Origin of the sequence: Pedobacter suwonensis (assembly GCF_007833675.1) — a bacterium.
In the GTDB taxonomy this organism is placed as follows: Bacteria; Bacteroidota; Bacteroidia; order Sphingobacteriales; family Sphingobacteriaceae; genus Pedobacter; species Pedobacter suwonensis.
Genome location: NZ_CP031708.1, coordinates 5,592,559 through 5,650,229 on the forward strand (window position 1 = coordinate 5,592,559; position 57,671 = coordinate 5,650,229).

Below are 57,671 nucleotides of genomic sequence, written 5' to 3' on the forward strand. Positions count from 1 at the left end.
AAAGGGCCACGAAGGATATCTGGGCAATTCGGTAATGGGCGAGTGGTGTAATATTGGTGCCGATACCAATAATTCGAATTTAAAAAATAATTATGCAGAGGTAAAACTTTATGATTACGAAACTCGGAAAATGCGCAACACCAGCCTCCAATTTTGTGGACTGATCATGGCCGACCACGCTAAAGCAGGTATTAATACCATGTTCAATACCGGTAGTGTGGTAGGGGTTGGAGCCAATGTTTTTGGAGGTGGTTTTCCGCCAAATCACATACCCGATTTTAGTTGGGGCGGTGCGGCTGGTTTCGACATTTATAAGCTGCATAAAATGTTCGAAACTACCGAAAAGGTATTTGCAAGAAAAAATATGGCTTTTGATGAAGTAGAAAAAGACATTATTACTAAAGTATTTAAATTAACAGAATCGTATAGAAGGGTTTAATAATGAGGCATTATAAAGCTAATATTAAAAAAAGAATCTATGCATCTATTTTAGATTATGGGCTTTTTGGGGCTTGCTTTATGGTATACCTGATTTTTTTCGGAGAATATGTTGAAGAAGGGGCTTATACAATATCAGGAGGTGGTATTTTACCCATTTTTCTTTTTTGGCTACTCTATTTTGTGATAACTGAAGGCGTGTATGGCGCTACATTAGGGCATCAATCTTTTAATTTAAAAGTTGTAACCTTGCATGGCGAAAAAATTGGAATTACCCAGGCACTTAAGCGACGCTTTTTTGATCCTATTGATTTTTTTTGCTTCGGCCTTGTCGCATTTCTCCTTGTTAGAAATTCAGAAAAAAATCAACGGGTAGGTGATGCATATGCAAAAACGCTTGTAATTGATACAACAGACCCTGGCCAGAATTTGGGACCAATAAGACCCTTTAATTAAAATATAAAACTAATACAAAATGAGAAAAAAGATTGTTGCCGGTAACTGGAAAATGAACCTGGATTATAACGAAGGCGTTTCGTTGTTCAGCGAAATCGTAAATATGGTTAAAGATGAGCGAAAAGGCGATCAGTTGGCTATTATTTGCTCACCATTTATCCATTTAAACAGCCTGGCAAAATTGGGTGGTAACGATGTTAAAATTGGCGCTCAAAACATCAGCGATAAGGAAAGTGGAGCCTATACGGGTGAAACTTCGGCCAAAATGGTGAAATCTGTAGGTGCAGAATATGTGATTTTGGGTCACTCAGAACGCAGACAATATTTTGCTGAAAGCGATGCCTTACTGGCGGAAAAAACTAAAATTGCTTTAGCCAACGGCTTAACGCCGATTTTCTGCATTGGCGAAACTTTGGATGAGCGTAACAACGGTAGTTATTATGAAGTATTGAAAAAGCAACTGGTAGAGGGGCTTTTTAGTTTAACTGAAGAAGATTTCAAAAAAATCGTGATTGCTTACGAACCTGTTTGGGCTATCGGAACGGGGTTGACTGCATCACCAGAACAGGCACAGGATATCCACGCTTTTATCCGTAGTGAGATTGAAGCGAATTATGGTTTTAATATAGCCGATGATACCACTATCTTATATGGTGGCAGTTGTAATCCGGGTAATGCCGCGAGCTTATTTGCACAAAAAGATATTGATGGTGGCCTAATCGGTGGAGCATCGTTAAAATCACGCGATTTTACAGATATTATTAAAGCATTAAATAGCTAGATGCAATACATAAAAGCAATATTTACTTTCAAAAGTATCGAAGATTATCAACAGGATCTGCTTATCAGTGATCTTGCTGACCTGGGCTTCGATACTTTTGAAGATAGTGAGGCTGGTTTTACGGCTTTCGTTATTAAAGATAATTTTAACGAGCAGGAATTAAAAGATCTATTGGGCAATTACAGTGAGGAATTTGCAGCAGAATACACTTTAGAAGATGTTGCCGACGAAAACTGGAATGCAGAATGGGAGAAGAATTTTAGCCCGCTGATTATTGATGATGTGTGTTACGTGAGAGCGACGTTTCATGAGCCACAACCTTCATACCCTTACGAAATCGTAATTGATCCTAAAATGGCTTTCGGCACCGGCCATCATCAAACTACCACCATGATGATGCAGTATATCCTGGCTGCCGATTTAAAGGATAAACACATTCTGGATATGGGGTGCGGAACCGGAATTTTAGCTATTCTGGCTGCAAAATTAGGGGCTAAAAGTTTAATGGCCATCGATTACGATGATATCTGTTATGAGAGTACGGTAGAAAATGCTGCGCTTAATGATGTAAATAATTTACAGGCACTTTGTGGTAGTAAAGAATTCATTCCAGATGATGAATACGATGTTATTTTTGCCAACATTAACAGGAATATATTATTAGATCAAATCCACCGTTATGCTGAGGTTTTAAGACCTGAAGGCAAAATTTTCTTCAGTGGCTTTTATCTGGATCCTGATTTGGCGATGATTACTGCCGAATGTGCTAAATATGGCATTAAATACGTTGATCATAAACAAAACGGTGATTGGGTAGCGGCACAGTTTGAGAAAAAGGTCGAAGGGTAGAAGGTTTAAGGTAGAAAGTGGAAGGTGGAAGACCGAGCGGTTAAGGTATTTAAGTGTTTGTTCTTCATTTTGTATCTTACATCTTTTGTCTCATATCTCATTTTCTTGTCTCACATCTCACATTTAGCATCTCAGATCTAAAACAAAATATATGCATATACATTTTATAGCGACTGGTGGGAGTGCCATGCACAACCTGGCTATTGCCCTACATAAAAAAGGTTATCAGATTTCAGGTTCAGACGATGTGATTTTCGAACCTGCAAAATCGCGTTTGGATAAATATGGTTTACTGCCAGCTGAAATGGGATGGAATGAAAATCGCATTTCCAACGAGCTGGATGCCGTAATATTGGGTATGCATGCCCGTATTGATAATCCGGAATTATTGAAGGCACAGGAATTGGGTGTTAAAATCTATTCTTATCCTGAATATATTTACGAGCAGAGCAAGAATAAACTGCGTGTAGTAATTGGTGGCAGTCATGGTAAAACAACCATCACCAGTATGATTTTACATGTACTAAATTACTATAAACGTGATTTTGATTATCTGGTCGGCGCGCAGCTTGCCGGTTTCGAAACCATGGTTAAAGTAACGGAAGAAGCTCCGGTAATGATTATTGAAGGCGATGAATACTTATCTTCTCCGATTGATAGACGACCGAAATTTCACCTGTATAAAGCAAATGTTGCCGTAATTAGTGGAATTGCCTGGGATCACATCAATGTTTTTCCAACCTATGCCGACTATACGTTGCAATTTGAAAAGTTTATTGATTCAATAGAAACAAAGGGTACGTTGATCTACTGTAAGGCAGATGCAGATTTGAATGAGATTGTGTCAAAATCAAAAGCTGATGTGACCAGGATCGGTTATGCTATCCCTGAACATGAAATCAGGAACGGAATCACTTACCTGCTTCCGGAAGAAACGGCATTGAAGATTTTTGGCGATCATAACCTCATGAACCTGAATGCCGCCAAATTGGTATGTAAACAATTAGCTATCAGTGAAAACGATTTTGATACAGCCATCGCATCATTTACCGGGGCTGCTAAACGTTTAGAGGTCATTTCGGCTGATGTATCAACCAATGTTTATAAAGACTTTGCACATTCACCGTCAAAACTGAAAGCGACTATTGATGCTGTTAAAGCCCAATTTAACAGTCGTAAATTAGTAGCATGTATAGAATTGCATACTTTTAGCAGTTTAAACAAAGATTTCCTGAAAGAATATAAAGGTGCGATGGATAAAGCCGATGAGGCCATTGTATTTATTGACATTAAATCTTTCGAACAAAAGCGAATGGAGCCTTTTTCTGAAGACGATGTGCAAAAGGCCTTCGCCAATCCAAAATTGAAGTATTTTAATGACGCGTCAAAGCTTAAAGATTATTTGTTGAGCTTAAATTACAAAGATGCCAATTTATTAATGATGAGCTCTGGCAATTATGCAGGTTTCGATTTGCCGGAACTTGCGGCCGGTATAAAGAAGTGAGATTTCAGACATGAGATTTGAGAGTATATTTTCTCAAATCTCACTTCTCAAATCCCATATCTAATTAAATTATGAAAAGTATTGGAGATCATATCAAACAAAGTAGATTGTTACTAGGGCTAAGCCAGGCCGATGCGGCTAAAAAATTGAACATTTCCACTCCTGCTTTTTGTAAAATCGAAACGGGCCAGACCGATCTCAATATCTCGCGTTTACTCCAGATTTCGAAAATATTCAAAGTTCCGGTAATACAATTGATTACCGGGCAATCAGCAGTATCAGAATCTGACTCCTCAAAAGAACTCATTGCACTTAAAAAAGAACTGATCGAAAAAGAAGAGGAAATTAATAAACTCCGCAAAAAGGTGATTGATTTATACGATAAGCTTGGGATTTAAATATTGCTTAATTGCCATGATGATGTTCGGCACAATAGAATATAGTCCTCTTTTGCAATGAGGATTAGAGAATATGCATTTATAATTCGAATAAAATGGCTTAATGCTAACGGCGATACAATCGCCATTCTCTACCATCCAGCGTTACAAACGCGGACGATGGAATGAATATCAATTATAAAAAAGGCTCGTGGAGACACGAACCTTGTCAGGTATCGAATCTGTTAAGGTTAAAATATCTTCCGCATTGTTAAGTGCTTTTTGCCAAATGTTGCGCCTGTAGCTTTATGGATGGCAATCATCTGTTCGTTAAAATCGCCTACCCAACTCAATTCAAGCTCTTTGTACTGGTTTTTAGGTAATACATATTCGCCTAAACGGATAAAAAGTACCGATTCTAAACCGTGTTTCTGGAATTTAGGTTTAGTGCCCATTACAATTGCCCTCATGCGCGTAACGCCCACCCAACGGCGGTAAGCAAACTTTAGTTTTTCAATTAAACCCAGCTTCCCGTTAAAACCTTTGATCATTTGATTTGCATCAGGAATCAACACGACAAATGATGCCGGTTCGCCGTTGAAGTAAGCAAACTGAATCAGGTGTTCATCCATAATGGGTTCCATACTTTTAAAACTCTCCTCAAGGGTTTCTCTTTTGATGGGAACAAAGTTTTCAAAATTCTGCCAGCCATCATTGTAAATTTCCATTAAATCATTGATGTATTTGCCTGAATTGGATTTGCTGAAATATTCGAAGGTGTAACCTGGTTTATTTCTTACCCAGTTGGCAATTTTTGTAAAACGTTCCGGAAAGGGTATGGTCAGATTAATATGATTGGTCAATTGCTCATATTCGGTAACAAAACCATATTTCTCGAAAAATTTATGATAATAGGGGAAATTATAGTTCATGCCGAAAGATGGAGGGGTAAAGCCTTCGACCAATAGTCCCCAGAAACTATCGTTTTCACCAAAATTAATCGGACCATCCATCGCTTTCATTCCATTTTCGGTTAACCAGTTTTTGGCGGTATCGAATAAAAGAAAGGCAGCTTTTTCATCATCAATACATTCGAAAAAACCCATTCCACCTGTTGGCTGGTCATAATGGTATGCTTTTTTCTCATTTATAAAAGCTGCTACACGTCCAATCAGTTTTCCTGCATCATCCTTTAATACCCAGCGCGTACATTTTCCATGTGCAAAAAAGGTGTTTTTTTCAGGGTTAAAAACATTTTCAACTTCGCTATCCAGGGGACAGATCCAGTTTTTATCGTTTTTATATAAGATTTTAGGTGTGTTTAGAAAGTCTTTTTTTAATGATGAATTGCTTACGGATATAACTTGCATGGGCAGATTTTAAAATTAAAAAGCATCCTACCAAGCGGGCGGATGCTTTTTCAAATATATGTTTTTTAAATATTAATAATCGTCGTCGTCATCGTCAAAATTGTCGAAGTTGTCCAGATCATCTAATGGCAAGTCGAAATCATCATCGTCATCATCCTGAGGCTTCTTTTTTGTTGTTTGAATATCGTCATCTTCAAAATCATCATCTTCGTCTGCCTGTTTTTTGGCAGTCGGTTTAGTTGGGAGTTTCTTTGGCGCTGTCATAACACAAAAATAAAAATTGCTTTTATAGTTTAAAAATACAAAAAAACTTTTTTTAATAACAATCTGTGAATAAATAAATTAATTTATTTGCTCTACATTTTCTCCTACAGAATTTTCCTCTTTAACGATATCTTTTAACCGTGGAAGCTGGTTTAAGCTGTTTAAGCCAAAGTAATCCATAAACAATGTACTGGTACGATAGAGGATAGGTCGGCCAGGGGTTTCCGCTTTTCCATCAATACTGATCAGTTCTTTCTCAAGCAGGCGTTGTACCGAATAATCAGAGTTTACTCCTCTTATCTGTTCAATTTCCAACTTGGTTATGGGCTGCCGGTAGGCAATAATGGCTAGTGTTTCCATCGCAGCCTGACTTAATTTTTTCTTGGAGCGATGTAACTGCAGTTGATTTACCGTTTCATGATAATCTTTTTTGGTTAAAAACTGGTAGCCATTGTTTAAAAATACCAATTCGATTGCCAAATCATCCTGGCTATACTTTTCCTTAATCTGCTCTATGCTTTCGAAAACCTGTTCTTCAATAAACTCTTCATTAAAAACTGCATTTAAGGCAAGAATGATTTCTTGCGTACCGATGCTTTGGCTGGAAGAAAATATAAGCGCTTCAATGTGTCTGGTGATATTATGATTGGGCATATACAAAAATAAAATTTTCGACATAAAAAAAGCGGTCTCGCTTTTAAAAACAAGACCGCTTTCAACACACAAATGAAACCTGAATTAAGATATAGTTTTAGGTTAGGTTATTAAATATCTATATCAATTCTATAAGAACGTCTTTGATAAACACTATCGTTTATTTCTAACACAAGTTTAAGGCTAAACCAGGTTCGATCAAGATTCTATTTAGTAAGTGGTATTAATAATTGAGTAAACGGTAAATTGTCTATTTTAACGGTATAGAAATGGAGACGGTTGTACCATTTGTGGTATTTTGTCGTACGTTTAGGTGTATAGGTTTTGCTCCAATCTGACCTAAAAGATGTAACCTTTCTTTGGTAAGCTGCATACCTTTACTAATATGTGTCTCCTTTTTGTCTTTTAAGGAGTTTTCAATCCCAATACCATCGTCTATAATTTCAATATTAAGATAGAATTCATCCATCAGTTTAATATTGATCATGATTTTACCGCCAGTCTCTTTTGGCATAATGCCATGCCATATGGCATTTTCTACATATGGTTGCAACAACATAGATGGAATAAACGTTTCCTCCCTCTCTATATCATCATCCACATTAAAAATATATTCTAATTTGTCACCAAACCGGTTCTTCTCCAGTTTCAGGTAGAGGTTTAAGTATTCTAATTCTTCTTCCAGAGAGATATAACTCTTGGTACAGATCTCCAGGTTTTTTCTGATCAGTCTGGCAAATCCCGTTAAAACCTTATTGGCAGACGCTGTGTTCTGCGTGTTAATATAATGCTGGATGGAGTTCATTACATTAAATACAAAATGGGGGTTCATCATTGCCTGCAGTGCCTGCTGTTCTAACATCAGCACTTTGTTTTTTAACAACAATTGTGCTTGTTCTTTATCCTTTTGCTTGCGGGTGATATAAACAGCCACTTTATAAAAAATATAAGCCACAAGCAAAATTAAAATGGATAAAAACCATAGGCTTTGCCAAAAGTGACTTTTAATGGTAAAGGCAATTTTTGCAGATTCACCCCAACTACCGTTTTGGCTTTTTGCACTTACTTCAAACACATAATCGCCTGATTGCAGCGATGAAAAATCCAAACGCCTCGTTCGGGTTTCTATCCAGGCCGAATTTTCATTTAAACGGTACCGGTAGGTGATATCACTGGTGGTAAAATCAACGGCGCTAAAGGTAAAGAGTATGGTATTATTACCCGTTTCGAAAGTAAAATTATCCTGATCAACAGGTAAACGTTCGCTATCTTTAATGATAGAAGTAACATATACCTTAGGAAGGTTTTTAATAATGTTTTTATTGTTGTATTTAAATAGAATCAGCCCTTTGTTTGTAGCAAAATAAGCCGTGCTGTCATCAATATACAAACTGTTTATATCATCACTTAAAAGGTCTTTTCCATAGTCGAAATTTGCTACATTAAGTTCATTCGGGTAATTGGCTATTTTGTTAACGCCTTTGTTGGTTAATACCCATATTTCGTTGTTTTTGATGAATATTTTTGTGCAGATGTTATTGGTTAAGCCGTCTTTTTGAGTAATTTGCCTAGTAATCTGTTTATTCTTATAAAAAATTAAACCATAACCATCGGTAGCCAGAATCAATGTTCCGTCGGCAAGCTGCTGGATATCATTGATCCTTTTGGTTAGCAGGGGATGGTTCTCATAGTGTTTAACCAGTTTTCCTTTCGAAAATTGAGAAAGTCCGTTAACATTTGAAAACCACAAATTGCCTTCACGATCGTAAAAAACGTGATAGGACCTGTCTTTAAAAAAATCCTCCTTTTCGCGATATTTTGCTGCATTAAACTCAAGTTTACTGGTTCTGTCTGATAGGAAAACAACACCTGATGATAGCGCCAGGGCAAGATGATTGTTGTTTTCAGCAACGCTAAAGTGTTTGATCACAAACATCGAATTATTTGATTCCTTCAAATAACTTACATCGCTACTGCTGTTGTAAATATTTTTGAAAACCCCCATTCCATAATCAGAAGCGAAATAGATGGCTTGGTCTTTAGGGTCGAAAGTTAGCTGTTTAATGGTTTTGTATTTTTTAAAATCATCTAACCCAATTTCATCAACCTGATAATTGTTGATGCTCAGTACATCGATTACCGCATCATCAGTACCCAACCACAGTCTGTTTTTCCCGTCTTTGGTGATGCTTTTAATTACATTGCTGCTCAAGCCAGATTCTGCATCAATAATCGATAAGCGGTTATTCATGTTCGGCAGCATGTATATGCCCTGATTGGTAGCAAACCACATGTTCTGGTTATTATCTTTAATCACCTGGTTAACCGGAATATCCTGCAGGTACTGCACCGTTTTTCCGCTTTTATCAAGCGCAAAAGCGCCATTAGCGTTTGATAGCCAAACCTCTTTGCTGCTAACATCGTAATAAAAATATCCCGACATGTTTTTGATCAGGTTTTGCGGGATGGAGATAATCTCGTTGATGATTCCGTGCCTGTATTGTTTTAATCCACCATTATCAAGATAAAATAAAGATCTGTTGCTGCTATTGGCAGCCGTCATATAAGAAATGGGTTGTACTTTTGACTTGGTCAGGGTAAATGTTCTTCCATTAAATTGTTGTACACTTAAATCGCTATATGCAAATATGTTACCTTGTTCATCTTCATGGATAAAAGCATTGATAAATTTGTCCTTTTGATTTGGAGAGATATATTTTCTAATGGTTTTACCATCCCAGCATACAATCAGGTTGGCGTTTGTTCCGAGCCAGATCCGCCCTGATTGATCAATTAAAAAGGAAACAATTACGGTATTAAAGTTGAGTTTTTTAAGGAGTTCATCGTTGCTCTGGTTGTAAAACTTTCCTTCTTTTAAGTAGCTGAGCTGACCGTTAAGTGCAAAAAACCATAAACGGCCTTCTTTATCTTCTTTCATCTGCAGGATCTGCGTATCTGGCAAACCATCTTCAATAGTGAAATTCTGAAAGTTTGTTCCGTCAAAACGGCTCAATCCATTATCGGTGGCAATCCATATAAAACCTTTTTTATCCTGTAAAATGTAATAACAGTTATTGCTGGCAAGACCGTTTTTAGTGTTATAATGGGGGAGATAAGTAGTTTGCGAAAAAAGTTTTTGAGGTACGATAAAACCCAGGATCAGCAATAAAAAAGCAATAAAAAAACTGCTGAAGCTAAACTTCAGAGTAGCTTTTTGAGCCAGTTGTTTTCTTTTTATATGCGGACTAATGATCACTATTTGCTTTGGTAAATAACTTTATTTTTTCAAAAAAATCGCTCGCTCTTCTCCTCGAAATGTTAATGCTTTCACCGTTTTTTAGGAAAACCTGCAGTCCGTTTTTAGAATTATATTCCTTTAAGTGATTAAGGTTGATAATGCTTGATTTGTGTATCCTAACAAACTGATCAGTTGGCAATAATTCTTCGAACTCCCTTAAAACCTTAGAAACAGTGATTTTTTCGTGGTTGTTTAGGTGTACAATAGAATAGTTACTGTCGGCTTCAATATAAATGATATCATCAATATCAATCATCTTAAAACCCTGTCCGTAAGGAAGGGTAAGTTTCCTGATCTCTGATCTCGAACTTAAACTGGAAGCCAGATTGTTTATTCGTTCATCATTCTCGTTCTGGCTTTTAAATAATTTGATGTGTTGTGAAACTTTGTCTACCGCTGTTTTAAGTTCATCAATATCAATTGGTTTTAACAGGTAATCGAGCGCATTTGCCTTTATTGCTTTTAATGCATATTGATCGTAGGCGGTAGTAAATATTATGGCAGCATTGTGTTTTTGTGCATCGGCCACCAATTCAAAACCATTTCCGCCAGGCATGGCAATATCCAAAAAGATCAGGTCAATAGGGTGATGGTCCAAAATGTCTTTTGCCTCGTTTACAGATCTTGCTATACCGGTAATTTCTACCTGCTGACAATTCTGTTGCAGTAAAAAAAATAATGACGATCGTGCAAACTCCTCATCATCAACAATAATGGCCTTTAGTGTAGTCATAGCTATAGGTTGGTGAATGTATTAAAATGGTCTTATAAAAAAAAATGCAAATCGAAAAAACCAGTATCCAAATTGTCACGTATGTATCATCAAACGTATTCAAAACCACTAAAACATAGATGACTATGAAAAACAATGAACTAGAAACAAAAAGCGAGCTTCAGGAGAAAAGTTTGTTTGACAAAGCTGTGGGCAGAAGATCTTTTCTGCAGTATGCAGGTGCAGGTGCTGCCGGTATTGCTTTAGTAGCTGCTGGCTGTAGTAAAGATCGCGGTTATGATAACCCAACGATGAATGGTGCAACACTGGATTTTAAAACTGATATAGGTGTATTAAATTATGCTTATGCTTTGGAACAATTAGAAGCTGCGTTTTACATTAAAGTTGCTTCTGCACCACCTGCGGCATTTACAGCTGCGCAGAAGGCATATTTTCAAGATGTTCAGTTTCATGAAATTGCCCACAGAGAATTCTTTAAAAAAGCATTAAGTACTGCAGCAATCGGCAGTTTGGAGGTAGATTTTTCAAGTATTGATTTTACAAGTGCTTCAGGTGTTTTATCTGCTGCTCAATCATTTGAAGATTTAGGCGTGTCCGCTTATAATGGTGCTGGTGTACGTATTACTACTACTGATTATCTTGTTTTAGCAGGTAAAATCGTCTCAGTAGAAGCGCGCCATGCGGCATGGGTTAGAGATCAGATTTCTAATGGAAGTTTTGCTGATTTAAACAGTTTAACAGCATTAGGTGCGAACAACTCAGCTGGTTTGGATGGAGCCTTAACACCAGATAAAGTTTTGGCAATTGCCGGAAAATATGTGAAAACCAAAATTAATGTAATCAACCTTTAATCTTTAAAACTCGACAATCATGAATATCTTAAATATATTAGACGAAATAGAAAAAGTGGACGGTGAGATCTATGAAAGATTAAGTCCGCGTAGATCAGCAATGAAAGATTTTTTCAATGTTGGTAAAAAAATATCGATGGCAGCATTGCCGCTTGCTTTGGGTTCAATGTTCCAAAAAGCTTATGGACAAACTAACCCAAGTACAGTTAATGACGTATTAAACTTTGCATTGGCGTTAGAGTATCTGGAATATAATTATTACAATCACGCTTTAACAAATTCAACCATCACTTTCCCTACTACGGCTTCAAATGCAGCGATCACTACGATTAGAGCACATGAAAGAGCTCACGTTGATTTATTAAAAAGTGCTTTACAGATTAGTGGTGCTGATGGTTACGTGGATGCTGATTTTGATTTTACAGCTGGAGGAGCATTTGGCGATGTTTTTAGCAACTATCAAACTTTCTTAAAAGTTGCTTTAGCTTTTGAAGATACTGGTGTACGTGCCTATAAAGGACAAGCGCCGATTTTAAAAGGAAATGCAGTTTTAACCACTGCTTTACAGATACATTCAGTAGAAGCCCGTCATGCATCACATATCCGTCAAATGGTTGCTGCTTCTTTGGGTGTTGCTTTAAAACCCTGGATAAGTTATGCAGCTAATGGTAACGATACAGGAATTTCAGCAGTTGATGCCGTTTATGCAGGGGAGCAAAATACTGTACAAGCTGGTGTTGAGATTAATGGATTGGGTGGCGCTTCGCAAACTCAGGCAGCTGAAAGTTTTGACGAATTTTTAACCGGCGCGGCTGTTAAAACAATTGCAAACCAATTTATTAAGACTGGTAAAAAATTAGCTTAAAAATATTGACATTATTAATTAGGTAATGTTTCGTTTAAGGTAGGGGAGGTAGCGTTTAGGCTGCTTCCCTTTTTTGTTGATTAAAAAAGTATTTTTAGTTTTTATTTAATTGTATTATTTAAAACTTTTAGTTGTATTTTTTATATGTATTTCTTTCCGTGTTTGTGACTATTGTTATTATTTTACTGAAATGAATCATTCAATTCAATATCATGAAAAATAAAATCTTATTAACGTTATCCATTATCGTGTTTGCGCTGACGTTCTCCTGTAAAAAACAAAATAATATAGAAAGTGCTACCGAAAACAGAATTGATAAGAAATCAAATGTTCCAGACAGTTTACAATATCTTGTTCGTTTTCTAAGTGCAACAAGAGGTGTTAAAGAATCAGACATTACATTTTCAGATACATCATTTGTTATACAAAACGATGTATTTATTTATAAAGCAGATGTGAAACTTGCCTTGGAAATTGAATCAGGAAAAAAAGCCTTAAATCAAAACCATTTAACTTTAGCAGAATTATTTTCATCCAGAAAGATGTTGGGTAGACCAGATTTAATTCAACAACGTCAATACATAGACATTCAGAATCAAAATCCATGGATTGTCGATAATCAATTTATAACTAATTTAAAGGTAAAAATTAATGCGACATCACCAGAATGGATTAATGCTGCTCAGGAGGCTGTACGCAACTTTAACATTAACAGTTTAACCACTATTAGCAAAATACAAATAAAAGTTGTAACAGAAGGTCAAAATATCACGATTAGTGAAACAGGTACAACTAATCCGAATTCATCCGTAGTTGCTGATGCTCAAATCCCACGTTATGCATTTATGCCTCCGGGGAATTTTGTAGTTGTGCCTGGTCCGCAGATCAGGATTTATAATAATCACGGTAGTTTGCCGCTTGCTCAAAAAGTTGTGGCAATTACTCATGAATTGGCTCATACAATAGGAATAGCTCATACAGATGGTACTGATTCGGATGAAATACAAATCGCAGGCACCGCAGCCTTTGATGCATCATCTTATATGAACGGCAGCTTATCTTTAAATTCTTTTGAAGGCTTTACAAATAATGACCTAATTGCTCTTAGGACAATGTATCCTAAGTCAGTTGGAACTTGGGAAGTTATGTCGAGCGTAAGTGCCGAATCATTTTCTGCAGGCGGATCTGAAAGTATTTTTTACTTTGTTTCATTTGGTGAAGGCCTAAATGGTTATTTAGTTTGGTACAACTCTTACTATAATACTTCAACCTCTTATAATTATTTTGGGACAAAAATTGCTAACTCAACTGATGGTCTTTTTTATATCAATGCTGATCATGAAATTTTTAGAGGTTATACTAATGGAAGTACTCCTGTACAATTACCTGGGAACGCTTTGGAAATTGCGCAAAGTAATGCTGGAGTTTTTATCTTAAGTACCACGCCTGCTACATCTGGTGGTAACCTAATAAAGAGATGGAACGGTACAAATTGGATTGATGAGACTTTTATTGGAGCAGTTAAATTTGGTATGGGCAAAGACTATAATATGGCTATTATTGATAATACTGGAAATTTTAAAATTCGTAGGAATGGCAATACCTATTTTGATACACCTTCACAAAATATCGTTTTCAAAGAATTGGCAATTGGACATTTAAATAATGTTGATAATATATTTTTACTTGGTGGTGCAGCAGATGCAGATGGAAACTACCAACTATTTCGCTGGACTGGATATGATTTTTATGATATGGGCTATAGAGGTTATAAGGTTGGTGTGGACGGAATAGGTCATCCATGGGTAGCAAAAAAGAATGGGGCTATCTATAGAAATTTATCTCTATAAAGCAATGCAGTTAAGGTAGGGGAGGTAGAACTTTGGTTTTACTTCCCTTTGTTGTTTAGATTTTTAGGATTGTTATATTTTAAGATGGATAAAGCGGGGACCATCTTGTGTTTCTACCGAATTATGAACTGGAAATTTACCAGACCTCTTGTCACTATTGATTATTGAAAATTAGCACTGCTCCTCCATTATTCATCCCCATCTTACCGCTTACACTTTTTTAATAGGTAATCACCTGCTCTTCCAAATGCTCTGGCAAATCCCTGTAATTATACTTTTGACCACGTAATTGTGGCTCAAAACCTGCAGCCTTAATGGATTGCTGGATACCATTCGCTGTAAAACGATGTGGTGCACCAGCTGCTGATACTACGTTTTCTTCAATCATGATCGATCCAAAATCATTTGCTCCTGCATGAAGGCATAATTGGGCAGTCGTTTTGCCAACGGTTAACCAACTGGCCTGGATGTTTTTAATATTTGGCAGCATAATGCGGCTCAGGGCAATCATCCGGATATATTCATCGGCAGTTACTGTATTGCTGATACCACGCAGTCGTTTTAATAAAGTGCCGTCATCCTGAAAAGGCCATGGAATAAAGGCCAGAAATCCATTGGCATCGGCTGGTTTTTCACTTTGTACCTGACGGATCCATACCAAATGTTCGAAACGCTCTTCGATGGTTTCTACATGGCCGAACATCATGGTTGCTGAAGTGGTGATATCCAACTGGTGACAGGCACGCATTACATCTAGCCATTCTTGCCCGCCGCATTTACCTTTGGAAATTAACCGTCTTACCCGATCGTTTAAAATTTCAGCACCGGCCCCAGGTAGTGAATCCATCCCGGCTTCTTTGAGTGTTTTTAATACTTCGGTATGCGTGATGCCTTCCAGCTTGGCTACGTGGGCAATTTCTGGCGGACCTAAAGCATGAAGTTTTAAATCGGGGTATAACTCCTTTAACTTTTTGAATAGATCGGCATAAAAAGCCAGGCCCAGATCAGGGTGATGACCGCCCTGCAATAATAACTGATCTCCGCCTAAACGGAAAGTTTCTTCAATTTTAACTTTATAGGTCTCAATGTCGGTAATATAACTTTCTTCGTGACCAGGCCTGCGGAAGAAATTGCAAAATTTACAGTTTGCAATACAAACATTGGTGGTATTTACATTACGGTCGATCTGCCAGGTTACTTTACCGCTAGGGACTTGAATTTTTCTTAGCTCATTAGCTACAAACATCAATGATGCAGTATCGGCATGGTGGTATAGGTATACACCTTCTTCTTGCGTTAAAAAATCAAAATGTAGCGCCCGCTGCAGTAAATCGGCTGTATTCATAAAGCAAAAATACTCGAAATAAGCATCACTATAATCACAGTTTTATAAAAAAACAGTGCATTGTTAATTATTTTTAGTGGTATCAGCCTTACGTTTAAACAGGTTTAGCAAATCATTTCCCTGTTTTTTTATTTCCTCTAAACGCTTTTTAGTACTGTCATTAACCTTTTTTAAGCCTTCGTTAGCTTTTACAACATTATTTTTAACTGTAGTTTGACCAACCGCAACTGCATCTGAAACTTGTTTAACCTTACTTTCACCAGTTGCAATGGCGCCTATTACCTGTTTCACCTTTTTATCAGCATTTACCCTGGTACTATCTATAAACTTTCCGGCCGTAGTGGCCACAGTGGTTGTGTCATTAACGGGTTTACCCAAAGAAGTATTTGCTTTGGCAAGCAATTGATCATCTTCTGCTTTTACAATGCCCCCATTTGCAGTATAATAGGTTTTACTGTTTAAATAATTTGTTTTGGCGGTTTCCAACTGTATTTTTGCAGCTGCTATTCTTGCGGTATCCTTACTTGCTACTGCTGCATCATAATTCAATTGTGCATCGGTTAATGCGAGCGCCGCTGTTTCATATGATTTAGTAAAATCAATTTTTTCTTCCTTTTTTGTAGCTGTGTTGCAGGCAGCTAAACCCAAGGTTAACAAACAGATTATAATGATATTTTTCATGTTATTTCGACGTAGTAAATTGGTCAACTATTTTCTTTAAAGAAGTGGTTTCCTGTTCTTCAGTAATGTTCCCACCGAGCCTTTCAACTTCTAAATTGTTAATACTTTTAGCAAATTCTAAATATTTTAAATACCGGTTAAGAATCTCAATTTTCGTTCCATTGTTGTTCTGTTCGGTATTGCTTAGGTTTTTAACAAAGGTTTCCATATTGTCGATACAAACAATATAAGCTTGAAAAGCATTTGGTGTAAAGTAGTCGTTAACCAAACTATTTGTTGCGAGTTGGGGATATAACTTAGGTAGTTCAACAGGCGTTTTCTTTAGGGTTTCGGTTAGATTCAGTCCGGCATTGGAAGTATTTAAATACATTCCTTTCGTTTTCATCTGGCAGTTTTCTATTGCCAGATTAGTGGTGTTCAACAATTTAATTAAGTTGTTTTTTTTGTCGATGTTATCCAGAAAAGTATTAACCGCCAGGGCAATAAACAATCCTGTAAAGGTGGATATTAGTGAGATAACAAAACTAAACGTATCATTATTGTTTTTGCGCCAATTGCTTTCCCTCCTAAAATTGAGTAAAAAAAGACTTGTTGCCACTAAAACGAGCGCGATTATAGCATAGGTGAGCATATTTCTTCTGGTTTTATTTTTGTAAAATTATATAATTACAGGTAATAAAAAAATTACAAATTTGTTTGCAGAATTTTAAGAAAAAAATTATGTCGTGTTTGCCAGATTAATTGATTAAACAATTTAGCAATTCAACAATTCGATTATCTTTGTCACCTATGGTAGATTTTAATCGTTTTACACTGGCCAATGGGTTAAAAGTTTTGGTGCATGAAGATGCAACAACGCCAATGGCAGTTTTAAATATTTTATATGATGTTGGTGCCCGGGATGAGGACCCCGAAAAAACGGGTTTTGCTCATCTGTTCGAGCACCTCATGTTTGGTGGATCGATAAACATTCCCAGTTATGACGAACCTTTACAACGGGTAGGGGGAGAGAACAACGCTTTTACGAGTAACGATATTACCAATTATTACATCACTTTGCCAGCAGAAAATATCGAAACTGCTTTTTGGTTAGAAAGCGATCGGATGCTGAGCCTGGCTTTCTCTGAAAAGAGCCTGGATACCCAGCGAAATGTGGTAAGTGAGGAATTTAAACAGCGTTATCTTAACCAGCCTTATGGCGATGTTTGGTTAAAATTACGTCCGCTGGCTTATCAGAAGCATGCTTACCGTTGGGCAACGATAGGTAAAGAGCTTTCGCACATCGAAAATGCCACAATGGATGATGTAAAATCATTTTTTAAGAAACATTATACGCCGCAAAACGCAATTTTAGTTGTTGGCGGAAATGTGAAAACAGCCGATGTAAAAAAACTGGCCGAAAAATGGTTCGAACCGATTCCTGCGGGTGAGAAATATAACCGGAATTTAGTTCAGGAAGATCCGCAAACCGAAGCCAGAAAAGAAACAGTTAAGGCTAACGTCCCTTTAAATGCGATTTACATGGCTTTTAAAATGCCCGGACGATTAAGCGGGGATTATTACGCTTTTGATTTATTGTCAGATATTTTATCGCGTGGCCAGTCTTCGCGGTTATACAATAGCCTGTTAAAGGAACAGCAACTTTTTAGTGATATCAATGCTTATATTTCAAGCAGTTTGGATCCGGGACTTTTCATTATAGAGGGTAAACTGGTGAAAGGTATAACAGTCGAAGCGGCAGAAAAAGCCATCTGGGCTGAACTTGAGAAGTTAAAAACTGAACTTGTTTCAGAAACGGAGTTAACTAAAGTGAAAAATAAGGTAGAATCGGTACTTGTTTTTTCTGAGATGAACCTGCTGGATAAAGCAATGAATCTGGCTTACTATGAGCTGTTGGGCGATGCCGCCATATTGAACAGTGAAACCGAAGAGTTCCTAAAAGTAAACGCAGAAGATATCAAAAGGATATCTAACGAAACTTTTAATCCTAAATCATCATCTACTTTATATTATTTAACCGAAGAAAATGCTTAACAGACAACAAGCACCTGATTTTAAGCAGGTGTCTAACATAAAATTTATCCATCCGCAAAAACAGGTATTGGATAATGGTGTACCCGTTTATACCATTTATTCCGGAGAACAGGATCTGGTACGGATTGAGTTTATTTTTGATAATGTAAACTGGAACCTGGAAAAACCATTGCAGGCCATTGCGGTAAGCGCATTAATCAACAATGGAACAAATCAATTATCCGCAAGGGAAATAGCCGAAAAAATTGATTTTTACGGTGCATTTTTTCAAACGGAATACGTACAGGATCAATCTTCGGTAACATTGTACACGTTGAATAAACATTTGCATTCGGTATTACCGGTTGTAAAAGATGTTTTATCAGAAAGCCAGTTTCCTCAGCATGAACTTGATATTTATATCCAGAACCAGAAGCAGAAGTTACAGGTTAACCTGAAAAAGAATGATATTCTTTCCAGAAAGGAATTTGCCAATGCTTTGTTTGGCGATACCGCTTATGGCGTCAATATCAAAGCAGCCCATTACGATGCCTTACAACGTGAAGATCTGCTTGATTATTTTAAGGCTGCTTATGCTCCGAACAACTGCACCATAGTGATATCAGGTAAGTTCGATGATGCTGGATTTAAGCTTTTAAATGATTTTTTTGGCCGCGATTGGGAAAAAAGTGATGCCATAAAAAATAACTTTAGTTTTACGCCCACTGAAAAAAAAGTACTTTATACCGAAAAGCCAGATGCATTACAATCAGCAATCCGAATAGGCCAGTTGGCTATAAACCGCAAACATGAGGATTTTTGCGGGCTTCAGGTGTTAAACACAATTTTAGGCGGGTATTTTGGTTCGCGTTTAATGAACAACATCCGCGAAGATAAAGGTTATACTTACGGAATTGGTTCTGGTATTTCTTCATTACAGCAGGCAGGTTATCTGTTTATTGCAACCGAAGTGGGTGCAGATGTATGTTCAGCCGCACTAACAGAAATTTACAAAGAGATCGAGTTATTGAAAAATGAACCCGTTGGAGCAGCAGAACTGGATCTGGTTCGGAACTACATGCTGGGATCAATGTTGGGCAGCCTGGAGAACGTTTTTTCACATGCCGACAAATTCAAGAATATTTATTTTGCAGGACTGGATTATGATTATTATACCAAATACATCGAAAAAGTGAAGACAATTACTGCTGAAGAGCTGTTGCTAATGGCTAATAAATACCTTACTACAGAAAATTTTATAGAAGTTGTGATCGGGAAGAAGTAAGTGGAAATTAAGCCTATGGAGGCCGTCATTTCGAGCGAAGTGCAACGAAGTCGAGAACCACGAAGTGTTCAGCGAAGCTAAATCTATCGATATAGATCTCTCAAATCCACTGCGTTTCGGTCGAGATGACGGCTTTTTTAAATTTATCTATACTGGCAAAGATAGGCGGTTTGCACAGCCGCTTTTACTTTAAATGATGAATTTGCAGGAACCTCGAATTGGTTTCCTGCAGCAATATTTATCCATTCGGTGGCATCTGGTAATAGCGCCTGAAGTTGGCCCTCTATCACATGCATCACTTCTTTTTGGGCAGTACCGAAGGTATATTCTCCCGGATTGATCACACCAATGGTCGATTTTCCTTCAGTAGTTTCATAGCCTAACGATTTAACGTTGCTATTAAAATATTGGTTTTCAGTAATCATTGCAATTTATAAAGTTTTAGTCAAGATAGCTTTTTGTTTATCAGCCTGGTAAATCTTTTTATAAAAATCTACGTATTCGCCATATTTTTCTGGCGGATACTTCTTATTGTTCATGGTTTGCGTGCGGCTGTAAACGATCATATTATCCTTAATACTAAATTTCGCAGTGTACGATCCAAATTCAGAGTTGATCGTGATGTCTTTCGGAATAAATTCTACCTGGTATCCTTTTGGTAAGATGTAATTAATTTCGTCATCATCATGATAACTGAATGGAACCGCGAAGTATGTTTTTCTTCCTTCTACTTTAAGCGGAACGCTCTCGCGGCGGTTAATCTGGTTAACCAACAAAAACAGCTTATCCCCACCTTTGGTTAATAAGGGGTTGGTTTTAAAGTTGATTTCTTCAGTAAGTACCGGAACCGTTTTATCTGGCTGCATATATTTGTAGCTAATAAGTTCTGCTACCGGTATAGAACTGTTTTCAATTATTTTTTTGCGGAGATCAACAGGTTCCATCAATGTCATCGAAAAATTTTCTTCAAACTGTGCGTTACCATAGGTAGCCTTAATTTCAGAGGTACCTGTACCGTCTTCTGCCAGCGTAATTTTGGTTTTTCGGTTCTGATAATTTTCTTTGGCATGGTAAGCCGGGGTATGCACAATCTTTCCTCCATCCTCGGTCACCATCAGTACATTCCTGTCAGAGTTGCCATAACCGATAAATCCCATGGGTTTAAATTGACTGGTGCATTCTAAAAATGTCGTGTCTTTTTCAAGTGGAACGCATAAAATCATATGGTTTGCCTGCCCCATGCTGGAGTAATCCAGATTTAAACTAGGCATATCGTTTCCAATCACAATTAAATTGGAGGCGATTCCTGCTTCGTTTAACAAAGCCTTCATATAATTGGAAAGCGCTTTACAATCGCCGTAATTTACCTGCGCAACCTTTTCGGCTAAAATTGGTCTGAATCCACCGATTCCTAATTGCACACTAACATAACGGGTGTTTTGCTGCAGGTGGTTGTATAAAATTTTGATCTTTTCTTTTGGCGTTTTGGCATCTTTGATCAGGTTCTGCACCATCAATCTGGTTGCTTCTGGAAGTTTATTCCCTCCCTGATTTAAATTGAAAATCCATGAACCAAAATTTTTCCAGTTATCAAAATTTCCCGTTGAGCCATCGAATTCAAACTCATTAGGGGAAGCTTTAACCCATGAAGAAACATTATCAAGGCCCGTACTCAGCGGCTCTTCAGTAACTGCAGCAACATTCTCACTTTTCCATCTGTACTGTAATTTTTCGCCGTTAATTACCGAGTCTGTCGGTAAATTTGAGCTGGTAATGTACTTCATCTTGTAATTTTTTGCCTTTTGAATCGTGTAGGCAGATTTTTCAACCGATATGCCAAAACCTTTAAGGTCGCGCCATGACGGAAAAGAAAGTAATCCGTTATAGTCCTGGCTGAAGCTGTATTCTATAGTATAAGGATAGGTTATACTGACAAATTTTAAAAGCTTAAGCCTGTTGTCTTCGAAAATCGAAAAGTTCGAAATCAGGCTTTGGTCTTTAATGTCTGAACTTCTATAGTCTTTTACTTTTTTTCCTGCAGCATCGTAAAGGGCAGCCTTAATGTTATATATGTTGCTGAATTTATCGTAAACTTCAGCCATTTCACCATATGGTTCACCGGCTTTATTCAAAATGGTTATGGCTACTTTATAATCCATTCTTGCCGCGCCCAGTCCTTTAACATCGAAAAAGGATTCTTCGTTTCTTACTACGGCTACAGCATCATGTTTCAGGCTTTCAGAAATTTTCGCCACATCGTAATCCGTCTGCGCAAATGTGGTATTAATAGACGCAACGGAGAATAGCAAACTTAAATAATACTTCATTATACTTTCTTTTTAAATACGATTTGTTCGGCCTGCTTTTCAACCACGGCTTTAAATAATGCTTGCAGATCGAAATATTCTTCTGATGTGTAAAGCGATTTATTCAGGCTAATGGCACTTTTTACCATCAGGGTTTTACCTTCTATTACATAGTTAATGGCAAAGGTACCCTTGTCTTCCTGAAGTTTATAAATGCCTCCTTTAGGAAGTTTATCTATTTCATAATCATCAGGGAATTTTACCGTAATGCGGTAGTTTTCTTTAAATGGATAGGCAAAATCAACCGGAAATTTGCGTTGCTCCAGCTTAAATAAATTCTCTTTTGTTCTTTCAAACAGCAGGGGGGTAAAATACACCAGATTGCCAGCTTCTTCAACGTTATCTTCAATCACAACGTCCATGCTTTCGGTTAATAGTTCATCCGGATTATCCAGATTATCGATCTTATATGCCGATATTTCAAGCCCGGTTTTATCTTTTTTGAAGTCTTTAATAAACTCAGCCTCGTTATTTGTTTTTCTATATCTATTTCGAAGACTTAGTGCTGCATAACCTTTTGAATATTGGCTGATCTGTCCGCTTAACTTATGCTCTTTGTCTAAAACCATACTGTATACAAATATTTTTTCGCTAGAAACACTTGGCTCGGTGGAAAGCCAGTTGCCAGATGTGTTTTTTAAATCGATATAAAATCCCTGGTGACTCAAATTTTCGTAGTCTAACATACCAGCGGGCAGATCCTTGTCTGTCGCATCCAGAAAATACAGGCTATTCTGTATCTGCGTAACCGCTATTACGTTATTGAATGCCGATACCAACGGATAACCCGGATGTTCGCCGTTTTCTCTTGTACTGAGGAGGACAGGGAAGGCGTCAATCCTGGCTTCTTTTAATAAACTTAACAGGGCAAGGTTGATATCTGCAGATGAGCCTGTTTTCTTTTCGAAAATACTTTTTGGGTTGGTTTCGCTGGCATACTTGGAGTATTGCTTATCCCATTTTAAATTATTTTTAACATAATTCAGAATGAGTTTAACTGCGGTAAGGGTATCTTTTTCACCTTTCAGGATACCCGGCAGTACTGATTTGGCATAACCGTTTTTGTTAATAAAGCCACCAAAATTTTCATCTTCAGCTAAGCCTTTAATGATTTTTGGCCAGGAGCCGTTAAAATCCTGATACATTTCTCCCGGAAATTGGGTGCCACGAAGTTCAAATTCTATTTTGGGGGTATAATCATCCATTGTGGTTACATATGGTTCCTCTTTTAGGGCCGGTACATTTTCAGCACAATATTTATCGTAAGCGGCATTCGAACTTAAACCCGGGATATAGGAGGTGTTTATGGTTTCATGCACCGGATGATCGATTTGGTAGTATCCGCTCACATTGTTTTTGTATACAAAGTATTCTGGTATTCTAACATTGTATTCAGACCACAGTGTAGGAACAGTGGATTGGAATTTCCATCCGCGTAAAGTAAATGTGAAGTCGGATTTGATTTTATACTTGAACTCAATAATCGATCCTTCCTTGACATTGGGCAATGCAAATTTTTTGATGATATAGTTTTTGTTGAATGCCTCGGTAAACTTGGCATCTTTATTTAGTTTGCTGGTAATTATTTTGCCATCAACCATATTATAGGTCGCAGCATCCATAAAACTGAGGTCTTCTTTTGCAGAATTACTGCTTTTATAAAGTTCAACATTGAAGTTAGCCAGATCATAGCCGTTTTTATTTAAAATTTTATAACGGATGTGTCGTTCAAAAACATAAATAAAACCGCCGTTATTGTTATATTCGAAATAGCAATCGCCAACATCAAACAGCTTTATTGCGGAGGCTGAAGAGTCCTGCCCCGAAGCTTTTACTTCGAATTCTGCCGGTGCAATTTTACCAAACTTGAATTCTCTTTTTACGGGTGGATTGTTTTGGGCATAAAGGGTACTCACTCCAAAGCATAGCATTAGAGTCAGAAATCTGAGAGCATTTTTCTGCATGTATAAAATTAGTTTTTTGGTTGGTGCAATTATATCATAATTATCCGAATTATTTAAAATTTTTTCGGTGTTAATCAGACTAAATCAGCCGCATCATTCTCGTTAATCTGATTGATGTAATTGTCAGAAGAACTCAATATTTAAGCATTTTTAACTTTACGCTTTAATTTCCGTTCGATTTTCGTATCTTTGCCTGGCAAATAATAAATCCTAATTTATTTGCTATGCAACTCGATTCCACAAAGTTTATTGCCACAGGTTTAACGTATGATGATGTACTATTGGTACCCGCATACTCTGAAATTCTGCCCCGTGAAGTAAATACAACCACTTTTCTAACAAAAAAAATCAAGCTTAATGTTCCATTGATTTCTGCTGCGATGGATACCGTAACCGAAGCTGAACTGGCCATTGCCATTGCGCAGAATGGCGGGATAGGCATGTTACACAAAAACATGACGATCGATAGACAGGCTGCCGAAGTACGCAAGGTTAAGCGTTCGGAAAGCGGTATGATCAAAGATCCCGTAACTTTATTGGAAACAGCTGTGGTTGCTGATGCCTTCAAGATCATGAAGGAGCATAAAATAGGTGGTATTCCGGTGGTAAGTAGCGATAATAAACTGGTTGGCATTATCACAAACAGGGACTTACGTTTCCAAAAGGATATGAAGCGGCCAATTTCTGAAGTAATGACTAAAGAAAATTTAATCATTGCTCCGGAAGGAACTACCTTAGTTCAGGCAGAGGAAATTCTTCAGAACCATAAAATTGAGAAACTGCCAGTTGTGAGCAAAGATGGTTACTTAAGCGGGTTAATTACCTTTAAAGATATTTCTAAAGTTAAAAATTACCCGGTAGCCTGTAAAGATGAGCATGGCCGTTTGAGAGTAGGCGCTGCGGTAGGGGTAACTGCTGATACTTTACAACGGGTGGATGCTTTGGTGCATGCTGGTGTTGATGTAATTACGATCGATACAGCTCATGGGCATACCAAAGGAGTTGTAGATAAATTAAAAGAAGTTAAAGCAAAGTATCCTGACTTACAGGTGATTGTTGGTAATATTGCTACAGGTGCAGCTGCCAAGTTTTTAGCAGATGCCGGTGCAGATGCCGTTAAGGTTGGTATTGGTCCCGGTTCTATCTGTACCACCAGGATCATTGCCGGAGTTGGTGTTCCTCAATTATATGCTGTTTACGAATGTGCCAAAGCACTAAAAGGCACAGGAGTACCTGTTATTGCAGATGGTGGAATTAAACATACAGGAGATATTGCAAAAGCGATTGCTTCAGGTGCAAGCACCGTGATGGCAGGTTCTTTATTTGCAGGAGTAGAAGAATCGCCAGGTGAAACCATTATTTACGAAGGACGTAAATTTAAATCATATCGTGGAATGGGTTCGATTGAAGCGATGGAGCAAGGTTCTAAAGACCGTTATTTCCAGGATGTGGAAGATGACATTAAAAAACTGGTTCCTGAAGGTATTGTTGGTCGCGTGCCGTTTAAAGGCACCCTTGCTGAAGTAATGTACCAATATATTGGTGGTTTACGTGCAAGTATGGGCTATTGTGGAGCAGCCAATATTGAAGCCTTACAGGAAGCGCAGTTTGTACAGATTACCGCTGCAGGTATGCGCGAAAGTCACCCGCATGATATCACCATTACCAAAGAAGCACCAAATTATACTAGATAAGGTTTGGGGTATGGGGATTAGGGTATAAGGTTAATAAATACTCAAATATTTTAAGAATAAAAAAACGGGGCATCGGTTTACGATCGCCCCGTTTTTTTTGGTGCTAATCGTCATCCTGATCCGATAGCTATCGGATTTATTTCAGGATCTTTCATGATAAACCTATAGGTCTATTTTATAAAATCACGAAATAAAATTTGGCATTTGATATTTTTTAATATATTTGCCTACTAAATCTATAGATTTTATATAATAATATGGAAATCAATCAAAAAACGTGTTCGCATAGCTGTTGTAGCCTTCTGAGATTAGTAATCACACAATCGCAAGTACATCATTAATCAATAATGCTTAAACAAACCATTCACACCATTATGAACAAAATTTTACTTTTTTTATTTTCATTTTTAATCTCGGCGGGATTTGCTTTTGCCCAAAGTCCGGTTACCGGAGTTATTAAAACAACCAACGGTACTACTATTCCCAACGCAACGATAAAGGTAAGGGGAACTAACCAGGGTGTGGTAGCCGATGAAAACGGCGCTTTTAGCATCAATGTAAAACAGGAAACACCTTTCTACCTTCAGGTCAGCGCTGTAGGTTATAAACCACAGGATTTTCAGATACTTAAAATTGAAGATACGCCAATAGAATTGGTTTTGGTAGAAAATGCATTGCTTGATGAAATTGTGGTAACTTCCAGAAGGCGTTCGGAGGTTTTACAGGATGTACCGATCCCAATTACTGTTATTGGTGGACGTTCAGCCGAAAATGCAGGTGCTTTTAACGTGAACCGTTTAAAGGAATTGGTGCCTTCGGTACAGTTGTACGCCTCGAATGCGAGGAACACCACCTTGAACATCAGAGGTTTAGGTTCTACCTTTGGTTTAACCAATGATGGTATCGATCCTGGCGTAGGTTTTTATGTAGACGGCGTTTATCATGCCCGCCCGGCCGCTACTTCTACCGATTTTCTTGATATTGATCAGATCGAAATTTTACGTGGTCCTCAAGGTACCTTATTTGGCAAAAATACCACGGCTGGTGCTTTTAACATCAACACGAGCAAACCCACTTTAACACCGAGCGCAAAAATAGAATTGAGTGTGGGGAATTATAATTTTATTCAGGCCAAAACATCAGTTTCTGGCGCACTGGCGAAAGATCTTGCTGCAAAGATTTCAATTTCGGGTACGCAACGTGATGGTACCATCTGGAATACCAGGGAAGAACGCAGGTATAGCGGACAGAACAACCTCGGACTGAAAAGTCAGTTATATTATACCCCTTCCGAAAAATTGCAGGTGTTGTTAAGTGGCGATGTAAGCATTCAGCATCCGGCAGGTTACCCATTGGTAATTGCCGGCGTTACTACAACCGAAAGAAGTGCGTACCGCCAATATGCCAGAATTATTTCTGATTTAGGCTATCAACAACCTAAAATAGATCCTTTTTCAAGAGAAATCAATACCAATACGCCCTGGAGACATAACCAATCCATCGGCGGGATCTCGTTAAATGTTGATTATAAAATTGGGAATGGAACACTTACATCAACTACGGCCTGGCGATTCTGGAACTGGGATCCCACCAACGACAGGGATTTTTCTGAGGTGGCAGCATTGACCAAATCGCAGGGCAATTCCCGCCACGATCAATACTCTCAGGAAGTCAGGTACGCAGGCAATATTACCGAGAAATTAAGTGGGGTAGTGGGCGTTTATTTTCTGGGTCAGAATTTAAAAGGTTTGGCACAAACAGAAGAAGTAGGTAAAGATCAATGGCGTTTTGTACAAACCAGCAATACCGGTAGTCAGGCTTTATACTCCACACCGGGTTTATTGGACGGTTTTGGTATTAAAACCAACTCTGTTATTAAATCGTTAAGTGCGGCAGTTTTTGCGCAGGTTGACTGGGAAGTTTTAAAAAACCTGCATGTATTGCCAGGTTTAAGGTATACCTATGATAAAAAAGATGTTGATTATGATCGGGTAACGTATGGAGGTTTACAAACTACCGATGCGACATTATTAGCACTCAAAGCAGCCGTATATGCCAATCAGCAGTTCTCTACTAAGGTAGATAACAACAATTTATCTGGTAACTTCACCGTTTCTTATCGCCCAAGCCATAACTTAAATGTTTACGGAACTTTTTCTACCGCTTACAAACCGGTGGGTGTTAACGTAGGCGGTTTGCCAACTACCTCAACAGGAGCAGCAGATTTATCTGTAGCTATTGTTAAACCGGAATACGTTCAGCATTATGAGCTCGGTGCGAAAACGAAGCCGCTCAAAGGTGCCATTGTCAATATCAGTTTATTTAATACGGACATTAAAGATTATCAGACCAATGTGCAATCGCCACAGCTGGGCGTAAACAGAGGTTATTTATCAAATGCCGAAAAGGTGAGGGTAAAAGGCCTGGAAATAGACGGTACTTATCAACTGGAACGTTTTTTAACTTTAAATGCTGCCCTGGCCTATCTTGATGGTAAATACGTAAGATTTACCAATGCACCGCTACCATTAGAAGAAACCGGACATACCGAGGTGATCAACGGCTTGGCTACCCAGGTTGCCTTTAAAGATGCTTCCGGCGGTAGGTTGCCTGGTATCTCTAAATGGAATATCTCAGGCGGTTCAGAGCTGAGTACACCTGGTAATCTGTCCACCAGAGCGGGACGCTATTTCATCGCCGGTGATGCGAGTTACCGTTCAGAATATTCTTCAAATCCTACCCCATCAAGCGTACTGGTTGTTAAAGGTTACGCTCTATTTAATGCCAGGCTGGGCTTCAAATCCGATAAGTTTTCGTTGTTTGTTTGGAGCAGAAACATCGCCAATAAAAATTATTATGAGCAGTTACAGGCTGCAGCAGGAAACTCCGGTTTATACGCCGGTGTATTGGGCGATCCGAGAACTTACGGTGGAACAATCCGTTATGCATTCTAATTAATTTTTTCTCTCTTATATTTGGTTAGCAGGGACTGGTGTAATGCCACTCCTTTTTTATTGGAATAAATAACTGCTTAACTATTTGAGTGCTCAATGTGGTTTGAAAAGCGATGGCAGTATTTCATGTTAAAGTCGGTCCTGCTTTCCGTTTCGAGTTCTCGCTGCTGTAAGGGTTTTCTCTCCAAACAGCTTTATTTAGCAAAACCAATGGTCTTTAAAAAAAAATCTGATAGCAACTTAATATTTTACATGCTGCTAAAAGTTGTGCAGAATAAAAATTTATGGAAAGCAGATAAAATCTTAACTTCGGTAAATTTTTTAATGAATGAATAAGCTTAATTCCGTTTGTGTGTACTGCGGCTCAAACTTTAATGGGGATGCAACTTTGCGTGATGCAATAAAGCAGTTGGCAGAAACACTGGTAAAACAACAGATCAGATTGGTTTATGGAGGAGGAAGTGTTGGTGTAATGGGACTAATAGCCAATGATGTGCTGGAATTGGGCGGCCTGGTTACAGGGGTAATTCCTCAATTTTTAATGGATAAGGAAGTTGGACACCAGGGTTTGACAGAAATGCTGGTGACCGAAAATATGCACCAGCGAAAACAGAAAATGGCTGATTTGAGCGATGGTTTTATAATATTACCTGGTGGATTTGGTACATTGGAGGAATTTTTTGAAGTATTAACCTGGTTACAGCTCGGTCTGCACCATAAACCGATCGGTGTATTGAATGTGGATGGTTTTTACGATCCCTTGTTTGCCCAAATGGATATGATGGTGAAAAGTAAATTTCTGAAGCCAGCCAATCGGGATTTAGTATTTAATGAAGCTAAAGCCGAAACTTTAATTAATAAAATGGATGATTTTTCAGCTATTCCAGATGAGGTCTGGTTCAGAGAAAGAAATTTGAGTTAGGAGAAGTATCGAGTAGAAGTATCAATTAGGGAGCATCAAGTAAGACTAAGAAATTATCAATCCGCCATACGCAAAACGCCTGGCGCCAAACATACATAACAAATGCAAATTATCACCTCGCACGCAGAATTTGAACAATACCTGGGAAAAGAATTAGGAGTTTCTTCGTGGCATACCATTACGCAAGATCAGATTAACAAATTTGCAGATGCCACATTAGATCATCAGTGGATTCATGTTGATGAAGAAAGAGCACAAAATGAAGGCCCCTTTAAGGCAACTATAGCGCATGGTTATTTAACGCTTTCGTTAATCCCGTATCTCTGGAAAGAAATTGTTGATATCCAGAACTTAAAAATGGAGATCAATTATGGGATAGAAAGTTTAAGGTTTGCACAGGCCGTAACCGTAAACAGTAAGGTAAGATTAAAAGCTAAACTGGCTTCAATTATCAATCTCCGTGGTGTAACCAAAGTTAATATGGCTATCGAAATGGAAATTGAAGGCCAGAAAAAACCTGCATTTAGCGGAGAGGTCGTTTTCTTGTATCATTTTATAAGCTAATTATTGATTGCGGAGCGGATTGTTTATATTTAATGGTTAAATAAGAAACAGATTCGCTTATGATCCAAAGCAAGAAATCCCTGGGCTACATTTTTATTAGCCTGATTATCCTGTCCTGTCAAACCAATAAAGAGCAGCAATTGGCAGCTGATTCCTATTTACCGATGCAGATTGGTAATTTATGGTACATGAATGCGCAATCCTATACCGAAATTCAGGATAGCGTTCGGATTAATAACAAGCTTTTTTATAAGTTCTATTCTTTGGTAGGAGGCGATGCAGTCAGCACCGTCTACTTAAGGATAGATGAGCATAACAGATTGATCGAGGGCTATCCCGATAGTCCTTTGAAAACATACACCAGAGCAGATTTTTCTGCAAAGAAAGGCGATAAGTTTTTCACCACAGGTGAAAAAGATGAAAATGATAACGAAGTAACTGTAGTTCAAAAATCAGATCATGAAATCACTTTCTCGTTTGATCCGATTTATCATCCGAATTTAAAAGGCCACCCCACACAGGTAAAATATATAAAAGGTAAAGGCTGGGCCGAACAATACCAGAAAATCAAGATTAATGGTGTGGTTTATCAAGAATAAACAAGACAATTTACCACAGAGCACACGGAGTTTTACACAAAGTGGTCCGGGCCATAATAGCTTTTTTATTCTTAGGGTCTTTTCTAGTAATTTCTGTGATTAAAACTTAGCGTTTCAAAATGTACATATATACCCTTTTGCTCTCTGTGTTAAAACACTAATGTATTTTGCGGTTAAAAAAGCCACGGAAGTACGGAAAACACGGAAGATGCTTAACTCAACTTTGTGACCTCTGTGCTTTTTCTTTGTGATCTCTGTGTTAAAACACTAATGTATTTTGCGGTTAAAAAGCGACCAAAGCACAGAAAATACTAAGATGCTAAACTCAACTCTGTTTCCTCTGTACTTTTATCTCTTTGATCTTTGTGTTTAAAACACTTCACGTATTCTTTGCAGTTAAAAAAATGGCGTCCTTTGTAGTTAAACCAGGTGCTAGACCAGAAACCATTTTGGTCAATACCATTTTTCTAAAATTAAATTTAAATTGCCTCCATGAATATCGAATTCAATAAAAATGAGGATGTAAATAAGCAGTTGGTGTACGAACTGAAAACCAGACTTAAAAAAGTATACCAGGGCGGTGGCGAAAAAAATGCTGCAAAACAAAAAGAAAAGGGTAAGCTGCTGGCCCGTGAGCGGATTGCCTATTTAATTGATAAAGATTCTGATTTTTTAGAAGTCGGAGCCTTTACTGCTGATGGCATGTACGCCGAGCAGGGGGGATGCCCTTCGGCTGGCGTGGTGTGTGGCATTGGTTATGTGAGTGGCCGGCAATGTATGATTGTGGCTAATGATGCGACCGTAAAAGCAGGTGCCTGGTTCCCGATGACAGCCAAGAAGAACCTGCGTGCACAAGAAATTGCCATGGAAAACCGCTTGCCGGTAATTTATTTGGTTGACAGTGCTGGTGTTTACCTGCCCATGCAAGATGAAATTTTTCCCGATAAAGAGCATTTCGGCAGGATGTTCCGTAACAATGCCATCATGTCTTCAGAAGGTATTGTACAGATTTCGGCCATTATGGGGGCTTGTGTTGCAGGAGGTGCCTATTTACCCATTATGAGCGATGAAGCCATGATTATAGATAAAACCGGCTCGGTATTTTTAGCGGGGTCTTATCTCGTTAAATCGGCCATAGGCGAAGAAGTAGATAACGAAACGTTAGGCGGTGCAACTACACACTGCGAAATTTCAGGTGTTACCGATTACAAACATCCCAACGATCAGGCCTGTTTAGATAGCATTAAAAACATCATGAGTATGCTGGGTGCTCCTCAAATTGCTGGTTTCGATCGTATTACCCCAGTTAAACCAAAAGAAAAAGAAGAGGAATTGTACGGCATTTTCCCCGAAAACCGAGATAAACCTTACGAAATGATGGATATTATTAACCGCTTGGTTGATGGATCCGAATTCGAAGAATATAAGAAAGGCTACGGACAAAGTATTGTTTGTGGTTTAGGCCGTATTGATGGCTGGGCCGTAGGTATTGTGGCCAATCAGCGTAAAGTGGTGAAATCGAAAAAAGGGGAGATGCAGTTCGGAGGGGTAATCTATTCCGATAGTGCCGATAAGGCAAGCCGTTTTATCATGAATTGTAACCAGAAAAAAATCCCTTTGGTTTTTCTGCAGGATGTGACTGGTTTTATGGTAGGCAGTCGCTCTGAACATGGCGGTATCATTAAAGACGGAGCCAAAATGGTTAATGCTGTTGCCAATTCGGTAGTGCCTAAATTTACAATCGTGTTGGGCAATTCTTATGGTGCCGGTAACTATGCCATGTGTGGTAAAGCCTATGACCCGCGTTTAATTTACGCATGGCCTACCGCAAAAATTGCCGTGATGGGAGGCTCACAGGCCGCTAAAACCCTTTTGCAAATTCAGGAAGCATCTTTAAAAGCTAAAGGCGAAGTAATTACGCCAGAAAAACAAGCTGAGCTGTTGAAAGAGATAACCGATAAATATGATAGCCAGACTACGCCTTACTATGCTGCATCGCGACTTTGGGTTGACGGCATTATCGATCCACTTGAAACCAGAAAGGTCATTTCGATGGGCATTGAGGCAGCCAATCAATCACCGATTACCAAAAAATTTAGTGTCGGAGTAATTCAGACTTAAAATGCGATAACTTCTTTGAAGATGATAGCGGTAAGAAGAATCAATGCTAGAAGTATGATTAGAATTTTATTAGTATCTTTGTACACACCATTTTAATGAAGAATATTAAAAATGAATTACAAAATATCATTATTGGAGATGGATCAATTGGCTCAACAAGCCAACTCAAAAAAGTGCAAAATTTCCTTAGAAGAAATGAGAAAACAGGCCTCAGATCTAAAGAACAAAAGCATTTCAAAAGTGAAGAAAAAGTCAATCTGATTAACTTTGCCCTAAAAGAAAATCTATTTTATTCGGCCGAAATTTCTGAAGATAAATTTATTAGCGCCGGAGCAGAGCAAAGAGTCTATTATTATGATGATTTTCATGTAATTAAAATTAATGATTCAATATTTTATGAATCTTGGTTTGATTACTTTAATAGTTTGCTTATTCACAATTATTTTTTTAAATCTTCCGCTTACGAATTATTGGGTTTTAAAGTTATTAACGAAATACTCTATGCCGTAATTAAGCAAGAATTTATTAAATCAACAGAAGTTGCTGATTTGAATGTAGTTAAACAGTTTTTATCTTATAATTTATTCGAGAATAACCGAAACCATGACTATGTAAACCGCAGTTTGGGTATTCTTTTGGAAGATTTACATGATGAAAACGTATTGTCAAAAGATGGAATTTTATATTTTATTGATACTATATTTTATTTAACTCCAGAATTTTTTGCTGAAAGCAATTAGTCTAACAACAGCGCGTGGAATTATTTAAATGTTTAGATCTTATTTAACAACTTGGTATTTGGTTTAAAGCCGTTGGCTTTGCTATCAAACAACATGTTAATAAGTAAACTATGTTGACAATGTGCGCTTGTTAACAATTATTTAAAGCATTAAATTTGCGCTACGATTAATGAATTTCAAACATATTATATAATGTCACAAGAAAACGAACACGTTCAGTGTTTAATTATAGGTTCAGGTCCTGCAGGTTATACTGCTGCAATTTACGCTGCCAGAGCTGATTTAAAACCAATCATGTATACTGGTATGCAAGCTGGCGGACAGCTTACTCAAACTACAGATGTAGAAAATTTCCCTGGCTACCCGCAAGGAATTATGGGGCCCGAAATGATGGAAGATTTCCGTAAGCAAGCCGAACGTTTCGGAACCGATATCCGTTTCGGTTATGTAAGCTCTGTAGATTTCTCTTCAACCCCTCATAAAGTAGTAGTTGACGAAATTAAAACCATTACTGCTGATACTGTAATTATTGCAACCGGTGCTACGGCAAAATGGTTGGGTTTACCGAGCGAGCAACAATACAATGGCTTCGGTGTTTCTGCCTGTGCCGTTTGCGATGGTTTCTTCTTCAAAGGTCAGGATGTAGCCATTGTAGGTGCCGGCGATACCGCTGCAGAAGAAGCAACTTACTTAGCCAAACTTTGTAAAACAGTGCATTTGCTGGTTCGCCGCGATGAATTCAGGGCATCAAAAGCAATGGTTAGCCGCGTGTTAGCTACTCCTAACATTATTGTACACTACAATACCGAAACGCAGGAAATTTTGGGTAACGGTAAAAATGTAACAGCAGTAAAAGTAATCAATAACAAAACAGGTGTTGAATCTGATATTGCTGTTGAAGGTTTCTTTGTGGCTATTGGCCATAAACCGAACACAGATATTTTTAAAGGACAACTTGATATGGATGAGACGGGTTATTTAACCACTAAACCAGGTTCTACTTTAACCAATATCGAAGGTGTGTTTGCTTGTGGTGATGTGCAGGACATGTATTACAGACAAGCAGTAACCGCTGCAGGTTCTGGTTGTATGGCTGCACTTGATGCCGAAAGGTATTTGGCTGCTAAAGAGCATCCCGTAGAAGCTTAAGCGTAATTTCAAAATATTTTAATAAAGAGAAATCAGTAATGGTTTCTCTTTTTTATAATGGCTGCCTCAAAATAGTTCAGCTGGCCATATTACCTAAACCTAAGATAGAATCGTCATCTAGACTGGAACGCAGTGAAATGGAGAGACCTATCGGTAAAGTTATCTTTTTTAATGTTTTTGGAAAGCAATTGCAGTAGTGCTTTTTAAAGTTCGTCCTGCTTTTTATTACAACTCCGCACTCGTACCTCGTTTGCGTGTTTCCATTACATCCGATAGCGATCGGATCAGGTTTAAGTACTAAGGTTCCTGCTGCTATTCATGTTTAATAGCGAGGTTTTTAATCAGTTCTCCTACGTTTGACAAAAAAGTAGTCATTATCTACGAAAATTCAGCGAAATGAAGAGATCTGTCCCTTGGCAATATCACTACATAAATTTGGCTTTGCTAAGCAATCCAGGTTTCCGGCTTTCTTAAAATCCATATAACAACTTCTTCATGCTAAGAATTTATGTTCTTTTGCAGTGCAGTCAAACGGTTGATCTGTATTGTAACAAGAATGTGGGATTTGTAATTTCTCCATAATCTCTATCTTGGTTCAAATAATTAGTTTAAGCTATAAATCAATACAAAAAATGAACAAAGCATTATCGGTTTTTATTGGAGTATTAATCAGTACAGGTGCATTTGCGCAGCGCGATCCTAATATGGGCATTATACCTGCACCGGTAGCCATTACGAGGGCAAGCGGAAGTTTTGAATTGGATAAAACCACAGTTTTAGTCAATCAAAGCATTGATGGAGCAAAGATGGCTGATTTATTAAATGCTTTTGTGGTGAACAAGGCAGGCTTCGCCCTGCGCGAAACTAAAATTACCCAACCTAACCAAAAGGCCATTATTTTAACTTCTGTAGGTGCGGATCAATTGCCAGCTGAAGGATATACCATTAAAGTTACCCCGAAACAGATTGTTTTAACCGGAAAAGGTGCGGGGTTGTTTTATGCCGTTCAATCGGCTATGCAGATGATGCCAGATAAAGCTGCCGATAAAATTACCATTCCTGCGGTTAGTATCAATGACTATCCACGTTTTGCCTATCGTGGAACAATGCTCGACGTAAGTCGTCATTTTTTTCCGGTTTCTTTTATCAAAAAATATATTGATCAGCTGGCTTATTATAAAATCAATACTTTTCACTGGCATTTAACTGATGATCAGGGCTGGAGATTGGAAATAAAAAAATACCCTAAACTCACCGAAATCGGTTCATCGCGTAATGGTACCATCATAGGCAATTATCCGGGTAATGGAAATTACCTGACGCCGGTGAAAGGTTTCTACACACAGGAAGAAGCCAAAGAAATTGTTAAATACGCTGCTGCTAAATACATCACCGTAATCCCCGAAATTGAATTGCCCGGTCATGCATCTGCCGCTATTGCTTCATACCCGGAATTGAGCTGTTTCCCTGATCGCGATACTTTTATCAGCGATAAAACGCCTTGGGCAGGTAGTCGAAAAGGCAAGCAAGTACAGCAAACCTGGGGTGTTTTTGATGATATTTTCGTCCCATCGGCCAATACTTTTACCATGCTGAATAATATCCTTGATGAAGTAATCGATATTTTTCCTTCAAAATATATCCATATCGGTGGCGATGAAGCGCCAAAAACCTATTGGAAAGAATCGCCGTTTTGCCAGGCTTTAATGAAAGAAAAAGGCTTGAAGGACGAGCATGAATTACAAAGCTATTTTATTCAGACAATAGAGAAACATGTAAATGGCAGAGGCCGTTCTATTATTGGCTGGGATGAGATTTTAGAAGGAGGTTTGGCGCCAAATGCTACAGTAATGAGCTGGAGGGGTGAAGACGGCGGTATTGCTGCGGCACAACAAAACCATGATGTAATCATGACACCGGGTTCAATGGGTTTGTATATCGATCACAAACAATCTAATTCTCCTGATGAGCCGGTTACCATTGGTGGTTTTGCGCCGTACCAAAAAATATATGCTTATGATCCGATTCCAAAAGTGCTTACTGCCGATCAGCGAAAATATATTAAAGGCGTACAGGCCAATATGTGGACAGAGTATATTAAAACTACTGCAAAAGCTGAAAATCATGCTTTCCCACGCCTATTGGCTTTAGCAGAAATTGCGTGGTCGCCGCTTGAGCGCAAAGATTTAAAAAACTTTAGCGAAGAGCGCTTACCGGTGCATTTGGCCCGCCTGGATAAAATGGGGATCAACTTTTGGGTACCAACTCCAATTGGCCTAAGTGATCAACCTTTAACGGGCGGTGAATTTACCATTGATTTAAAAGCACCGGTTTTAGGAAGCAAGATTTATTATTCAATTGATCTATCGCGCCCTTCGGAAAACGCTTTTTTATACAACGGTCCTGTAAAAATTACGGTTCCGAAAGGCGAGAAGAGGGTTTTAAAAACCATTGTTATTGCCCCAAGCGGTAGAAGAAGTGTAACTACCGAAACGGTTTTAAATAACGGTGCCCCTGAAGTTAAAGCAGAGGCGAAGAAATAAAAATAAATTGCTTTGATAGGCTAAAATCCTTAATTTGGGACAACCAAAATATCCCAAACTAAAATGAAATTACAGAAATATACATTACAGCATCTCCTGTGCATTACGGGGATGCTGTTTTGTTTAGCATGCAGCGAAGAGAAGCCTAAAGAAATCAGAACTGAAACCGTAAAAGTGCAAAATCCTTTTCGTTTTTATAAGGATATTGAAGTAAAACCCGGATTAAATTTTGAAATCTTAAGCTGGGGTAAAGGTGTCGATTCTATTGGCGGTTACCAGATGTTAATGTCTGATTCGATCCATAATCATTACCGGTCGGCAGCTGTTGATCGCAAAGGTATTATTACTGATGCCTGGAATATGGATTTGGATAATGATGGAAATCCGGAATTATATATACAGCTGGTGAGTAAAAAAACAGTTTCCGATCTCAATGTATTTGAATATGCGGGCGGCGATTTTAATAAAATCAGTTTTCCTTCTTTAAACGCAAATCAAAAGAAAGGTTATAGAGGTGATGATAAATTTTTTATCAAAAATGGCGACCTTTTTCGTTCGTTTCCTGTAAAGGATAGCGGAGATAGTACTAAAACCATCACCAAAACTTACCAGTACAGGTTAAGCGGTAATAGTTTTTCGACGAGCGAGGTGAAGTAAGGGTATCGATGTATCCGTCATTTCGAGCGAAGTGCAGCGTAGTTGAGAAATCTTCCTTGACTTAGATCTCTCCACTCCGCTATGCTAAGGAGATGACACATCATGCACTATATCCTCTTGAAGAATAATTTATTGTATAAAATCAATGTGATTGACAGATAAATTTTAAGTAGATAGTGTCCCTCTAGAGATCGTCATTCCCAACTTGATTGGGAATCTTAATGCAAGTGTTTTTAAGATTCCCGCATGCGCGAGATCGGATAGCTATCGGATGACGAACACTATAATAATTGTCATGCTGAACTTGTTTCAGCATCTATTATATCATCGGATCCTGAACTGAATTCAGGATGACGGATTTTAATAAAAAATGAACAACGAAAAATTTTCCATTATCAATCGACTTAAAAGTTTTAAATATGCTTTTCAGGGCTTAAAACTCTTTTTTATTAATGATCATAATGGGAGAATTCATCTTTTTGCAGCAGTTATTGCTATTGGCCTTTCTTTTTACCTTAAACTTTCTGCTTTAGAATGGATCTCCATTTTGGGGGTTATTTCGGCCGTTATTGTTGCCGAAATTTTAAATGCTGGCATTGAAAAGCTTGCTGATGTGGTTTCGCCGGGTTTTCATCCTAAAATTAAAATCGTAAAAGACCTGGCCGCTGCTGCGGTTTTGGTTGCTGCGGGTTTAGCTTTAGCGGTTGGGGCCATTATATTTATCCCGAAATTATTATTTCTGCAGCGCTAATGTAGCCGTTCTCGATTCCTCCATTTTATCTTCAATAATCCGGTCCCAGCGGGCCTGCATTTTATGGTTGCTGCCATGTTCGGTTTCCTCATCGTAATTACGTTGCATGGTATCGAAATAACTGCTGATCTGGTTGGCCAGTTCGGCTATCTGGGCTTTATAGTTGCTAACGGAATAATTCCGGTTTTTTAGCACCCTTTCAGCTTCAGAGAGCAAAATGTATTGAATATTTACATGTCCCTGTTCGTGGTGCAATAAGCTCGCCCTTACTTCAGGATCTTTAATCTTATCCCACTTCACCCAGGAACGGTTTTTATCAATCCGCACTTCATTTTTAAGCTTAATCACTACACGGTTTCGATATATGGTACTGTTGTAACTATATTCCCAGGTCATTGCCGTTAAGGCAATAAATGGCGAACGTTCATCAGCTTTGCCTTTAAAATAAGTTTCCCAGTTCAGTTTTACGGGCTGGGTAAAATCCTGTTTAAAAGCAAAAGAGAAAGGCAGTAACAGCAATAATAATATCGGAATGATCAGTTTTTTCAATGCCATAATTTTTTTAACGGTATCACAGCCTGATTTTTCATTGCCATTCAGGCCAATCAAATCATCAGGATTTGTGTGTCAAATTTTACTACGAAAAAACCGTGCCTAAAATTATTCGGGAGTAGAAATCTGGCCGCTAATACGCTCGAATTTTTCGATTAGCAAGGCAATCCGCTCTTTTTCTCTTTTTATTACAGCTTTGCGTAAAATGGTTGAGCAGAAAATAATCCACAATGCTGTTAAACCAATGGCAACCACTTTCTGTATGGTGCTAAAGTATGCCAGTATTTCTACAAAATAAAATATTAAACCTAAGGAAAGGGCTATAGCATAAAACCAGTAAAGTGAGTTGTATAGTTTGTAACGATTTAACTGATAGGTTTTTAAGGTGTTTAAAAATTCATTCGGATGGGCGGTGAAATCATTTTTGGCAATTAAACGGTAATCCCGGTAAAGGATTAAGGTATACACACCAATGGCAATAATGGTAATGCTGATCCCTACGTGCGTGGTCCACGATTCGAAATGGAAAAATATCCATAGGGCAGCAATGGCGATGAAAGACAGCAGCATACCCCCAATATTTAAGGCCGATTTCAGCTTTAATCCATTTACTTCTTTCTTCGCTTGTTGCAACATTTCGTCAGCAGAAACCTTAACTTCTACCTCATGTTTTTGCCACAACTCCTGTATTTGATCAAACGCTTGCATACTGGCTATATAATTCTGTTAATTTTTGTTTAATGCGATGAATTTTTACCCTTAAGTTGCCTTCACTAATACCCGAAATGTCGGCAATTTCGTGATATGGCAGTTCATCCAGTACCATGGTAATAATTAAACGGTCATTCTCTTCAAGTTTAGAAATACATTTATAAAGCAAGGCTACCTGTTCGTTTTTCTCCGAAAATTCTTCCACTTTATTTTCGATAATGTTATCCGTTAACTCATCTTTTGCCTGTCTCTTTTCCGATCTCAGGTAAGTTAAACAGGTATTTACCGCGATACGATAAATCCACGTTGAAATCAAAGATTTATTGCGGAATTTATCGAGATTTTGCCAGACCTTTAAAAAAGTTTCCTGTAGAAGATCATTTGCGGCGTCAGTATCGCCGGTATAACCATAACATAAATGGAATATTTTTTTGGAATTCGAATCGAAGATCTGCTTGAATAACTTGTCTTTTTGTTCCATTTAGGGGCTGTCGTTGCGTTTTAGATGTTGATACACATTTTTTGTTACACAGGAATTCCAAAATAATATATTTTTGAAGCCTCCTGATATCAAAATTGGTTACAAGCCGTAAATATCGTAGTTTTACCGAATTAAGTTGCCACAAACTTTTTTATTCATGAAGAAAAACAGACTCACGCTTTTTATTTTTATAGCGCTGATTGCAGGAATTGCATTGGGGTATTTTTTAAACGTAAATGCTATTAATGTTTACAACCAGAACATACTGAATGCTGATGCCAGGGTTAAAAGCATAGAAGTTAATATTGCAAAATCAACTGATACCACGAGCGCGGTTTATACCCAGCTTAAAGCAGATAAAAAGGCTGCCGCTAAGATCAAAAAAGAAAACGAGACCATCAGGGAGAAAAAACTGGAGTTTTTCACCTTGTTAAGTGATATTTTTCTACGCCTGATTAAAATGATTGTTGCCCCGTTAGTATTTACTACACTGGTTGTTGGAGTAGCAAAAGTAGGCGATATCAAAGCTGTTGGCCGTATAGGAGGTAAAACATTGGGTTGGTTTTTAACCATGTCGTTAATGTCGCTTGTGTTAGGGATGATCCTGGTAAATTTGTTTGAACCTGGTAAGCACATGAAGTTATCATTGCCCGATCATCTGGTTGATACCGGGATCCAGAAGGCAGCCATGAGTGTTAAGGATTTTATAGCGCATGTATTTCCGAAAAGTATTGCCGAATCAATGGCTACCAATGAGATTTTACAGATTGTAGTATTCTCTTTGTTTTTTGGGGTGGCTACAGCAGCTATTGGTGATATGGGACAGATTGTAATCAAAGCGTTTGATGCCATTGCGCACGTGATCCTGAAGATGACAGGCTATGTAATGAACTTTGCCCCGCTTGCCGTATTTGGAGCCATGACGGCTATTATTGCCAAACAGGGTTTAAGTGTGCTGAATACTTATGCCATTTTTATTGGCGAATTTTACTTTGGTTTAATCATTTTGTGGGGAGTATTGATCTTTCTGGGGTTCCTGATATTGAAAAAACGGATTTTCCGTTTGGTAAACGATATGAAAGAGCCTGCCCTTTTAGCTTTTAGTACGGCTAGCAGCGAAGCAGCCTATCCCAAAACCATGATGCTTTTGGAGCGTTTCGGCTGCAAGGATAAAATTGTAAGCTTCGTGCTGCCTTTGGGTTATTCATTCAATTTAGATGGATCAATGATGTATATGACCTTTGCTTCGTTATTTATAGCCCAGGCTTATGGCATTCATTTAAGTTTTGAACAACAAATTTCGATGCTTTTGATTTTGATGTTAACCAGTAAAGGAATTGCAGGCGTACCAAGAGCATCATTGGTTGTAATCGCTGGTACCATTGCCAGTTTTAATATTCCTGAAGCAGGTTTGGCGTTGTTAATCGGTATTGATCCGCTATTGGATATGGGTCGTTCGGCAACCAATGTGGTGGGGAACAGTATTGCAACGGCTGTAGTAAGTAAATGGGAAGGGGAGTTGAAGGAGTAGGTAGTCTTTAGTCCAGAGTCTTTTTAAGCTTTCAGTTATTTAATAATGCGCTAATTCAAAATTCAATCATTCAAAATTCAATAAAAAGTGTCAAGTAGAGGAAAAAAAATATTCTTAGCCATTACGATTATCGTTCCGATGATCATTTACTGTTACATTTATTATAAACCGATTATCCAGAATGCACCCTTCCGGAAAAAGGATTTTGTATCAATGGAATACAAATGGGGCATTAAAGATACCTTAGAAAATCACTATAACTCAGCCACTGGCGAGTATCAGTATGTAACCGGGGCCGATTCGGTAGTTAGGAAAAAAATCTTTTTAAAAAACGACGATATTCTTTACATGCACAGTAAAGCTAATGAAATCGGACTTTGGAATTTTCCGGATACCATAGGTAGGAAAAGTGAAAAATCCATGGCAGTGCCACGTTACGATATTTTGTTTAAATACAAGGAAAAAACAAAACATGTTGTGATTTACGGCGATTTTGATGGTAATCCCAAATTGTTGGATGCTGCCGTACAAATGCGAAAAGTTATAGATCAAACATTATTACAGGCCGAAAAAAGAAGCGCTAAGTAGTCTTTAGTCGGGAGTCAGAATTCCTGAGTCGAAGGCCGAAGAAGAAAAAAACATTCACTCGTTATTATAAATAAAGACCTTGACCTAAGCAGATTAAGGTCTTTATTATTTAAGATGTTTTCGTATATTTACGATATATTCGTAAGTATGGAAAAATTAACATTGCAGGAAGAAGAAGCGATGCTGGCTGTTTGGCAGGTTGGAAAAGGCTTTATTAAAGATTTTATGGATGTGCTGCCAGAACCTAAACCACCATATACCACTTTGGCATCGACTATCAAAAATCTTGAACGTAAAGGATATCTGGTAAGCGAACGTTTTGCAAATGCGAACCGCTACAGTGCAAAGGTTAAAGAAATAGAGTATAAAAAGCGTTTTATGAGCGGTTTTGTTAATAATTATTTTCAAAGTTCGTACAAAGAGCTGGTTGCTTTTTTTGCTAAGGATAAAAAGATCAGTGCCGAAGAACTTAAAGAGATCATCAATTTAATTGAGCACCCTGAAAAGTAGAGGCTATGCCACATTTCTTTCTCATTTTGTTTAAAATTAACCTCGTGCTGATTTTGTTTTCGGCCACTTATTACCTGGTGTTGCGGAGGTTAACATTCTATTCTCTCAACAGGACATTTCTTTTGTTTGGGATTATTTTTTCTTCTGTTTATCCTTTTATTAACCTGACTGATTTTTTGGCCGGACATCAATCTGTGCCTACCTTTGTTCCCGGGCTGAACCAACAGGTAAGCCAGCTGGTAAAACAGGATGCCGTTCCTCTATTGTGGCAGGTGCTTACGATATGCTTTTATGTTGGCCTGTTGCTTATGGCATTGCGGTTACTGGTGCAGTTTATTTCGTTGTACCGCATGCATCAAAATTCTTCGCCCGATAAGTTAAATCAGTATCAGGTAAGGATTTTAGCGGATGAGGTAAGTCCTTTTAGTTTCTGGCAAACCATTTATATCAATCCGGGACTTCATAAGCAGGAAGATCTTCCCAATATATTGGCCCACGAGAAAGTTCATGTGGAGCAATGGCATACAGTTGATATTATTCTGGCCGAAATTTGCGTGGTTTTTTACTGGTTCAATCCCGGCGTTTGGCTGATGAAAAAGGCCGTGCGCGAAAACCTTGAGTTTATTACCGATGCCCGCATTCTAAAAAAAGGAATAGATAAAAAAGCTTATCAGTATAGTTTGCTGGATGTAGGTAACCTACAGGCTTCAGTTACCATTGTGAATAATTTCAGCTTGTCTGATCTTAAAAAGAGGATCATGATGATGAATGCCAAACGGTCATCAAAATTAAATTTAACACGCTATATGCTTGCTTTACCGGTTTTGCTGTGCATTTCACTTGCCTTTACCATTGATAAAAAAGCGGTAGAGAAAAGTTTATCGCCTTTAACCAAAGCGGTAGTTAATGTGATGCCGCATCAGAAGCCTGAGCCTGTTGTGGAAGCCGGAATAAAATCAAAAATTAATAAAAAAAGGCAGGTTATGTCGCGGGTGGTGCCTAAAACAGATACCGCTGCCAGATTTACCTTCGTTCTGAAACAGAATAGTAATGGTTTGGATTCCGCACAGCAAGATGTAGTGGCCGCGATTCAAAAAAAGGTTGACAATTTTAAATTCCATTTTAAAACAGACGGTAGCTCAAACAAACGAATTTTGGTCAAACAGTTCAACTTTACAGATTCAGTTCCAGTTAATGAAAGAATTGAACAGATTATGCTCGCTGAACAGGCAAAAGGTGGCTTTGGAAATGTTGCAGGTACCAAAGGAAAAAAAGTTACAGCCGTTTTTATCATGAAATCTACTGTCAATACCAAAGAGAACAGCGAAGCATTAAAAGATAAACCTAGTGCAAAAGAATCTTCGGTCACCAGTATGGGTTATTACCTGAACGGAAATAAAGTGAGTAAAGAAGCGATTGATCAATTAAATCCCGATATGATTATGGATCTGAAAATGGATCAGAAAGGGCAGTTTATCCAGATTAATACGAAGCATTAGTCGAATTTTTTTTCGCGGATCAAACGGATAAAGACAGTTCGTAAACAACAATATGCGTTAATCATGTCAAATCAGCGGGAGATCATGCGCTGCAGCAAAAAAGCATTCGTAACAGTTATTTTCCCGCGGATCAAAGGGAGTTTGCAGATCAGGAAAGTTCTTATAACAACAGTCTGCGTTAATCATCTCAACTCAGCGGGAGATCATGCGCTGCAGTACTTCCCGCTAATTAAATCTTAAAAATTAAACGTCGCCTTGAGCATGGCTACCCGTCCGGGGATAATATAAGTTCCAGTAGTTAAGGAGTTGGCCGAAAGGTAAATGGCGTCAAACCTTTTAATATTGGTGAGGTTAGTGATCCCAAATTCAATATCAGTCTTCATTTTTAACCATTTGTAGCGCAGGTTTGCATCCGCAAAAATATATTTCAAATCAGGTTGTGATGATTGCCTGGTGAAAAGGTGTTCAGCAGATAGGTTTACGTACAGATTTTTAATTGTGGTAATCGCTAAAGCAGACTGTTGCCTTAATTGTTTAAAATTCGTTTTTATCCCGTTAGCTACTATCGCTTTATTATCTGTAATGGCATAGTTGGCTGCATAAGACCAGTTAATGAAGTCGCTCAGCTTGGCTTCAATCCCAACTTTGTAAGCTATGGTTTGCGTATTAAACGGTAAAAGTGCATTGTTCTGTAGCTGACTGTATCTGCTTTGCGAATAACTGACGCCGGCATTTACGGTGCTTTTTAGGGTAAACAGGTATTTGCTGGCATTTGCTGCAAGGTAGAAGTTACGGATATGGTTATTTAACGGCAGTACAATTTTCTGCTGAATGTTGTTGCTCAGGTTGAAGGCCGAAATGGTGTTCAACTCAGTGTCGCTATAATTGGCCGTTAAATTCGCGAACAACATTTGCATGGCCTTTCTAAAGTTGAAACCGGCGCCTATGTTATGTGTTTGGGATTCGGTAATTGGTGCATCGTTTGAAAATAATGATCGGTAGTTCTTTAAAATCGTACCCCGGTACACGTCGCTAATATTTCCCAGGTCGTTTCTGAAGCTATAGTTTGCCGTTACATAATTTTCGGTACTGGTTTCGTATTTTAGGTTAAACGAAGGGTTTATGAATAGCTTATTCAGGCTATTATGCAATTGGTTAGCGGTATCGCTGTAGTCAATGTGGTTGTAGCTTAATGGTAAGCTTAAACCAGCCTTTAATTTCTCATTGGTATACTCGTAAGTGGCTTCAGTGTAAAGTTTGGTTTTAAACCAGTCAAGTTCATTTACCGTATTTCCTGTAACGGGTTCCGTTTGCTGATTATTTTGCGTGCGGTATAGCACTGAATTAAGCTGCTGTTGCTGCATATTAAAGCCTGCTTTGTAGGTTTGTACGAAGTTGTTTTTTACAAAAGCGAATGACGCATAGTTATTGGTGTACCAGGTTGGTAGTTTGATCTGCTGTGTTAAATCAAGATAACTGTTTCCATTATTTAAAATATCAGGGTTTAGCCCGGGTGTAATATTTAGGATTTCGGGTTGAGCAGTATGGTTTAAATAGGAGTAGAGATTGATTACATCCTCTGATTTTAACTTTTTTCGGTAATTAAATTCGTTCGATAAATCGAAAGTTTTCTGTTTAAGGATCTGGTTGGCTGCTACGTCATTAATTATTAAATCCGATGTGGTTTTGAAAGGGGTATATTCCAATACCAGATTGTTATTCAGATAGTATCGTTCCGCATTGCCATTCAGGGTAAACTGCGCCCTGAGTTTTTGTGGATTAATGGCATTGTTTTGTGTTTCGGTATAACGTATGGTTTGACCGGGAAGGTAAGTCTCCGAAAATTTATTGTATTCCTGATGTCTCTGGTCGTATAGATAGGAGATATTGGCCCTTAACTGGAGGTCTGGATTGAACTTGTATAAATTGTTAAGGTTAATGAGGCCAGCTTTGTTAAACAGATATCTGCTTTGTGGCAGGGATGGTACCCCGGCAGCGCCTGTAGATAGTAGTCCGTTTGGTTTATCGTTATCCAGTTTTTTTGCATAATCAGAAAAATTATGTGCAATAAGGTCGCTACCCGGATCAATGCCGATATTGTTTCCTTTTATGTTGTTGATAAATTTTAGCTTTTTATTAAACAACATGGCGGTTAGGTTTTCATCAAATCGATTGGGGACGCCGGCACCAACAGTGGCATCTCCCATCATTTTAAGCTTAGCTTCATCTTTGATCACCAGGTTTAAAGCAACATCGTCACTCATATTATTTTTGCGCATCATTTTAACAGGTTGATCGTTCTGAATAACCTGGACCTTATCAACTGCTCCATGCGGAATGCTTTTAGTGCCTATATTGTACTTGTCATCCAATAGATTATCCCCATCCACATATAGGTTAGATATTGATTTTCCGTTGTAGGTGATCTTGCCATCCTCGGCCACCTCAACACCGGGCATTTTTTTTAATACATCGCCAATACTTCTGTCTTGCTTATCGGCAAAGTCAGCCGTGCGGTAATTTAAAGTATCGCCCCTGGATGTCAATGATGGTCTGTTTTTAACAGTTACCGTTTCCAGTGTGGTTTCGCTGGGTTGTAAAATCACCTCGTAATTTTTAGCAACGTCGGTTACGGTGGTTACCAGCTTTTTAAAGCCAATGCTCGAAGCTTCAAGGTGGTAACCTGCAATGGCTTCGTTTTTGAGTTCGATGGTGAAGGCGCCATTTTTATTCGTTCTGGTAAAATTGATGATGTTACCGCCGGCATCTTTTAAGGTAACGTTAACGGATTCAATACCTTTGCCGCTTGCGTCTTTTACCAATCCTTTAAGTGGCCTTTGTGCAGCAACAGAAAGCGCTGTCAGCAAGAGCCAGCAGCTTAAAATGAACTTTCTCATTTTTTATCTTCGATTTCTATCGGATTATTGATTTCAGCTTTATTTGTGGTCTTGCTTGCAGGACGTGGCACCTGATTGGTTTTGAATGAACCTTGCATTCCATTTGCAGCCATTTGGGCCTGCATAAAACCTTGCGGATCTTCATCGCGTGCTGTTTTAAGTTTATCCAGTTCTTTTCTTGTGGTTTTTATTGCATTTGTTGGTAATTTAATTTCAGTCCCAAGGTAACTGGTGCTAATATCCATGCCCATAATTTTTACTGAACTCACTCCGCCACTTGGGGCTGCAATTTTAACCTCTCCATCGGTATTGTCTGTAGCATTTGTTTCCTTTACATTTTCAAGTCCGGCAAATTCAAATTTCACTTCTTTTTTATCATCGTAAGCTTCTATAATTAAACCAGGTAAACCATTTAATTTCCATGGACCGCTTTGAAACGGAATATCGGTTGCAAACCAGGCTATCCAGTTGCGGCCTTTAAAATGTGTAGTTGCTTTTTGACAGGCAATTCCCGAAAAGCTCATCGTATCTTTTAATATCTTCCAGCTAATGGCTGGAGCAGGTTCTTCAATTAGGTAATTGTTAAATACGCGCTCTTTGGTAATCATTTTATGTTCATTTGCAAAAAAGAAATAGTCTTCCTGGGTAAGTGGTGCTTTCGTTTCACTTTTTACTTCAATTTTCACGTTTCCATTACCTGCCTGGTTTTTCATTTGCTCCATGATCTGCATTTGCATGTTCTTTGCCTGGTTCATTTTATCGTAACTGGTAAATACAGATGCATTTTTACCGGTTACAAGCAGCATATTTTCTACTTTGGGTTTATCTTTCTGTGTCGTATCGGTTACGTGTGTAAAAGTGTAGCGCACCCTGGCCAAAGCTTTGTCTGGTTCCTGGGCCTTTGCTGATAGTAAAATGGCTGTAGCCAGGCAAGTAGTAAAAATTCGTTTCATGATATGGTTATTTAGTTGTTTATTTAGTTTTCGTAAATCTACGAAGTTTTCGTAATTAGAAAAATGTTTTAACATTTTTTAACGGGGAGGAGGGGTAAAATGGAAGACGGATGATGGAAATGGAAGATGTAAAAAAGGAAAATGGAAAATTGAGAAAGAGAGCGGACGTGTTTATTTGCAGAGATGCATAGACACCTAGATTTTGATATGTCATTTGAGTGGAGGTGGGACCGACAGAAATAATATTTGGAAATGAGCGTTCGGTGTTTCTTGGCGGCTTGCGGCCCCGCTTTCGCTCATAGTCCTCGCTGCGCTCCGGGCTATTCCGCTCTATCGGGTTTAGAAACAAAGCTTGTGCGCCCTGGAACTCTACAAACGAGAGTATTCCCCATTATAAACGATAAGCATCGCTGAAAAGGCGGAGGCCTTTCATTGCTATTGTGTTTGTAGACAGCGCGTGTGCAGGATGCGAGAAAGGAACTAAAATGCGTATATTGGCGCTTTAAAAAAACATAACCGGATGGTTAAAGGGATCAGAAAGTTTTGGTTGAAATGAGGGGAATGTTTTAACGAAAAATATTTTCGATATCTGTTTGTGTGTTAATTGAATTTATTCTATATTTGCACCTCGTTAAATAAAAATTAAAAAACTAATATTTAAACAATGTACGCAATAGTAAATATAGCAGGGCAGCAATTTAAAGTTGCTAAAGACCAGCACCTTTTTGTACACAGATTACAAGGAGATGAAGGCGCTAGTATTGAATTTGATAATGTATTGTTGGTTGATAACGGTGGTGCAATTACTGTAGGTGCTCCTGCAGTTAAAGGTGCTAAAGTTTCAGCTAAGATCGTATCTCATTTAAAAGGTGATAAAGTAATCGTTTTCCACAAAAAACGTAGAAAAGGTTACAAAAAGAAAAATGGTCACCGCCAGTTTTTCACTAAGATTCAGATCTCTGACATCACGTTATAATTAATTGTTAACCCAATAATCCGCTTTTAGCGGGTTACAAAATATAAAATCATGGCACACAAAAAAGGAGCCGGTAGTTCGAAAAACGGACGTGAATCGCACAGTAAGCGTTTAGGTATTAAAGTTTTCGGTGGTCAGTTAGCTGTTGCAGGAAACATTTTGGTACGTCAACGCGGCACAAAACACCATCCTGATAAAGGCGTGGGTATTGGTAAAGACCATACGTTATTTGCTTTAGTTGATGGTACTGTTGTTTTCAAAAAGAAACAAGATAACAAATCATATGTTTCTATTCTTCCTATCACTGATGCGGAGATCGAAGCAGCAATTGCTAAGCCAGCTACTAAAAAAGCAACTGCAGAAAATGAAGTTGTAGCTGAAGCTGCACCAGCAAAAAAAGCACCTGCGAAAAAAGCAGCTAAAAAAGACGAAGCTACTGAAGAAGCTGCAGCTGCAGAATAATTAGTATGAAACGAATATAAAAAGGGTTCTGATGCAAATCAGGACCCTTTTTTGTTATAGCTGAAACTACAGTTGCGAACTAGCTTTCTCAGTCAGCACAGCAACTGCAATCTGATTGATTAACCTTATCCTAAAATCACAAGATTAAGATTGCTTTGTCGTTCCTCCTTGCAATGACGGGATTTTCTTTTGCTGATTTATCCTTCGTTTAACTGGCGTCAAACCTCGGACTGCCAACGGCGCTGAATTGTTAAACCCTGTTAAATAACAAAAATTAACATATCAGACTTTTAGATTTGGGTAGTGATTTAAAACCAAACCCATGAATCTGAAGCAGATATCCTTATTACTTCCATTACTTATTTCAAGCAGTTTCCTGTATGCGCAAGATGTAGAAGAAAATATGCGCATGGTAAAACCTTTTAAGGCCGACGGTATATCGAACGAATGGAATGAACCACTTAACCAGTACAACGATGCTACACGGCTGGCTTTTGCGCTCGCTAATGATGACCAGAATCTTTACATCATTATCGAATCTCTGGATCCGCAAACTACGTTCAGTGTATTGAGCGGAGGCATTACCTTAAACATTAATACAGCAGGCAAAAAGAAGGATGGGATTCAATTAACCTTTCCGCTGATGGAAAGACCACATGAACTTAAAGATGTAAATATATCCCCAAATCATATAGCGCAGCCTAACGGAGATATGGGAATGCCTCACGACCCTTCAACAGTGAATAAAAGCATCCGTGTTTCTGGGTTCAAAAACATTGTCGATGGTGATTTATCTGCAGAGAACCAGAATGGGATTGAAACTGGTATGAGTATACACCCCAATAAAGACCTGATTTACGAACTCCGTATTCCGCTGGAACAACTTGGCGTAAATGTAGAGGCAAAAAAGCCATTGGTTTATCACATTAAAATTAACCAGCCCGATAGAACTGCTATGCATCAATCAGGCAGGCAGGAAAATGGGGGCAGAGCAGGCGGTTTTTCGGGTGGAAAAGGCATGGGTGGAATGGGCAGTGGCCGCGGTGGTATGGGTGGAGGAAGATCAGGAGGGGGGATGAGCCGTAGCCGTGGCCAAGGGCTGCAGGAAAGCCGTGGAATTGCCGCTAAACAGTCTGATTTTTGGATTAAGTATAAGTTGGTTAAAGCTTAAGCACAAAGCCATCTTAATGCGAAAGCTGGTGATGGCTGCCGTTTTAAGATGGGTTTATATTTGGATCTTTCATCGGTATCGGCTTCGATGCGATCCGGGGCAACGAAGCCGGGAGTCTGAACGGGAAAGATCTTTCCCGACCTTGCGACAGTAGCGTGCTTCAGTCTATATGATGCTTTTTCAAACCAATTAAGCCCGCTTTTTTAATATTCCCTGGCCATTAACTGGTGGGTAAGGGTTAACAGGCTGGCCTTTCTTTCATCGCTCACATTGATCTGTGCAAAAAAGGCCAGGGCTTTATCCCGGTAATGGTTCATGTGTTCTTTGGCTATTTGCTGTATATCCAGGGTATCGTAAACTGCCCTAACGGTTTCTACCTTTTCTTGTGCATTAAATGCTTTAGCATTGGTCCAGGTATTCAATGTAGCTTTGTGGTCGCCTTCAGCAAGTTCAAGAGCTTTTAGCAATAAGAAAGTTTTTTTATTGGCAATAATATCGCCACCAACCTGTTTGCCAAACTTTTCAGGATCAGCATAAACATCTAAAATATCATCCTGCAGTTGAAAGGCAATGCCTATGTTTTCACCAAATTGTTCAATGAGGTCGGCATCTTTTGCAGGTGCACCGGCAATTATTGCTCCTAATTTAAGTGCGCCTCCCAGAAGTACGGCTGTTTTAAGTCTGATCATGTTGATATACTCCGCAATACTTACATCATCACGTCCTTCAAATTCCATATCCAGCTGTTGTCCCTCGCAAACGCCTTGTGCAGTACTATTAAAAGTATCAAGCGAATCTTTCAAAAAAACTGGATTTACTTTCGCCAGGTTTTTATTGGCTTCTACCATCATCACGTCACCGCTTAAGATAGCCACATTGGTACTCCACTTTTCGTGTACGGTTGCCTGTCCTCTGCGTAATGGTGCATTATCCATGATATCATCATGTACCAGGGTGAAATTATGGAAAATTTCGATGGCCATGGCAGCATGTACAGATTCATTGGCATCTGTACCAAACAATTCAGTAGCCATAAGTACCAACAGGGGCCTTACGCGTTTGCCGCCGAGGTTAATAATGTAACTGATTGGATCGTAAAGTTGTTTCGGGTAACCTGGTAAATTTAAATTTTGTATTGCGGTATCTAAAATCTGCTGTAATTGTTCTGTCGTATGCATGTTCTGTTTCAACATTGTGTTTCGGGCACAAATGTCTTAATTTTTTAATCAGGAATTAGGGTGAAATCGATCTGACGTTTAGAAAGGTCAACTTTTTTTACACGGATCATTACTTCATCTCCCAGTTGATATTTTTTCTTTTTTCTTTGGCCAACAATACAATAGTTTTTTTCGTCTAGCACATAGAAATCATCAGATATATCGCGTAAACGGATCATACCTTCGCATTTATTCTCTTCAATTTCTACATACATGCCCCATTCGGTAACGCCGGAAATAACACCCTTGTATTCGGTACCGATATTGTTTTCTAAAAATTCGGCCTGCTTGTACTTAATTGATGCTCTTTCAGCTTCAGCCGCCCTTTTTTCCATTGCCGAAGAATGTACAGAGGCAACTTCATAAAATTCCATATCGGCCGATTTGCCCCCATCTAAATAGGTTTGCAGTAAACGGTGGGCCATTACGTCAGGGTAACGGCGGATTGGCGAGGTAAAATGTGTATAATAATCAAAAGCCAAACCATAATGACTTGTTTTTTTTGTGGTATAAATGGCTTTGGCCATAGAACGGATGGCCAGTGAGGTTAAAATATTCTGCTCTTTTTTGCCTTCAACATCGGCCATCAAATGGTTGAGTGATTTGGCAATTTCCTTATCAGATTTGGTGTTGATTCTGTAACCAAAACGGGAAGCAAAGTTGGCAAAAGTTTCAAGGGTTTCCATGTTCGGCGAATCGTGTACCCGGTAAACAAAAGTTAATTTTTGCTTACCCTTACTTTTTTTGGCAATAAATTCAGCTACTTTGCGGTTGGCCAAAAGCATGTAATCTTCGATCAATTTGTGGGCATCTTTGCGTTCTTTAACGTAAACGCCTATAGGTTTACCCGCTTCGTCGAGTTTAAATTTAACTTCGGTGCTTTCAAAGCTGATGGCACCATTTTTAAACTTGCGGTCGCGCAGGATGTAAGCCAGCTCGTTCAGTTTTTGTATTTCGGTTGCGTAATCGCCGGTTTTATTTTCAATTACTTCCTGTGCTTCCTCGTAGGTAAATCTGCGATCGGAGTGGATTACGGTGCGGCCATACCATTCGTTTTGGATGTTTGCCTGCTCATCGAGTTCAAAAACTGCAGCAAAACATAATTTATCTTCATGCGGACGAAGCGAGCATACGCCGTTACTTAAACGCTCAGGCAGCATTGGGATTACACGATCAACAAGGTAAACCGATGTTGCGCGGCTGTAAGCTTCTTTATCAAGTTCAGTCCCCTGGAGCACATAATGTGAAACATCGGCAATATGGATCCCGATTTCATGGTTTCCATTCGGTAGTTTCTGGTAAGAAATGGCATCATCAAAATCCTTTGCGTCAGCCGGGTCGATAGTGAAGGTTAACACCTTTCTAAAATCTTTGCGTTTAGCAATCTCAGCAGCAGAAATTTCTTCCGGAATGGCATTGGCTTCTTTTTCTACCTGTGCAGGAAACTCGAGCGGAAAGCCATATTGAGCCAGAATGGCGTTCATTTCGGTGTTGTTTTCACCTTGGTTGCCCAGCACATGTTTTACAATACCTACCGGATTTTTAGCGCTTTCTGGCCAGTCGGATAATGTTACCAATACCCGTTGGCCGCTTTTTGCGCCATGGGTATCAGCCAGTGGTACAAAAATATCATGCATCATTTTTTTATCGTCGGCAACGACGAAGGCAAAGTGATCTGATATTTTAATCACGCCTGTAAAGTCTGATTTTGCTCTTTTAATGATTTCGACAACCTCGCCATCGTTTTTCCGGCCACGCTTTTTGGCAAAAACATAAGCTTTTACCGTATCGCCATGCAGCGCATTTTTAAGCTTGCGGGGAGCGACAAAAATATCTTTTTCAAACTCGTCTTCAGGAACTATATAAGCTGAACCATCAGCCGTCATATCTACGGTGCCAATAATAAAGTTCTGCAGTTCTTTAAGTTTAAATTTACCTTTTTGCGGTTCCAGGAAAATGCCGTCATTTTTTCCTTCTTTTAATATCTCTAAAATCGTTTCTCTTGATTCCTGATCATTTAGGTTCAATTTTGCCGAAACCTGTTTATAATTGAGCAACTGATTATTGTTTTTTTCAAAAATATCACTAACCAATTGATTCAGAACCAATTTTATATTTGCCGATTTTTTCTTTGCCATACGCTAAACTGAATTTATCGAAGATACAGAAAAGATAGGGAAGTGGCAGGATTTGCCGTGTAAAATGTAGGTAAGGGGTTTGAGATTTGAGATCCGAGATGTGAGATATGAGATATGAGATGTGAGATTGGAGATGAAGATTCCAACTATGATTTTGTTGATTTAAGTTCAACATAGGTAACGTTTTTACGCTCAGCTGTATAACTGATATGGATGTTTCCATTTTTATCCTGAATAATGGCTGGGTAGCTATATTCGCCTTTTAAATGGTTTTCGAGGGTGTAAATATCTTTCCAGTTTTTACCATCGGTTGATATGGCCAGCTTTAATACTGAGCGGCCTTCCCACCAGTTTTTACCCGCGGTTAACGGATTATAAACCAGCAATTGATGGCCGTCTTTCAAAGTTACCGCATCGCTGCCCGAATTTGGGTTAGGCAGTTGGGTAGGTTTTAATTTTGACCAGGTTTCCCCATGATCTGCAGACCAGCTTTCTACAATCACATTTTGGCGACTCCTGCAAAGTAATTGTAGTTTTCCATTTGGGTATGTAAGAATGGAGGGCTGGATAACGCCAAAGGTATCGCAGTTGATCTGAATTTTTTTCCAGTTTTTGCCATTTGCATCCGATTTTTCGATATGGATATGCCACGTTTTTTCATCCTGACTTTCGGTGCTTGACGGATAGAGGATGGTTCCGTTTGCCAGTTGGATGGGTTTGTTTTTGATAGGTCCCAGGAAATTTTCCGGTAATTTTTTAGCTTCAGACCAGCTTTTACCATTGTTGGCAGATGTTTTATATTCGGCCCACCAGGTACGGGGATTTAAGCCTACTTTGTAATGTAAAAATAAGATGCCGTTTTTTGCTTTAAAAAGAACCGGATTCCAGCAGGCTAAACGGCTGGTATCGTTTTGTATCCCGTTGGCAATTTCAATAGGCTGGCTCCATTCGGTGCCGTCTTTTACTGCCGACCAAATAACCACGTCTTTGCTTCCTTCATGTTTGCCTCCAAACCAGGCAGCCATAATTTTTCCATTTCCGAGATCAACCAGTGTTGAAGCATGACAGGCTTCAAAAGGCGCCTGCTTAAAAATAGGGCCTGATTGTATTATTTCTACTTTTTGCGCGTAGGTTGCTATGTAAAGCAGCAGTATAACAGTAATAGAAAAAAATCTTTGCATAATTTATGGCTGGCCGGGAATAGCGGCGATAAGTTTCCGGGTATATTCGGCCTTAGGGGCATTAAACAATTCTTCAGGGAAGCCTTCTTCTTCAATTTTACCTTTATTCATCACTAAAATCCGGTCAGAAATATGCTTGATTACCGCCAGGTCATGTGAAATGAAAAGGTAAGTGAGGCCAAACTCTTCCTGTAAGGACCTGATGAGGTTGAGTACCTGCGCCTGAACTGATACGTCAAGCGCTGATACAGATTCATCGCAAATGATAAATTTAGGCTGTAATGCCAAAGCCCTGGCAATAACCACGCGTTGCCGCTGGCCTCCGCTAAACTCGTGTGGGTAGCGGTTAAAATGCCCGGCTTTTAAACCAACTTTGTCTAAAAGTTCTATTACTTTCTGTTTGCGTTCGGTATCATTTTGATAAAGCCCGTGTACCTGCAAGGGTTCCATTATAGATTGTCCGACGCTTAATTTAGGGTTTAACGACGCGTAGGGATCCTGAAAAATAATCTGGATATCCTTTCTGAGTTTTCGCAATTCATTTTTGCCTAGGTGTGTTATGTCTTCTCCGTTAAATATAACGGAACCCGAAGTTGGCTGGATTAGTCTGAGGATAGTGCGCCCCAGCGTAGTTTTCCCGCAACCCGATTCGCCTACAAGGCCCAAGGTTTCTCCCGGAAAGACATCAAAATTCACACCATCTACCGCTTTAACATAATCGTTAATTTTACCGAATAAACCATTGCTGACAGGATACCAGGTGCAGAGATCCTTAATTTGCAGCAATGGTTTTTGCTGATATAAGGTTTGCCTTCTTGTTGCAATTTCTGTTGCTGTTAACTGGTTTGAAGCCAGCAGATACGCAGGTATGTCTCTGGTTTCGCTGTTTAAAAAATCAGCTACGACCGGTAATTTTTTTAATTGTAAATTCGGCGAGGGCCTGCAGGCCAATAAACCTTTGGTATAAGGGTGTTGCGGATTTTCAAACACCGATTTTGCTGGTCCCTGTTCCACAATTTCGCCCTTATACATCACGGCCACTTGGTCGGCAATTTCATTTACTACACCTAGATCGTGCGAAATAAAGATCATGGCCATGTTGCGCTCCGTTTTGAGCTTAAGGAGCAATTGTAAAATCGTTTTCTGAACGGTTACATCCAAGGCAGTAGTAGGCTCGTCGGCAATGAGGAGTTTCGGGTTGCAGCTCAGGGCCATGGCAATCATCACCCGCTGCTTCTGTCCGCCTGAGATCTGGTGCGGATAACTGTGAAATATTTTTTCCGGCCGCGGAAGCTGCACTTCGTTAAACAAGGCAATGGTCTGTTTTTTTGCTTCGGCCTTATCTATCTTTTGGTGTACGATAATGGCTTCGGCCACCTGATCGCCGCAAGTAAAAACAGGATTAAGGGAGGTCATGGGTTCCTGAAAAATCATCGAAATCTGATTCCCCCTGATTTGCCTGATCTCGTTAGCATTTAAGTTAAGCAGGCTGATGTCTTCAAATTCGATATCACCCGTGATTTTTGCCAGGCCCTCATCATGTAAACGCATAATGGAAAATGACGTAACCGATTTGCCGGAGCCCGATTCGCCTACTATACCCAAAACAGTACCTTTTTTAACATTAAAACTTATGGTTTTAACGGCATTGAACCAGCTTTTATCTTCCTGGTTGTAGAAATTGATATTTAAATTTTTAACGTTTAGCATTAAATCTTACTGATTACAATTTCTTTTGAACCTGACTCTAAACTATTGTGTTCATCTAAATGATAATGGCAACCGGATGAAGTTTCGGCATGTGCCAGAGAAAGCAGCTGTTTTACTAAAGAAATTAAGCCGGCATGGTTGGCTGAAATCATAATCTGATCATTCAGAACTTCGCTTTTAATTATAAATCCATCTTCCCAGAATGAAACAGCACCCTTTTCTTGAGCGTATTCGGGAATGTTTATTTTTAATTCTGCCATCAGGTTACAATGGTAATATTTTCTTCCGGAATTATATCCATTCCTTTAAATTTTAACAGTACCTGTGCGGTAGTAATTACATCTTTCTGGCAATAGGTCACAATCCGGGGCAGGTTTTTTTCTTCATAATATACCTGTTTTACCTGACTGCCGTTAATGTCATCTTTTGGCGTTGGGATATCGAGAATGGCAGCAA

General features: G+C 38.7%; 51 protein-coding genes (2 of these 51 only partly in view). 29 read left to right on the forward strand and 22 right to left on the reverse strand.

Features of this window, described 5'->3' with window-relative positions; all coding sequences use genetic code 11:
* From DV942_RS22930 to DV942_RS22955, 6 genes are all read left to right on the forward strand, one after another.
* Positions 1 to 439 carry the 3' portion of a putative sugar nucleotidyl transferase gene (locus tag DV942_RS22930; RefSeq protein ID WP_145861382.1) on the forward strand. It extends 728 nt beyond the left edge of the window, so 439 of the gene's 1,167 nt are visible here — the last part of the coding sequence; the start codon falls outside the window, past its left edge; the stop codon is at positions 437 to 439.
* 2 nt (positions 440 to 441) lie between these two features.
* Positions 442 to 894 carry an RDD family protein gene (locus DV942_RS22935; RefSeq protein WP_145861384.1) on the forward strand — a complete coding sequence of 151 codons (453 nt, stop codon included), beginning with the start codon at positions 442 to 444 and terminating at the stop codon, positions 892 to 894.
* 19 nt (positions 895 to 913) lie between these two features.
* Positions 914 to 1,675 carry a triose-phosphate isomerase gene (gene tpiA / locus DV942_RS22940; protein WP_090987424.1) on the forward strand — a complete coding sequence of 254 codons (762 nt, stop codon included), beginning with the start codon at positions 914 to 916 and terminating at the stop codon, positions 1,673 to 1,675.
* Positions 1,676 to 2,524: a 50S ribosomal protein L11 methyltransferase gene (gene prmA / locus DV942_RS22945; protein WP_145861386.1), complete on the forward strand. Its 849-nt coding sequence runs from the start codon at positions 1,676 to 1,678 to the stop codon at positions 2,522 to 2,524.
* Between the two features lie 151 nt (positions 2,525 to 2,675).
* A complete protein-coding gene (locus DV942_RS22950; protein WP_145861388.1) occupies positions 2,676 to 4,028 on the forward strand; it encodes a UDP-N-acetylmuramate--L-alanine ligase in 1,353 nt (450 codons plus the stop codon).
* Positions 4,029 to 4,099: 71 nt separating this feature from the next.
* Entirely contained in the window at positions 4,100 to 4,426 is a 327-nt protein-coding gene (locus DV942_RS22955) for a helix-turn-helix domain-containing protein (protein WP_145861390.1), read from the forward strand.
* Between the two features lie 230 nt (positions 4,427 to 4,656).
* Here DV942_RS22955 and DV942_RS22960 read toward each other — a convergent pair whose 3' ends face one another.
* From DV942_RS22960 to DV942_RS22980, 5 genes are all read right to left on the reverse strand, one after another.
* Positions 4,657 to 5,775, reverse strand: a complete 1,119-nt coding sequence (locus DV942_RS22960) for a GNAT family N-acetyltransferase (protein WP_145861392.1) — start codon at positions 5,773 to 5,775, stop codon at positions 4,657 to 4,659.
* 72 nt (positions 5,776 to 5,847) lie between these two features.
* Complete coding sequence (locus DV942_RS22965; RefSeq protein ID WP_090987414.1) at positions 5,848 to 6,039, reverse strand: hypothetical protein; 192 nt, start codon at positions 6,037 to 6,039, stop codon at positions 5,848 to 5,850.
* 78 nt (positions 6,040 to 6,117) lie between these two features.
* Positions 6,118 to 6,693 carry an SMC-Scp complex subunit ScpB gene (gene scpB, locus DV942_RS22970; RefSeq protein WP_145861394.1) on the reverse strand — a complete coding sequence of 192 codons (576 nt, stop codon included), beginning with the start codon at positions 6,691 to 6,693 and terminating at the stop codon, positions 6,118 to 6,120.
* A 250-nt stretch (positions 6,694 to 6,943) separates the two neighbouring features.
* Positions 6,944 to 9,949, reverse strand: a complete 3,006-nt coding sequence (locus tag DV942_RS22975; RefSeq protein ID WP_244950780.1) for a ligand-binding sensor domain-containing protein — start codon at positions 9,947 to 9,949, stop codon at positions 6,944 to 6,946.
* Positions 9,939 to 10,724, reverse strand: coding sequence for a LytR/AlgR family response regulator transcription factor (locus DV942_RS22980; RefSeq protein ID WP_090987412.1), 786 nt, complete (start codon positions 10,722 to 10,724; stop codon positions 9,939 to 9,941). Before DV942_RS22980 ends, DV942_RS22975 begins: the two co-directional genes overlap by 11 nt.
* A gap of 125 nt (positions 10,725 to 10,849) precedes the next feature.
* On the opposite strand from DV942_RS22980, the gene DV942_RS22985 reads away from it, so the two are divergent.
* The 3 genes from DV942_RS22985 (at position 10,850) to DV942_RS22995 (ending at position 14,290) form a co-directional block, all read left to right on the forward strand.
* On the forward strand, positions 10,850 to 11,575 hold the full coding sequence (locus DV942_RS22985; protein WP_145861397.1) for a ferritin-like domain-containing protein: 726 nt from the start codon (positions 10,850 to 10,852) through the stop codon (positions 11,573 to 11,575).
* A gap of 19 nt (positions 11,576 to 11,594) precedes the next feature.
* Positions 11,595 to 12,440 carry a ferritin-like domain-containing protein gene (locus tag DV942_RS22990; RefSeq protein WP_090987408.1) on the forward strand — a complete coding sequence of 282 codons (846 nt, stop codon included), beginning with the start codon at positions 11,595 to 11,597 and terminating at the stop codon, positions 12,438 to 12,440.
* Between the two features lie 212 nt (positions 12,441 to 12,652).
* Positions 12,653 to 14,290 (forward strand): M57 family metalloprotease, encoded by a 1,638-nt coding sequence (locus DV942_RS22995; RefSeq protein ID WP_090987406.1) that lies wholly within the window; start codon positions 12,653 to 12,655, stop codon positions 14,288 to 14,290.
* Between the two features lie 220 nt (positions 14,291 to 14,510).
* On the opposite strand, the gene DV942_RS23000 is transcribed toward DV942_RS22995, so the two are convergent.
* The 3 genes from DV942_RS23000 to DV942_RS23010 form a co-directional block, all read right to left on the reverse strand.
* Complete coding sequence (locus DV942_RS23000) at positions 14,511 to 15,635, reverse strand: CofH family radical SAM protein (protein WP_090987404.1); 1,125 nt, start codon at positions 15,633 to 15,635, stop codon at positions 14,511 to 14,513.
* 63 nt (positions 15,636 to 15,698) lie between these two features.
* Positions 15,699 to 16,316, reverse strand: a complete 618-nt coding sequence (locus DV942_RS23005) for a hypothetical protein (RefSeq protein ID WP_145861399.1) — start codon at positions 16,314 to 16,316, stop codon at positions 15,699 to 15,701.
* Position 16,317: 1 nt separating this feature from the next.
* Positions 16,318 to 16,947: a hypothetical protein gene (locus DV942_RS23010; RefSeq protein WP_090987400.1), complete on the reverse strand. Its 630-nt coding sequence runs from the start codon at positions 16,945 to 16,947 to the stop codon at positions 16,318 to 16,320.
* A 158-nt stretch (positions 16,948 to 17,105) separates the two neighbouring features.
* Here DV942_RS23010 and DV942_RS23015 point away from each other — a divergent pair, with 158 nt between their 5' ends.
* Together DV942_RS23015 and DV942_RS23020 are read left to right on the forward strand one after the other, a co-directional pair.
* Complete coding sequence (locus tag DV942_RS23015) at positions 17,106 to 18,350, forward strand: M16 family metallopeptidase (RefSeq protein WP_145861401.1); 1,245 nt, start codon at positions 17,106 to 17,108, stop codon at positions 18,348 to 18,350.
* Positions 18,343 to 19,614, forward strand: coding sequence for a M16 family metallopeptidase (locus DV942_RS23020; protein ID WP_145861404.1), 1,272 nt, complete (start codon positions 18,343 to 18,345; stop codon positions 19,612 to 19,614). Before DV942_RS23015 ends, DV942_RS23020 begins: the two co-directional genes overlap by 8 nt.
* A 143-nt stretch (positions 19,615 to 19,757) precedes the next feature.
* On the opposite strand, the gene ppnP is transcribed toward DV942_RS23020, so the two are convergent.
* The 3 genes from ppnP to DV942_RS23035 are packed head-to-tail and all read right to left on the reverse strand — an operon-like array spanning position 19,758 to position 23,944.
* Complete coding sequence (ppnP, locus tag DV942_RS23025) at positions 19,758 to 20,039, reverse strand: pyrimidine/purine nucleoside phosphorylase (protein WP_145861406.1); 282 nt, start codon at positions 20,037 to 20,039, stop codon at positions 19,758 to 19,760.
* A 6-nt stretch (positions 20,040 to 20,045) separates the two neighbouring features.
* Positions 20,046 to 21,941 (reverse strand): DUF3857 domain-containing protein, encoded by a 1,896-nt coding sequence (locus DV942_RS23030; RefSeq protein ID WP_145861408.1) that lies wholly within the window; start codon positions 21,939 to 21,941, stop codon positions 20,046 to 20,048.
* Positions 21,941 to 23,944 (reverse strand): DUF3857 domain-containing protein, encoded by a 2,004-nt coding sequence (locus DV942_RS23035; protein WP_145861410.1) that lies wholly within the window; start codon positions 23,942 to 23,944, stop codon positions 21,941 to 21,943. The genes DV942_RS23030 and DV942_RS23035 overlap by 1 nt, the downstream gene beginning before the upstream one ends.
* Before the next feature lie 224 nt (positions 23,945 to 24,168).
* Between DV942_RS23035 and guaB the strand changes: the two genes are divergently transcribed.
* The 11 genes from guaB (at position 24,169) to DV942_RS23090 (ending at position 38,638) form a co-directional block, all read left to right on the forward strand.
* A complete protein-coding gene (gene guaB, locus DV942_RS23040; protein ID WP_090987386.1) occupies positions 24,169 to 25,638 on the forward strand; it encodes an IMP dehydrogenase in 1,470 nt (489 codons plus the stop codon).
* Between the two features lie 374 nt (positions 25,639 to 26,012).
* A complete protein-coding gene (locus tag DV942_RS23045; protein WP_145861412.1) occupies positions 26,013 to 28,592 on the forward strand; it encodes a TonB-dependent receptor in 2,580 nt (859 codons plus the stop codon).
* A gap of 328 nt (positions 28,593 to 28,920) precedes the next feature.
* Positions 28,921 to 29,514, forward strand: coding sequence for an LOG family protein (locus DV942_RS23050; RefSeq protein WP_145861414.1), 594 nt, complete (start codon positions 28,921 to 28,923; stop codon positions 29,512 to 29,514).
* Positions 29,515 to 29,616: 102 nt separating this feature from the next.
* The gene (locus DV942_RS23055) at positions 29,617 to 30,078 is read left to right on the forward strand and encodes a MaoC family dehydratase (RefSeq protein ID WP_145861416.1); all 462 of its coding nucleotides are present in this window, start codon (positions 29,617 to 29,619) and stop codon (positions 30,076 to 30,078) included.
* A 59-nt stretch (positions 30,079 to 30,137) separates the two neighbouring features.
* Complete coding sequence (locus DV942_RS23060; RefSeq protein WP_145861418.1) at positions 30,138 to 30,677, forward strand: hypothetical protein; 540 nt, start codon at positions 30,138 to 30,140, stop codon at positions 30,675 to 30,677.
* Positions 30,678 to 31,169: 492 nt separating this feature from the next.
* The gene (locus DV942_RS23065) at positions 31,170 to 32,798 is read left to right on the forward strand and encodes an acyl-CoA carboxylase subunit beta (RefSeq protein ID WP_145861420.1); all 1,629 of its coding nucleotides are present in this window, start codon (positions 31,170 to 31,172) and stop codon (positions 32,796 to 32,798) included.
* Between the two features lie 95 nt (positions 32,799 to 32,893).
* Positions 32,894 to 33,538, forward strand: a complete 645-nt coding sequence (locus tag DV942_RS23070) for a putative polyvalent protein kinase domain-containing protein (protein ID WP_222431137.1) — start codon at positions 32,894 to 32,896, stop codon at positions 33,536 to 33,538.
* A gap of 192 nt (positions 33,539 to 33,730) precedes the next feature.
* Positions 33,731 to 34,687, forward strand: a complete 957-nt coding sequence (trxB, locus tag DV942_RS23075; protein ID WP_090987376.1) for a thioredoxin-disulfide reductase — start codon at positions 33,731 to 33,733, stop codon at positions 34,685 to 34,687.
* Positions 34,688 to 35,319: 632 nt separating this feature from the next.
* The gene (locus tag DV942_RS23080) at positions 35,320 to 37,230 is read left to right on the forward strand and encodes a beta-N-acetylhexosaminidase (RefSeq protein ID WP_145861423.1); all 1,911 of its coding nucleotides are present in this window, start codon (positions 35,320 to 35,322) and stop codon (positions 37,228 to 37,230) included.
* A 63-nt stretch (positions 37,231 to 37,293) separates the two neighbouring features.
* The gene (locus tag DV942_RS23085) at positions 37,294 to 37,887 is read left to right on the forward strand and encodes a hypothetical protein (protein ID WP_145861425.1); all 594 of its coding nucleotides are present in this window, start codon (positions 37,294 to 37,296) and stop codon (positions 37,885 to 37,887) included.
* A gap of 370 nt (positions 37,888 to 38,257) precedes the next feature.
* Positions 38,258 to 38,638: a diacylglycerol kinase family protein gene (locus DV942_RS23090; protein ID WP_145861426.1), complete on the forward strand. Its 381-nt coding sequence runs from the start codon at positions 38,258 to 38,260 to the stop codon at positions 38,636 to 38,638.
* On the opposite strand, the gene DV942_RS23095 is transcribed toward DV942_RS23090, so the two are convergent.
* From DV942_RS23095 to DV942_RS23105, 3 genes are all read right to left on the reverse strand, one after another.
* Positions 38,621 to 39,193, reverse strand: a complete 573-nt coding sequence (locus DV942_RS23095) for a DUF922 domain-containing protein (RefSeq protein WP_145861428.1) — start codon at positions 39,191 to 39,193, stop codon at positions 38,621 to 38,623. The two genes, DV942_RS23090 and DV942_RS23095, sit on opposite strands and share 18 nt — an antisense overlap.
* Before the next feature lie 105 nt (positions 39,194 to 39,298).
* Complete coding sequence (locus DV942_RS23100; RefSeq protein WP_145861431.1) at positions 39,299 to 39,898, reverse strand: hypothetical protein; 600 nt, start codon at positions 39,896 to 39,898, stop codon at positions 39,299 to 39,301.
* Entirely contained in the window at positions 39,885 to 40,382 is a 498-nt protein-coding gene (locus DV942_RS23105; protein ID WP_039476083.1) for an RNA polymerase sigma factor, read from the reverse strand. The genes DV942_RS23100 and DV942_RS23105 overlap by 14 nt, the downstream gene beginning before the upstream one ends.
* A gap of 157 nt (positions 40,383 to 40,539) precedes the next feature.
* Here DV942_RS23105 and DV942_RS23110 point away from each other — a divergent pair, with 157 nt between their 5' ends.
* From DV942_RS23110 to DV942_RS23125, 4 genes are all read left to right on the forward strand, one after another.
* Positions 40,540 to 41,913, forward strand: coding sequence for a dicarboxylate/amino acid:cation symporter (locus DV942_RS23110; RefSeq protein ID WP_145861433.1), 1,374 nt, complete (start codon positions 40,540 to 40,542; stop codon positions 41,911 to 41,913).
* An 87-nt stretch (positions 41,914 to 42,000) separates the two neighbouring features.
* Positions 42,001 to 42,501 carry a hypothetical protein gene (locus tag DV942_RS23115; RefSeq protein WP_145861435.1) on the forward strand — a complete coding sequence of 167 codons (501 nt, stop codon included), beginning with the start codon at positions 42,001 to 42,003 and terminating at the stop codon, positions 42,499 to 42,501.
* 147 nt (positions 42,502 to 42,648) lie between these two features.
* Positions 42,649 to 43,011 carry a BlaI/MecI/CopY family transcriptional regulator gene (locus DV942_RS23120; RefSeq protein ID WP_090987357.1) on the forward strand — a complete coding sequence of 121 codons (363 nt, stop codon included), beginning with the start codon at positions 42,649 to 42,651 and terminating at the stop codon, positions 43,009 to 43,011.
* 5 nt (positions 43,012 to 43,016) lie between these two features.
* A complete protein-coding gene (locus DV942_RS23125) occupies positions 43,017 to 44,510 on the forward strand; it encodes a M56 family metallopeptidase (protein ID WP_145861437.1) in 1,494 nt (497 codons plus the stop codon).
* A gap of 236 nt (positions 44,511 to 44,746) precedes the next feature.
* On the opposite strand, the gene DV942_RS23130 is transcribed toward DV942_RS23125, so the two are convergent.
* Together DV942_RS23130 and DV942_RS23135 are read right to left on the reverse strand one after the other, a co-directional pair.
* Positions 44,747 to 47,407, reverse strand: coding sequence for a TonB-dependent receptor (locus tag DV942_RS23130; RefSeq protein WP_145861439.1), 2,661 nt, complete (start codon positions 47,405 to 47,407; stop codon positions 44,747 to 44,749).
* A complete protein-coding gene (locus DV942_RS23135) occupies positions 47,404 to 48,360 on the reverse strand; it encodes a GLPGLI family protein (RefSeq protein WP_186462380.1) in 957 nt (318 codons plus the stop codon). The genes DV942_RS23130 and DV942_RS23135 overlap by 4 nt, the downstream gene beginning before the upstream one ends.
* 664 nt (positions 48,361 to 49,024) lie before the next feature.
* Between DV942_RS23135 and rplU the strand changes: the two genes are divergently transcribed.
* From rplU to DV942_RS23600, 3 genes are all read left to right on the forward strand, one after another.
* Positions 49,025 to 49,336 (forward strand): 50S ribosomal protein L21, encoded by a 312-nt coding sequence (rplU, locus tag DV942_RS23140; protein WP_039476071.1) that lies wholly within the window; start codon positions 49,025 to 49,027, stop codon positions 49,334 to 49,336.
* 51 nt (positions 49,337 to 49,387) lie between these two features.
* Complete coding sequence (gene rpmA / locus DV942_RS23145; RefSeq protein ID WP_145861443.1) at positions 49,388 to 49,798, forward strand: 50S ribosomal protein L27; 411 nt, start codon at positions 49,388 to 49,390, stop codon at positions 49,796 to 49,798.
* 322 nt (positions 49,799 to 50,120) lie between these two features.
* Entirely contained in the window at positions 50,121 to 50,969 is an 849-nt protein-coding gene (locus DV942_RS23600) for a hypothetical protein (protein WP_186462381.1), read from the forward strand.
* 203 nt (positions 50,970 to 51,172) lie between these two features.
* Here the strand turns inward: DV942_RS23600 and DV942_RS23155 are convergent, their stop codons facing one another.
* From DV942_RS23155 to DV942_RS23180, 6 genes are all read right to left on the reverse strand, one after another.
* Entirely contained in the window at positions 51,173 to 52,162 is a 990-nt protein-coding gene (locus DV942_RS23155; RefSeq protein WP_145861445.1) for a polyprenyl synthetase family protein, read from the reverse strand.
* 29 nt (positions 52,163 to 52,191) lie between these two features.
* On the reverse strand, positions 52,192 to 54,324 hold the full coding sequence (gene rnr, locus DV942_RS23160) for a ribonuclease R (protein WP_090987345.1): 2,133 nt from the start codon (positions 54,322 to 54,324) through the stop codon (positions 52,192 to 52,194).
* Positions 54,325 to 54,470: 146 nt separating this feature from the next.
* Complete coding sequence (locus tag DV942_RS23165; RefSeq protein WP_145861447.1) at positions 54,471 to 55,505, reverse strand: sialidase family protein; 1,035 nt, start codon at positions 55,503 to 55,505, stop codon at positions 54,471 to 54,473.
* 3 nt (positions 55,506 to 55,508) lie between these two features.
* On the reverse strand, positions 55,509 to 57,215 hold the full coding sequence (locus tag DV942_RS23170) for an ABC transporter ATP-binding protein (RefSeq protein ID WP_145861449.1): 1,707 nt from the start codon (positions 57,213 to 57,215) through the stop codon (positions 55,509 to 55,511).
* Positions 57,215 to 57,475 (reverse strand): Imm32 family immunity protein, encoded by a 261-nt coding sequence (locus DV942_RS23175; RefSeq protein ID WP_145861451.1) that lies wholly within the window; start codon positions 57,473 to 57,475, stop codon positions 57,215 to 57,217. The genes DV942_RS23170 and DV942_RS23175 overlap by 1 nt, the downstream gene beginning before the upstream one ends.
* On the reverse strand, positions 57,475 to 57,671 hold the 3' portion of the coding sequence (locus DV942_RS23180; protein WP_090987337.1) for a 3'-5' exonuclease. 517 nt of this gene lie beyond the right edge of the window; 197 of the gene's 714 nt are visible here — the last part of the coding sequence; its start codon lies off the right edge, out of view; the stop codon is at positions 57,475 to 57,477. The genes DV942_RS23175 and DV942_RS23180 overlap by 1 nt, the downstream gene beginning before the upstream one ends.

Coding starts and splice junctions, on each gene's coding strand:
- DV942_RS22935 (WP_145861384.1), top strand. CDS start 442: ATGAGGCATTATAAAGCTAATATTAAAAAAAGAATCTATGCATCTATT.
- tpiA (WP_090987424.1), top strand. CDS start 914: ATGAGAAAAAAGATTGTTGCCGGTAACTGGAAAATGAACCTGGATTAT.
- prmA (WP_145861386.1), top strand. CDS start 1,676: ATGCAATACATAAAAGCAATATTTACTTTCAAAAGTATCGAAGATTAT.
- DV942_RS22950 (WP_145861388.1), top strand. CDS start 2,676: ATGCATATACATTTTATAGCGACTGGTGGGAGTGCCATGCACAACCTG.
- DV942_RS22955 (WP_145861390.1), top strand. CDS start 4,100: ATGAAAAGTATTGGAGATCATATCAAACAAAGTAGATTGTTACTAGGG.
- DV942_RS22960 (WP_145861392.1), bottom strand. CDS start 5,775: ATGCAAGTTATATCCGTAAGCAATTCATCATTAAAAAAAGACTTTCTA.
- DV942_RS22965 (WP_090987414.1), bottom strand. CDS start 6,039: ATGACAGCGCCAAAGAAACTCCCAACTAAACCGACTGCCAAAAAACAG.
- scpB (WP_145861394.1), bottom strand. CDS start 6,693: ATGCCCAATCATAATATCACCAGACACATTGAAGCGCTTATATTTTCT.
- DV942_RS22980 (WP_090987412.1), bottom strand. CDS start 10,724: ATGACTACACTAAAGGCCATTATTGTTGATGATGAGGAGTTTGCACGA.
- DV942_RS22985 (WP_145861397.1), top strand. CDS start 10,850: ATGAAAAACAATGAACTAGAAACAAAAAGCGAGCTTCAGGAGAAAAGT.
- DV942_RS22990 (WP_090987408.1), top strand. CDS start 11,595: ATGAATATCTTAAATATATTAGACGAAATAGAAAAAGTGGACGGTGAG.
- DV942_RS22995 (WP_090987406.1), top strand. CDS start 12,653: ATGAAAAATAAAATCTTATTAACGTTATCCATTATCGTGTTTGCGCTG.
- DV942_RS23000 (WP_090987404.1), bottom strand. CDS start 15,635: ATGAATACAGCCGATTTACTGCAGCGGGCGCTACATTTTGATTTTTTA.
- DV942_RS23005 (WP_145861399.1), bottom strand. CDS start 16,316: ATGAAAAATATCATTATAATCTGTTTGTTAACCTTGGGTTTAGCTGCC.
- DV942_RS23010 (WP_090987400.1), bottom strand. CDS start 16,947: ATGCTCACCTATGCTATAATCGCGCTCGTTTTAGTGGCAACAAGTCTT.
- DV942_RS23015 (WP_145861401.1), top strand. CDS start 17,106: ATGGTAGATTTTAATCGTTTTACACTGGCCAATGGGTTAAAAGTTTTG.
- DV942_RS23020 (WP_145861404.1), top strand. CDS start 18,343: ATGCTTAACAGACAACAAGCACCTGATTTTAAGCAGGTGTCTAACATA.
- ppnP (WP_145861406.1), bottom strand. CDS start 20,039: ATGATTACTGAAAACCAATATTTTAATAGCAACGTTAAATCGTTAGGC.
- DV942_RS23030 (WP_145861408.1), bottom strand. CDS start 21,941: ATGAAGTATTATTTAAGTTTGCTATTCTCCGTTGCGTCTATTAATACC.
- DV942_RS23035 (WP_145861410.1), bottom strand. CDS start 23,944: ATGCAGAAAAATGCTCTCAGATTTCTGACTCTAATGCTATGCTTTGGA.
- guaB (WP_090987386.1), top strand. CDS start 24,169: ATGCAACTCGATTCCACAAAGTTTATTGCCACAGGTTTAACGTATGAT.
- DV942_RS23045 (WP_145861412.1), top strand. CDS start 26,013: ATGAACAAAATTTTACTTTTTTTATTTTCATTTTTAATCTCGGCGGGA.
- DV942_RS23050 (WP_145861414.1), top strand. CDS start 28,921: ATGAATAAGCTTAATTCCGTTTGTGTGTACTGCGGCTCAAACTTTAAT.
- DV942_RS23055 (WP_145861416.1), top strand. CDS start 29,617: ATGCAAATTATCACCTCGCACGCAGAATTTGAACAATACCTGGGAAAA.
- DV942_RS23060 (WP_145861418.1), top strand. CDS start 30,138: ATGATCCAAAGCAAGAAATCCCTGGGCTACATTTTTATTAGCCTGATT.
- DV942_RS23065 (WP_145861420.1), top strand. CDS start 31,170: ATGAATATCGAATTCAATAAAAATGAGGATGTAAATAAGCAGTTGGTG.
- DV942_RS23070 (WP_222431137.1), top strand. CDS start 32,894: ATGAAGAATATTAAAAATGAATTACAAAATATCATTATTGGAGATGGA.
- trxB (WP_090987376.1), top strand. CDS start 33,731: ATGTCACAAGAAAACGAACACGTTCAGTGTTTAATTATAGGTTCAGGT.
- DV942_RS23080 (WP_145861423.1), top strand. CDS start 35,320: ATGAACAAAGCATTATCGGTTTTTATTGGAGTATTAATCAGTACAGGT.
- DV942_RS23085 (WP_145861425.1), top strand. CDS start 37,294: ATGAAATTACAGAAATATACATTACAGCATCTCCTGTGCATTACGGGG.
- DV942_RS23090 (WP_145861426.1), top strand. CDS start 38,258: ATGAACAACGAAAAATTTTCCATTATCAATCGACTTAAAAGTTTTAAA.
- DV942_RS23095 (WP_145861428.1), bottom strand. CDS start 39,193: ATGGCATTGAAAAAACTGATCATTCCGATATTATTATTGCTGTTACTG.
- DV942_RS23100 (WP_145861431.1), bottom strand. CDS start 39,898: ATGCAAGCGTTTGATCAAATACAGGAGTTGTGGCAAAAACATGAGGTA.
- DV942_RS23105 (WP_039476083.1), bottom strand. CDS start 40,382: ATGGAACAAAAAGACAAGTTATTCAAGCAGATCTTCGATTCGAATTCC.
- DV942_RS23110 (WP_145861433.1), top strand. CDS start 40,540: ATGAAGAAAAACAGACTCACGCTTTTTATTTTTATAGCGCTGATTGCA.
- DV942_RS23120 (WP_090987357.1), top strand. CDS start 42,649: ATGGAAAAATTAACATTGCAGGAAGAAGAAGCGATGCTGGCTGTTTGG.
- DV942_RS23125 (WP_145861437.1), top strand. CDS start 43,017: ATGCCACATTTCTTTCTCATTTTGTTTAAAATTAACCTCGTGCTGATT.
- DV942_RS23130 (WP_145861439.1), bottom strand. CDS start 47,407: ATGAGAAAGTTCATTTTAAGCTGCTGGCTCTTGCTGACAGCGCTTTCT.
- DV942_RS23135 (WP_186462380.1), bottom strand. CDS start 48,360: ATGAAACGAATTTTTACTACTTGCCTGGCTACAGCCATTTTACTATCA.
- rplU (WP_039476071.1), top strand. CDS start 49,025: ATGTACGCAATAGTAAATATAGCAGGGCAGCAATTTAAAGTTGCTAAA.
- rpmA (WP_145861443.1), top strand. CDS start 49,388: ATGGCACACAAAAAAGGAGCCGGTAGTTCGAAAAACGGACGTGAATCG.
- DV942_RS23600 (WP_186462381.1), top strand. CDS start 50,121: ATGAATCTGAAGCAGATATCCTTATTACTTCCATTACTTATTTCAAGC.
- DV942_RS23155 (WP_145861445.1), bottom strand. CDS start 52,162: ATGTTGAAACAGAACATGCATACGACAGAACAATTACAGCAGATTTTA.
- rnr (WP_090987345.1), bottom strand. CDS start 54,324: ATGGCAAAGAAAAAATCGGCAAATATAAAATTGGTTCTGAATCAATTG.
- DV942_RS23165 (WP_145861447.1), bottom strand. CDS start 55,505: ATGCAAAGATTTTTTTCTATTACTGTTATACTGCTGCTTTACATAGCA.
- DV942_RS23170 (WP_145861449.1), bottom strand. CDS start 57,215: ATGCTAAACGTTAAAAATTTAAATATCAATTTCTACAACCAGGAAGAT.
- DV942_RS23175 (WP_145861451.1), bottom strand. CDS start 57,475: ATGGCAGAATTAAAAATAAACATTCCCGAATACGCTCAAGAAAAGGGT.